This window comes from Halorubrum marinum, assembly GCF_048381195.1.
Taxonomy (GTDB): domain Archaea; phylum Halobacteriota; class Halobacteria; order Halobacteriales; family Haloferacaceae; genus Halorubrum.
This window is the reverse complement of the sequence record NZ_JBLWMM010000001.1, coordinates 617,239-671,897: the sequence shown is the minus strand read 5'-3', so window position 1 is coordinate 671,897 and position 54,659 is coordinate 617,239. Positions and strand designations below refer to the sequence as shown.

At 68.4% G+C, this 54,659-nt stretch carries 57 protein-coding genes (1 of these 57 running past the window's edge); 34 read left to right on the top strand and 23 right to left on the bottom strand.

From position 1 onward, the window contains the following. Positions 1 to 46: 46 nt before the first annotated feature. The 5 genes from ACNSN4_RS03285 to ACNSN4_RS03265 form a co-directional block, all read right to left on the bottom strand. Positions 47 to 832 (bottom strand): aldo/keto reductase, encoded by a 786-nt coding sequence (locus ACNSN4_RS03285; protein WP_418284361.1) that lies wholly within the window; start codon positions 830 to 832, stop codon positions 47 to 49. A 141-nt stretch (positions 833 to 973) separates the two neighbouring features. Then, on the bottom strand, positions 974 to 3,640 hold the full coding sequence (locus tag ACNSN4_RS03280; RefSeq protein WP_418284328.1) for a heavy metal translocating P-type ATPase: 2,667 nt from the start codon (positions 3,638 to 3,640) through the stop codon (positions 974 to 976). 1 nt (position 3,641) lies between these two features. Then, a complete protein-coding gene (locus tag ACNSN4_RS03275) occupies positions 3,642 to 4,511 on the bottom strand; it encodes a sulfite exporter TauE/SafE family protein (RefSeq protein ID WP_418284327.1) in 870 nt (289 codons plus the stop codon). Positions 4,512 to 4,605: 94 nt separating this feature from the next. After that, positions 4,606 to 5,034, bottom strand: a complete 429-nt coding sequence (locus ACNSN4_RS03270; RefSeq protein ID WP_418284326.1) for a cupredoxin domain-containing protein — start codon at positions 5,032 to 5,034, stop codon at positions 4,606 to 4,608. Positions 5,035 to 5,121: 87 nt separating this feature from the next. Next, positions 5,122 to 5,844 (bottom strand): helix-turn-helix domain-containing protein, encoded by a 723-nt coding sequence (locus ACNSN4_RS03265; protein WP_418284325.1) that lies wholly within the window; start codon positions 5,842 to 5,844, stop codon positions 5,122 to 5,124. Between the two features lie 156 nt (positions 5,845 to 6,000). Between ACNSN4_RS03265 and ACNSN4_RS03260 the strand changes: the two genes are divergently transcribed. Both ACNSN4_RS03260 and ACNSN4_RS03255 read left to right on the top strand, forming a co-directional pair. After that, positions 6,001 to 7,524 carry a phytoene desaturase family protein gene (locus tag ACNSN4_RS03260; protein ID WP_418284324.1) on the top strand — a complete coding sequence of 508 codons (1,524 nt, stop codon included), beginning with the start codon at positions 6,001 to 6,003 and terminating at the stop codon, positions 7,522 to 7,524. Between the two features lie 215 nt (positions 7,525 to 7,739). Next, entirely contained in the window at positions 7,740 to 8,540 is an 801-nt protein-coding gene (locus ACNSN4_RS03255; protein ID WP_418284360.1) for a bacteriorhodopsin, read from the top strand. A gap of 101 nt (positions 8,541 to 8,641) precedes the next feature. On the opposite strand, the gene ACNSN4_RS03250 is transcribed toward ACNSN4_RS03255, so the two are convergent. Further along, complete coding sequence (locus ACNSN4_RS03250; protein WP_418284323.1) at positions 8,642 to 8,845, bottom strand: hypothetical protein; 204 nt, start codon at positions 8,843 to 8,845, stop codon at positions 8,642 to 8,644. A 149-nt stretch (positions 8,846 to 8,994) separates the two neighbouring features. Here ACNSN4_RS03250 and ACNSN4_RS03245 point away from each other — a divergent pair, with 149 nt between their 5' ends. The 5 genes from ACNSN4_RS03245 (at position 8,995) to ACNSN4_RS03225 (ending at position 15,930) form a co-directional block, all read left to right on the top strand. After that, positions 8,995 to 10,848 (top strand): cation:proton antiporter domain-containing protein, encoded by a 1,854-nt coding sequence (locus ACNSN4_RS03245; RefSeq protein WP_418284322.1) that lies wholly within the window; start codon positions 8,995 to 8,997, stop codon positions 10,846 to 10,848. Between the two features lie 162 nt (positions 10,849 to 11,010). Next, entirely contained in the window at positions 11,011 to 13,323 is a 2,313-nt protein-coding gene (locus ACNSN4_RS03240; protein ID WP_418284321.1) for an amino acid permease, read from the top strand. Positions 13,324 to 13,402: 79 nt separating this feature from the next. After that, positions 13,403 to 13,741, top strand: a complete 339-nt coding sequence (gene pth2, locus ACNSN4_RS03235; RefSeq protein WP_418284320.1) for a peptidyl-tRNA hydrolase Pth2 — start codon at positions 13,403 to 13,405, stop codon at positions 13,739 to 13,741. After that, positions 13,741 to 15,270, top strand: a complete 1,530-nt coding sequence (gene truD / locus ACNSN4_RS03230; RefSeq protein ID WP_418284319.1) for a tRNA pseudouridine(13) synthase TruD — start codon at positions 13,741 to 13,743, stop codon at positions 15,268 to 15,270. Before pth2 ends, truD begins: the two co-directional genes overlap by 1 nt. 105 nt (positions 15,271 to 15,375) lie before the next feature. Beyond that, positions 15,376 to 15,930, top strand: coding sequence for a GMP synthase subunit A (locus tag ACNSN4_RS03225; RefSeq protein WP_418284318.1), 555 nt, complete (start codon positions 15,376 to 15,378; stop codon positions 15,928 to 15,930). 38 nt (positions 15,931 to 15,968) lie between these two features. Here ACNSN4_RS03225 and ACNSN4_RS03220 read toward each other — a convergent pair whose 3' ends face one another. From ACNSN4_RS03220 to ACNSN4_RS03190, 7 genes are all read right to left on the bottom strand, one after another. After that, entirely contained in the window at positions 15,969 to 16,394 is a 426-nt protein-coding gene (locus tag ACNSN4_RS03220; RefSeq protein WP_418284317.1) for a universal stress protein, read from the bottom strand. Positions 16,395 to 16,510: 116 nt separating this feature from the next. Further along, entirely contained in the window at positions 16,511 to 16,708 is a 198-nt protein-coding gene (locus ACNSN4_RS03215; protein WP_418284316.1) for an HVO_0649 family zinc finger protein, read from the bottom strand. Between the two features lie 169 nt (positions 16,709 to 16,877). Then, positions 16,878 to 17,168, bottom strand: coding sequence for a DUF3194 domain-containing protein (locus tag ACNSN4_RS03210; RefSeq protein WP_418284315.1), 291 nt, complete (start codon positions 17,166 to 17,168; stop codon positions 16,878 to 16,880). A gap of 9 nt (positions 17,169 to 17,177) precedes the next feature. Then, positions 17,178 to 17,561 carry a prefoldin subunit beta gene (locus tag ACNSN4_RS03205; protein ID WP_418284359.1) on the bottom strand — a complete coding sequence of 128 codons (384 nt, stop codon included), beginning with the start codon at positions 17,559 to 17,561 and terminating at the stop codon, positions 17,178 to 17,180. Between the two features lie 210 nt (positions 17,562 to 17,771). After that, positions 17,772 to 18,026, bottom strand: a complete 255-nt coding sequence (locus ACNSN4_RS03200) for a KEOPS complex subunit Pcc1 (protein ID WP_418284314.1) — start codon at positions 18,024 to 18,026, stop codon at positions 17,772 to 17,774. Between the two features lie 14 nt (positions 18,027 to 18,040). Beyond that, complete coding sequence (locus tag ACNSN4_RS03195) at positions 18,041 to 18,175, bottom strand: DNA-directed RNA polymerase subunit P (RefSeq protein ID WP_418284313.1); 135 nt, start codon at positions 18,173 to 18,175, stop codon at positions 18,041 to 18,043. A 4-nt stretch (positions 18,176 to 18,179) separates the two neighbouring features. Continuing rightward, on the bottom strand, positions 18,180 to 18,446 hold the full coding sequence (locus tag ACNSN4_RS03190) for a 50S ribosomal protein L37ae (RefSeq protein ID WP_006114269.1): 267 nt from the start codon (positions 18,444 to 18,446) through the stop codon (positions 18,180 to 18,182). A gap of 150 nt (positions 18,447 to 18,596) precedes the next feature. Between ACNSN4_RS03190 and ACNSN4_RS03185 the strand changes: the two genes are divergently transcribed. The 7 genes from ACNSN4_RS03185 to ACNSN4_RS03155 all read left to right on the top strand — a co-directional run bounded on the left by ACNSN4_RS03185 (position 18,597) and on the right by ACNSN4_RS03155 (position 24,763). After that, complete coding sequence (locus ACNSN4_RS03185) at positions 18,597 to 19,532, top strand: sulfide-dependent adenosine diphosphate thiazole synthase (RefSeq protein ID WP_418284312.1); 936 nt, start codon at positions 18,597 to 18,599, stop codon at positions 19,530 to 19,532. 89 nt (positions 19,533 to 19,621) lie between these two features. Further along, complete coding sequence (locus ACNSN4_RS03180) at positions 19,622 to 20,152, top strand: metal-dependent hydrolase (protein WP_418284311.1); 531 nt, start codon at positions 19,622 to 19,624, stop codon at positions 20,150 to 20,152. Between the two features lie 95 nt (positions 20,153 to 20,247). Next, positions 20,248 to 22,005, top strand: coding sequence for a pyruvate kinase (gene pyk / locus ACNSN4_RS03175; RefSeq protein WP_418284310.1), 1,758 nt, complete (start codon positions 20,248 to 20,250; stop codon positions 22,003 to 22,005). A 78-nt stretch (positions 22,006 to 22,083) separates the two neighbouring features. Then, positions 22,084 to 22,335, top strand: a complete 252-nt coding sequence (locus ACNSN4_RS03170) for a DUF7312 domain-containing protein (protein ID WP_418284309.1) — start codon at positions 22,084 to 22,086, stop codon at positions 22,333 to 22,335. Positions 22,336 to 22,446: 111 nt separating this feature from the next. Next, positions 22,447 to 23,094: an NfeD family protein gene (locus ACNSN4_RS03165; protein WP_418284308.1), complete on the top strand. Its 648-nt coding sequence runs from the start codon at positions 22,447 to 22,449 to the stop codon at positions 23,092 to 23,094. A 110-nt stretch (positions 23,095 to 23,204) separates the two neighbouring features. Next, positions 23,205 to 23,858, top strand: coding sequence for a dCTP deaminase (dcd, locus tag ACNSN4_RS03160; RefSeq protein WP_418284307.1), 654 nt, complete (start codon positions 23,205 to 23,207; stop codon positions 23,856 to 23,858). After that, a complete protein-coding gene (locus ACNSN4_RS03155; protein ID WP_418284306.1) occupies positions 23,855 to 24,763 on the top strand; it encodes a thiamine-phosphate synthase family protein in 909 nt (302 codons plus the stop codon). Before dcd ends, ACNSN4_RS03155 begins: the two co-directional genes overlap by 4 nt. A 15-nt stretch (positions 24,764 to 24,778) precedes the next feature. On the opposite strand, the gene ACNSN4_RS03150 is transcribed toward ACNSN4_RS03155, so the two are convergent. Continuing rightward, on the bottom strand, positions 24,779 to 26,512 hold the full coding sequence (locus ACNSN4_RS03150; RefSeq protein WP_418284305.1) for a histidine kinase N-terminal 7TM domain-containing protein: 1,734 nt from the start codon (positions 26,510 to 26,512) through the stop codon (positions 24,779 to 24,781). 137 nt (positions 26,513 to 26,649) lie between these two features. On the opposite strand from ACNSN4_RS03150, the gene metG reads away from it, so the two are divergent. Then, a complete protein-coding gene (metG, locus tag ACNSN4_RS03145; RefSeq protein WP_418284304.1) occupies positions 26,650 to 28,782 on the top strand; it encodes a methionine--tRNA ligase in 2,133 nt (710 codons plus the stop codon). A 54-nt stretch (positions 28,783 to 28,836) separates the two neighbouring features. Further along, positions 28,837 to 29,085, top strand: a complete 249-nt coding sequence (locus tag ACNSN4_RS03140; protein ID WP_418284303.1) for a DUF8141 family membrane protein — start codon at positions 28,837 to 28,839, stop codon at positions 29,083 to 29,085. A 65-nt stretch (positions 29,086 to 29,150) separates the two neighbouring features. Here ACNSN4_RS03140 and ACNSN4_RS03135 read toward each other — a convergent pair whose 3' ends face one another. Next, the gene (locus ACNSN4_RS03135; RefSeq protein ID WP_418284302.1) at positions 29,151 to 29,570 is read right to left on the bottom strand and encodes a VOC family protein; all 420 of its coding nucleotides are present in this window, start codon (positions 29,568 to 29,570) and stop codon (positions 29,151 to 29,153) included. Between the two features lie 192 nt (positions 29,571 to 29,762). On the opposite strand from ACNSN4_RS03135, the gene ACNSN4_RS03130 reads away from it, so the two are divergent. The 5 genes from ACNSN4_RS03130 (at position 29,763) to ACNSN4_RS03110 (ending at position 34,821) form a co-directional block, all read left to right on the top strand. Further along, complete coding sequence (locus ACNSN4_RS03130) at positions 29,763 to 30,458, top strand: 2,5-diamino-6-(ribosylamino)-4(3H)-pyrimidinone 5'-phosphate reductase (RefSeq protein ID WP_418284301.1); 696 nt, start codon at positions 29,763 to 29,765, stop codon at positions 30,456 to 30,458. A gap of 309 nt (positions 30,459 to 30,767) precedes the next feature. Beyond that, positions 30,768 to 31,691, top strand: coding sequence for a coiled-coil protein (locus tag ACNSN4_RS03125; RefSeq protein ID WP_418284300.1), 924 nt, complete (start codon positions 30,768 to 30,770; stop codon positions 31,689 to 31,691). 101 nt (positions 31,692 to 31,792) lie between these two features. Continuing rightward, complete coding sequence (gene sppA, locus ACNSN4_RS03120) at positions 31,793 to 32,728, top strand: signal peptide peptidase SppA (protein ID WP_418284299.1); 936 nt, start codon at positions 31,793 to 31,795, stop codon at positions 32,726 to 32,728. An 83-nt stretch (positions 32,729 to 32,811) separates the two neighbouring features. Then, positions 32,812 to 33,942, top strand: a complete 1,131-nt coding sequence (locus tag ACNSN4_RS03115; protein ID WP_418284298.1) for a DUF373 family protein — start codon at positions 32,812 to 32,814, stop codon at positions 33,940 to 33,942. Positions 33,943 to 33,996: 54 nt separating this feature from the next. After that, entirely contained in the window at positions 33,997 to 34,821 is an 825-nt protein-coding gene (locus tag ACNSN4_RS03110) for a shikimate dehydrogenase (RefSeq protein WP_418284297.1), read from the top strand. A 50-nt stretch (positions 34,822 to 34,871) separates the two neighbouring features. Here ACNSN4_RS03110 and ACNSN4_RS03105 read toward each other — a convergent pair whose 3' ends face one another. Then, on the bottom strand, positions 34,872 to 35,330 hold the full coding sequence (locus ACNSN4_RS03105) for a transporter (protein ID WP_418284296.1): 459 nt from the start codon (positions 35,328 to 35,330) through the stop codon (positions 34,872 to 34,874). Positions 35,331 to 35,450: 120 nt separating this feature from the next. Between ACNSN4_RS03105 and ACNSN4_RS03100 the strand changes: the two genes are divergently transcribed. From ACNSN4_RS03100 to ACNSN4_RS03085, 4 genes are all read left to right on the top strand, one after another. After that, the gene (locus ACNSN4_RS03100; protein WP_418284295.1) at positions 35,451 to 36,155 is read left to right on the top strand and encodes a helix-hairpin-helix domain-containing protein; all 705 of its coding nucleotides are present in this window, start codon (positions 35,451 to 35,453) and stop codon (positions 36,153 to 36,155) included. Positions 36,156 to 36,249: 94 nt separating this feature from the next. Then, positions 36,250 to 37,926, top strand: coding sequence for an anthranilate synthase component I family protein (locus tag ACNSN4_RS03095; RefSeq protein ID WP_418284294.1), 1,677 nt, complete (start codon positions 36,250 to 36,252; stop codon positions 37,924 to 37,926). Then, positions 37,919 to 38,611 (top strand): anthranilate synthase component II, encoded by a 693-nt coding sequence (locus tag ACNSN4_RS03090; RefSeq protein ID WP_418284293.1) that lies wholly within the window; start codon positions 37,919 to 37,921, stop codon positions 38,609 to 38,611. The genes ACNSN4_RS03095 and ACNSN4_RS03090 overlap by 8 nt, the downstream gene beginning before the upstream one ends. Next, a complete protein-coding gene (locus tag ACNSN4_RS03085; RefSeq protein ID WP_418284292.1) occupies positions 38,604 to 39,572 on the top strand; it encodes an aminotransferase class IV in 969 nt (322 codons plus the stop codon). Before ACNSN4_RS03090 ends, ACNSN4_RS03085 begins: the two co-directional genes overlap by 8 nt. Before the next feature lie 35 nt (positions 39,573 to 39,607). On the opposite strand, the gene ACNSN4_RS03080 is transcribed toward ACNSN4_RS03085, so the two are convergent. Then, a complete protein-coding gene (locus ACNSN4_RS03080; RefSeq protein WP_418284291.1) occupies positions 39,608 to 40,003 on the bottom strand; it encodes a VOC family protein in 396 nt (131 codons plus the stop codon). A 187-nt stretch (positions 40,004 to 40,190) separates the two neighbouring features. Between ACNSN4_RS03080 and ACNSN4_RS03075 the strand changes: the two genes are divergently transcribed. Then, positions 40,191 to 40,661, top strand: a complete 471-nt coding sequence (locus tag ACNSN4_RS03075; RefSeq protein WP_418284290.1) for a Rieske (2Fe-2S) protein — start codon at positions 40,191 to 40,193, stop codon at positions 40,659 to 40,661. Positions 40,662 to 40,683: 22 nt separating this feature from the next. On the opposite strand, the gene ACNSN4_RS03070 is transcribed toward ACNSN4_RS03075, so the two are convergent. Beyond that, positions 40,684 to 41,130, bottom strand: coding sequence for a DUF5788 family protein (locus ACNSN4_RS03070; protein ID WP_418284289.1), 447 nt, complete (start codon positions 41,128 to 41,130; stop codon positions 40,684 to 40,686). A gap of 133 nt (positions 41,131 to 41,263) precedes the next feature. Between ACNSN4_RS03070 and ACNSN4_RS03065 the strand changes: the two genes are divergently transcribed. Beyond that, the gene (locus tag ACNSN4_RS03065; protein WP_418284288.1) at positions 41,264 to 42,055 is read left to right on the top strand and encodes a YkgJ family cysteine cluster protein; all 792 of its coding nucleotides are present in this window, start codon (positions 41,264 to 41,266) and stop codon (positions 42,053 to 42,055) included. Positions 42,056 to 42,067: 12 nt separating this feature from the next. On the opposite strand, the gene ACNSN4_RS03060 is transcribed toward ACNSN4_RS03065, so the two are convergent. Both ACNSN4_RS03060 and ACNSN4_RS03055 read right to left on the bottom strand, forming a co-directional pair. Further along, positions 42,068 to 42,973, bottom strand: a complete 906-nt coding sequence (locus ACNSN4_RS03060) for a dihydrodipicolinate synthase family protein (protein ID WP_418284287.1) — start codon at positions 42,971 to 42,973, stop codon at positions 42,068 to 42,070. Between the two features lie 204 nt (positions 42,974 to 43,177). Then, on the bottom strand, positions 43,178 to 44,293 hold the full coding sequence (locus tag ACNSN4_RS03055; RefSeq protein ID WP_418284286.1) for a bactofilin family protein: 1,116 nt from the start codon (positions 44,291 to 44,293) through the stop codon (positions 43,178 to 43,180). A gap of 165 nt (positions 44,294 to 44,458) precedes the next feature. On the opposite strand from ACNSN4_RS03055, the gene ACNSN4_RS03050 reads away from it, so the two are divergent. After that, positions 44,459 to 44,875, top strand: coding sequence for a TRAM domain-containing protein (locus ACNSN4_RS03050; protein WP_418284285.1), 417 nt, complete (start codon positions 44,459 to 44,461; stop codon positions 44,873 to 44,875). A 1-nt stretch (position 44,876) separates the two neighbouring features. Here ACNSN4_RS03050 and ACNSN4_RS03045 read toward each other — a convergent pair whose 3' ends face one another. After that, a complete protein-coding gene (locus ACNSN4_RS03045; protein ID WP_418284284.1) occupies positions 44,877 to 45,599 on the bottom strand; it encodes a class I SAM-dependent methyltransferase in 723 nt (240 codons plus the stop codon). Positions 45,600 to 45,819: 220 nt separating this feature from the next. Between ACNSN4_RS03045 and ACNSN4_RS03040 the strand changes: the two genes are divergently transcribed. From ACNSN4_RS03040 to ACNSN4_RS03025, 4 genes are all read left to right on the top strand, one after another. Further along, positions 45,820 to 46,092 carry a MarR family transcriptional regulator gene (locus ACNSN4_RS03040; protein WP_418284283.1) on the top strand — a complete coding sequence of 91 codons (273 nt, stop codon included), beginning with the start codon at positions 45,820 to 45,822 and terminating at the stop codon, positions 46,090 to 46,092. Positions 46,093 to 46,229: 137 nt separating this feature from the next. Beyond that, a complete protein-coding gene (locus ACNSN4_RS03035; protein ID WP_418284282.1) occupies positions 46,230 to 47,276 on the top strand; it encodes a glycosyltransferase family 2 protein in 1,047 nt (348 codons plus the stop codon). A gap of 92 nt (positions 47,277 to 47,368) precedes the next feature. Further along, the gene (gene hisF / locus ACNSN4_RS03030) at positions 47,369 to 48,187 is read left to right on the top strand and encodes an imidazole glycerol phosphate synthase subunit HisF (protein WP_418284281.1); all 819 of its coding nucleotides are present in this window, start codon (positions 47,369 to 47,371) and stop codon (positions 48,185 to 48,187) included. 149 nt (positions 48,188 to 48,336) lie between these two features. Then, a complete protein-coding gene (locus ACNSN4_RS03025) occupies positions 48,337 to 48,519 on the top strand; it encodes a DUF7511 domain-containing protein (protein ID WP_418284280.1) in 183 nt (60 codons plus the stop codon). Positions 48,520 to 48,772: 253 nt separating this feature from the next. Here the strand turns inward: ACNSN4_RS03025 and ACNSN4_RS03020 are convergent, their stop codons facing one another. Then, positions 48,773 to 50,923 (bottom strand): DUF7997 domain-containing protein, encoded by a 2,151-nt coding sequence (locus ACNSN4_RS03020; RefSeq protein ID WP_418284279.1) that lies wholly within the window; start codon positions 50,921 to 50,923, stop codon positions 48,773 to 48,775. Between the two features lie 105 nt (positions 50,924 to 51,028). Between ACNSN4_RS03020 and ACNSN4_RS03015 the strand changes: the two genes are divergently transcribed. Both ACNSN4_RS03015 and ACNSN4_RS03010 read left to right on the top strand, forming a co-directional pair. Further along, positions 51,029 to 53,275: an alpha-amylase family glycosyl hydrolase gene (locus ACNSN4_RS03015; protein WP_418284278.1), complete on the top strand. Its 2,247-nt coding sequence runs from the start codon at positions 51,029 to 51,031 to the stop codon at positions 53,273 to 53,275. Positions 53,276 to 53,411: 136 nt separating this feature from the next. After that, a complete protein-coding gene (locus ACNSN4_RS03010; protein ID WP_418284277.1) occupies positions 53,412 to 54,491 on the top strand; it encodes a TrmB family transcriptional regulator in 1,080 nt (359 codons plus the stop codon). A 61-nt stretch (positions 54,492 to 54,552) separates the two neighbouring features. Here ACNSN4_RS03010 and ACNSN4_RS03005 read toward each other — a convergent pair whose 3' ends face one another. After that, a protein-coding gene (locus ACNSN4_RS03005; RefSeq protein ID WP_418284276.1) for an FAD-binding protein crosses the window boundary here: on the bottom strand, positions 54,553 to 54,659 show its 3' end. Its footprint extends 673 nt past the window's final position; 107 of the gene's 780 nt are visible here — the last part of the coding sequence; its start codon lies beyond the right edge, outside the window; the stop codon is at positions 54,553 to 54,555.

The window sequence follows — 54,659 nt, the reverse complement described above, 5'->3', positions numbered from 1 at the left end:
GCTCGGGAACGGGTTAGATCGGTTTCGAAAGCGACTCGGCGCTCGCTTACCAGTCCGGGCCGAAATCGGGGTCGACCTGCCGGTCGGTCCGATCGAGCGCGTCGATTCGCTCGACGTCCTCGTCGTCCAGTTCGAGCTCGAGGCTCGCGAAGTTGTCGGCGATGTGGTCCTCGCCCGTCGCCTTCGGGATGGCGGTGACGCCCTTCTCGCGGAGCCACGCGAGGCTCACCCGCGCCGCGCTGACCGCGTGTTTCTCGGCGATCTCCCTGATAGACGGGTCGTCGAGGATCTTCCCGCGGGCGAGCGGCGAGTAGGCGACGAGTTCGACCCCGTTGGCGTCGGCGTACTCGCGCAGTTCCTCCTGCCGGAGCAGCGGGTGCATCTCGACCTGGTTCGCGAACGGGGCCTCGCCGAGCGCGTCGGTGGCGGCGTCGAGGTGCTCGGGCTCGAAGTTCGAGACGCCGATCCGGTCGACGAGCCCCTCGTCGCGGAGCTCGGCGAACGCGGGGAGGGTCTCTGCGGGGTCGTACGCGCCGGCCGGCCAGTGGACGTACATGAGATCGGCGTACTCGGTGCCGAGCTTGTCGAGGCTCTCGCGGGTCGACTCGATCACGTCCTCCGGCGCGAGCTGGTCGATCCACACCTTCGAGGCGAGGAACACGTCCTCGCGGTCGACGTCGGACGCGGCGATCCCCTCGCCGACAGCGGCCTCGTTGCCGTATATCTGGGCCGTGTCGACGTGGCGGTAGCCCGCGTTCAGGGCGGTCGCCACCGACTCGGTACACTGCGCCGGGTCGTCGTTCTCCCACGTCCCGAGGCCGAGGGCGGGCATTCCGCTGTGGGTCGGCGTCTCGAAGGACCGCTCTCGCTTTGACATGCGCTCCCGTACGCCCGTGAGCGGAAAGTCCCTTGCGGTCGCGGCGGGGCCTCGCGGGTCAGAGCAGGTGAGGTGTGAGGTGACCCGGCTCGTATCTCAGTCGTCGAGCAGCGCCCGCGAGGAGTTCGTCACGACGAGCAGACTGGACGTACCCATCGCGACCGCCGCGAACAGGGGGTTGAGCAGCCCGGTTACGGCGAGGGGAATCGCGACCGCGTTGTACAGGAACGCCCAGCCGATGTTCCCCTTGACGCGCCGCCCGGCGGCCCGCGACAGCTCGAAGACGGTCGCCACGGAGCCGAGGTCGTCGTCGACGATCGCCACGTCGGCGGCGTCGGCCGCCATCGCCGTCCCTCCGCCGAGCGCGACCCCGAGGTCCGCGGCCGCGAGCGCGGGCGCGTCGTTGGTCCCGTCACCGACCATCACGGTGAGCCCGCGCGCTTTCAGCCGCTCGATCGTCTCGGCTTTGCCCTCCGGCGGGACCCCGGCGAACACCGCCGAGACCGCCTCGTGTTCGCGGAACACCGTCGCCGCGCGCTCGTCGTCGCCGGTCAGGACGACGACGTCGACGCCCGAGTCGGCGAGATCGGTGACGGTCTCTTCCCACCCCTCGCGCAGTTCGTCACCGACCACGACGAATCCCTCAGCGGCTCCGTCGCGACCGACGGCGACCGGGACGCGCCCAACGTCTCGCGCCTCGGCGACCGCCTCGCGGATCGCGTCCGGCACGTCCCAACCGCGCTCGTCGAAGACGTCGGGATGACCGACGACGACCGCCGTCCCGTCGACCACTCCCGAGACGCCGCGCGCGTGGCTCTCGAAGGACTCGACGACCGAGGCGGTGTCGGCGGTGTCAGCAGTATCGGCGGTCTCCTCCCGCGACGCCGTTGCAACGGTGCCGTCCGTGGTGCCGTCGTCCGTAGAGCCGCCGTCGGCGATCGCCGGAGGCGGTCCGGTCGACGTCTCGGTCGTGGCGTCCGATTCATGGCCGACGCGCGCCGCCGCGATGGCCTGTCCGACGGGATGCGCGGAGCGACCCTCCAGCGCGGAGGCGAGCCGCAGGAGGTCGTCGTCGATGTCGGCGCTGACGACCCGCATCTCGCCCGTCGTGAGCGTCCCCGTCTTGTCGAACACGACGGTTTCGGCGTCGCGGAGGCGCTCGAAGACGGTGTCGTCGAAGATCACGATCGACCGTTCGAGCGCGTCGCGGATCCCCGCGGCAACCGCGAGCGGCGTCGCGAGCCCGAGCGCACACGGACACGAGACGATGAGCACCGTGAGCCCGACGAGCATCGCCGTCGTCACGCCGTTGCCGAGCGCGAGGTTGGCCGCGACGGCGACCGCGGCGATGACGAGCACCGCCGGGACGAAGACCGTCGCGAGCCGGTCGGCGAGCTTCTGGACGCCGTGATTGCCGCTCTGGAGGTCCCAGACGAGCTCGGCGACCCGATCGAGACTGGAGGTCGCGTCCGGGCCGACCCTGACTGTCAGCGACCCGTCAGCGACGACGGAGCCGCCGACGACGGTGTCTCCGGGCGCTTTGCGGACCGGCATGGACTCGCCGGTGATGACCGACTCGTCGACGGCCGCGTCTCCTCCGACCGCCTCGCCGTCGACCGGGACGCGCTCGCCGGCGCGTACGAGCAGACGGTCGCGCGGTTCGAGCGCGTCGAGCGAGACGCTTTCGGTGGCGTCGGCATGGGGGTCGGGATCGGGGCTGGGACCGATACCGGCGTCTCTACCGTCGCCGTCGCTCTCGACGAGTCGGCGTGCGCTGTCGACCTGCACGGCGGTGAGATCGGAGAGCAGCTCCGTCGCCCGACGCTTGATCGAGGCCTCGTAGTGATTCCCGGCGGTGACGATCACGACGATCGCGACGGTCACGTCGTAGTAGATCGAGGGCGACTCGACGAATATCACCGCGAGCGTGCTGTACGCGTACGCGCTGACCGCGGCGATCGCGACGAGCAGGTCCATGTTCGGCGAGCGCGTTCGCGCGCTGACGTACGCCCCTCGAAGTATCGGTTTCCCGGTGAACAGCAGGACGATGGTCGTGAGAACGCCGATAACGATGAAGAAGTACGTCCCGGACGAGGAGGCCATCGCTTCGTTGAGGTACGAGAGGGTCCGCTCGTCGTAGAAGGGGAACGCGAAGTACGTCGGGTAGATGATGACGATGTACTGGAGCATGACCGCCATCCCGACGAGCACGCCCGCGGCGAGCCGGGCCGTCGCCATGTTGTCGGCCTGTCGCCGCGCGAAGGCGTCGTCGCGGGGGTACGCGCTGTAGCCGAGCCCGCTCACCGCCTCCGAGAGGTCGTCGGTGGAGACGGCGTCGGGGTCGTGATCGATACGGACCGTGTCCGTGACGTAGCTCGCGCTCGCGGCGCTGACCCCCTCGGTTCGGACCGCGACCGTCTCGATGAACGCCTCGCAGGTCGCACAGTGCATCCCGTCCACTTCGAGGAACGTCGCATCGTGGTCGGCGGGGACAGTCGTGGTCGCGTCGGCGTCGGAGTCGTCTGCCTCGCGCGCTCCGCCCTCCCAGTCCGTACCGCCCTCGCCGCCCGCGCGTCGCCGCTCGCGCACCGCCTCGGCGTCCACGTCCGCGTCGCCGAGCGCCGCGTGAACGTCTCGACAGCCGGCACAGCAGAATCGGTTGCCGTCGTCGTCGGTCACGTCGACGCCCGCGGTCGGGAGCTCACAGAGCGTGCAGTCCGGCGCCTCGTCGACGGGTCGGTCGGAGGACGGCGGCGCGCCCATCTCACATCCCCCCGTGACCGCCGGTCGCCGCGACGTCGAGCGGGTTCCAGAAGGGCAGACTCGGGTGGGGTACGTGGATCCCGACCGCCATCAGCCCGTGTGCGAACAACACGTATCCGAGCGCGACGAACGCGAGTCCGAGAAGCCGGTGGACCCGTCGTCGGTGGACCGCGTCGACGTGCTCGATCACGGTCCCGTAGAGGAACACCGCGGGCATCGTCCCGATTCCGAGCGCTGCGAGCGCGATTCCCCCGCTGACCGCGGAGCCGCTGGCGAACGCGTACAGGTACGCCGGATAGAGGATCGGGCAGGGAAGGAGGCCGTGAACCGCCCCGAGCCCGACGATTCCCGGGCCGTTCGCGAGCCGGTCGACGTGACCGGTCAGCCAGCCGGTGACCCGCCCGAGTCCCGGTAGGTGGACGCCCCCGGTCGCGCCGCCGAGGACGTACCGGACCCCCACGAGGATCACGGCCGCACCGACGCCGAGACCGACGACGCCGCGGACCGCCTCCGCCGCACCCGTCAGCGTCGCCGCCGTGACGAACACGACGCCTCCGAGAGCACCGAGCGCGGCGCCGATGGCCGCGTAGCTCGTCGCCCGCCCGAGGTTGAACAGGGCGTGCTGGCGGACCTCGTACGTCGTCAGGTGGCTTCCGCGGCGGTCGGCGGTCCCGCCGGTTCCGGTCGCTGCGCTCCCGTCGCCCACCGACGGCGCGTCCGCCCCGCCGTCCGTGCGCTCTCCCCGGTTCCGCATTCGTCCGGCGTACACCGTGACGAGGGGGCCGCACATCCCGATACAGTGGGCTCCGCCGAGCAGCCCGATGGCGAGAAACAGCAGCACGTCGGTCCCGAGGAGCAGCGATACGTCCATGAGTCAGTTACCGGCGGTTGGGGTCGCGTGCGCTAATGGGTTTCGTCGGGGTCCGAGCCGATTCGAGGGCCCGTCTAACAGAGCGGGAATCGTCTCACTCCTCCACGATCACGGTCGCGTACATCCCGCCGAACTCGTGCGGGATACAGACGTAATCGTATCGCCCGGGGACCGAGAAGGTGTACGAGAACTGGTCGCCGGTCTCCAAGGCGCCCCCGAACTCGTCGTGCCACGCCTCGCGCGCGGTTTCCTCGTCGTCGTAGCCGCCAGAGGCGAAGTAGTCGGCCGCCTCCGGGATCCCGCCCTCGTAAGCCGTGACGGTGTGAGTCCGCGAGCTCGTGTTCTCCCAGACGACGGTGTCGCCGACGGAGACGCTCAGCTCCGCCGGCCGATAGCCGTCGGCGACCATCCCGACGTCGTACTCCTCGTCGCCGAGGACGGTCGAGCAGCCGGCGAGGGTGGTCACCCCTCCGAGCGCCGCTCCGGCGACGCCCGCGCGTTCGAGGAACCGTCTGCGGTGCATGGTGGTACTGAGGGCCTCGGTCGTTTGAATATCGCGGTTCACCCCATGGACCGAGAATCGGGCGCGCTTCCGACGGTGTCCCGTCACTCAGGGATCGACGAGCGCGTCGAACACCCGTTTCTGGGCCGCCGCGAGGTGTTCGGCGAACGTCGAGCGAGCGATGCCGATGGTCGCGGCGACCTCCGCGGCGTCCGCCTCCCGTGGATACTCGAAGTACCCGAGCCGGTGGGCGGTGCGCACGACCTCGCGCTGGCGGTCGGTGAGTCGATCGCGGTCGACGACGACCGGATCCCCGGTCTCGGACCCCCCTGAGCGAGTGAGGCGTTCGAGCGTGACGGAGCCGCCCGCGGACTCGATCGCGTCGACGATTCCACCGATCGGTTCGACCGTGGGGAGCGACAGCGAGACCAGAATCCGGTCGGGGTTCGTCCGTACCGTCACGTCGGAGACGGGATGGCCGAGCGACTCGACTGCGCGACACGGGTACTCCCCGTCGGCGGTCGGCGTGCGAATGCGGTACACGTACTCGCCGTCCGCCGCGAACACGGGGTCGCCGTCGATGGGACGAGTCGTACGGAACTCCGAGACGATCGTGTCGTCGACGCGGATCCGCTCGACGTCGGTCGCGACGACTCCGTCCGGGAGCGCGTCTGCGACGGGAGCGGTCGGCGGGTCGCGAATCGCGAGGCGAGCGCGGACGCCGCGGCGCTGATCCGGCGACTGCGTTTCGTCCGCGTTCGGCGGACCCTCCCTTGTCGGGTCGACCGGGTCGTCCGTCGATGACGGAGCCGAACGCGACCGTCGTGCCATACGTACATCATACAGATGGACCACAAAAAGCGCGAACCCGAACCAGTACGTTCCGCCCCGATCTGACGGCTGCAGCTGCCGCGCGGTGACGGATGTTTATAAAATCCCGTCGTGGGACGGACACAACTCTCCCGGGTCGCGTTCATTAGTCCGACAATGAGCGAACGCGTGCTTGAGGAGCAGTCCGTCGGTATCGTCGGCGGTGGGGTCGGCGGGCTCTCCGCGGCCGCACACCTCGCGAACGCCGGCGCGGAGGTGACGCTGTACGAGCGCGCGGCGCAGGTCGGCGGCGTCGCCGGGCGCATAGAGCGCGACGGCTTCCGGTTCGACACCGGCCCCTCGTGGTACCTCATGCCCGACGTGTTCGAGCGCTTCTTCGAGACGTTCGATCGCGGCCCCGACGACTTCTACGAGCTGGAGCGGCTCGACCCGCACTACCGAGCGTTCTGGGACGACGGCGACCGGGTCGACATCCCCGCGGACCCAACCGCGGCCGCGGACGTCTTCGAGTCGTACGAGGCGGGCGCCGGGGAGGCGTTTGAGCGATACCTCGACGACGCGGAAACGGCCTACGAGGTCGGGATGAGTCGGTTCGTGCTCCCGGGGCGCTCGCGGCTCCGAGACTACGTCTCGACGGACGTCATCGCCGGGGGCCGAAAACTGAACCTGCTCGACACGCTGGACGAGCACGTCGGGTCGTACGTCGACCACCCGAAGCTCCGACAGCTCCTGCAGTACACGCTCGTCTTCCTCGGCGGATCGCCGTATGACACGCCGGCGCTGTACCGGCTGATGAGCCACGTCGACTTCGAGCTCGGCGTCTACTACCCGCAGGGCGGGATCTACGAGGTGATCGAGGCGATCGAGACGGTCGCAACGGATCAGGGCGCGGACGTACACACCGGCGTCGAGGTGACGGCGATCGAACCGGTCGAGGACGGCGTAGCGGTCGAGCTCGGGGGAGACCGATACGTCCACGACAGGGTGGTGTGTAACGCCCCGCCGGAGCACGTCGAGCGGGAACTGCTCCCGTCGGGCGCAGTCACTCGTCTCGGCGACTACTGGGACCGCCGCACGTACGGTCCGTCGGCGTACCTGCTGTACCTCGGCGTCGAGGGCGACGTCGACCCGCTCGCACACCACACGCTCGCGCTGCCTACCGACTGGCAGCCGCACTTCGACGCGATCTTCGAGACGCCGGCGTGGCCCGAGAATCCGACCGTGTACGTCAACGTCCCCTCACAGACGGACCCGACCGCCGCGCCGGAGGGTCACGAGACGGTCGTCGCGCTCGTGCCGCTCGCGCCGGGACTCGACGATCCGCCCGAGCAGCGGGCCGCGTTCAGAGAGCGGGTGCTCGACGCGATCGCGTCGTACACCGGCGTCGATCTCCGCGGGCGGATCGCCGTCGAGGAGTCGGCGTGCGTCTCCGAGTTCGCGGAGCGCTTCGACCAGCCGGGCGGGAGCGCGCTCGGGCTCGCGCACACGGTCCGGCAGACCGGCCCCCTGCGACCCGGTCCCCGGGTCCGCGGGATAGGTCGACTCTACTACGTCGGCGGCAGCAGCAACCCCGGCATCGGGATGCCGATGTGTCTGTTGAGCGGCGAGCAGTGCGCGGAGGCGATCAGCGAGGACGTCTCCGGCGGGCGGCTCGACCGCATTCCGTTCTTCGACCGCTGACGTGACGCTTCGGCGGCCCGTCAGCGGCTACTGACAGTGGCTTCGTTTTCGGCGGCGGAATTCGTCACGATCGGTTCCGCCCGAAACCGCCGATCGACGGGAGAGCCATACTCGTTAGGTTGAGCTGTTTACTCCGCGTGTCGCATACACTGGAATGTCGCATGATAGAAACAGCAGCAGCCGACCTACTGGTGCAAGGGGTCATCCCGCTCGAAATGACCCAAGCGGAAGTGTATCAGGCGGTTCAAGACAACACGCTCCTGAACGCTTCGTTCTGGGCCAACATCGCCCTCGCGGGACTATCGATCCTCCTGTTCGTGTTCATGGGACGGAAGGTGGAGGACCCGCGGTCCCAGCTGATCTTCGTGGCCACCCTGATGATCCCGCTGGTGTCGATTTCCAGCTACCTGGGACTCGCCTCGGGGCTTACAATCAGCTTCCTGGAGATGCCTCCAGGACACGCGTTGGCGGGCGAAGAGGTACTCACGATGTGGGGTCGCTACCTCACGTGGGCGCTGTCGACGCCGATGATCCTGCTCGCGCTCGGGCTCCTCGCGGGCTCGAACATGACGAAGATCTTCACGGCCATCGTGACTGACATCGGTATGTGTATCACCGGCCTCGCGGCCGCACTGACCGTGTCTTCCCACGCGCTCCGCTGGTTCTGGTACGTCATCAGCTGCGCGTTCTTCATCGTCGTCCTCTACATCCTGCTCGTCGAGTGGGCACAGGACGCCGAGGTCGCCGGCACGGCCGAGATCTTCAACACCCTGAAGATCCTCACCGTCGTCCTCTGGCTCGGCTACCCGATCTTCTGGGCGCTCGGCGCCGAGGGGATCGCGGTGCTCGACGTCGCCGTCACGTCGTGGGCCTACAGCGGCCTCGACATCGTCGCGAAGTACATCTTCGCGTTCCTCCTGCTGAACTGGGTCGTCAACAACGAGAGCACGGTCGCGAGTATGGCGCCCGGCCTCGGTCCGGCTGGCAGCCGCGCGGCCCCGGCCGACGACGACTGACGACCGCGTCGCGGACCGCTTTTCGTTTTTTCACGCTCCGTAGTGCCTCTCACCGTGAGCGCCTGCACTCCCGGCAGAAGGGTCGGGTCAGCAGAGAGGGCTCACGCGCCGTCGTCCGCATCTCCCTCGTCGAGCCCGCGGTACCAGTGGTCGACGAGCACCACGACGAAGACGATTCCGGGCGCGATACCCGCCGTGTACAGGCCGAGAACGAAGAGCAGGGCGAACAGACCGACGGTCGATCCGACCTGGACCCCTGTGCCCTGTTCGCCGAACCACTCCAAGTATCGTCCGAGGATCGACATACGCCGTTTTGGACGGACGAACGCTTAGGTCTCCCGCCGGACGGCGACACAATCGCGACCGACGGCGGGGGTTACGCGTGCGACGCGAAGGCGCACCATACTGGACAGTAGTAGCGCTTTAGTACATCGATAGTGTACAGTTGTGTACCGTGAGTGGAACACTGCCGATTATTACAGCGATCCTCGGCATCGGGATCGCGCTTCAGGTGATCTCGTCGCGGCTGCGTGTCCCGAGCGTTTTGTTCCTCATCGTCGTCGGCGTGCTGCTCGGTCCCGAAGGGCTGGGCTTCATCACCGCCGAGACGTTCGGCGACGGGTTGACGACCGTCGTCGGCCTCTCCGTCGCGATCATCGTGTTCGACGGGGCGTTCAACCTCCGTCAGGAGCGGCTGGCTGACGCGCCGCGTACGATCACGGGCGTCGTCACGCTCGGTGCGTTGATCATGTTCCTCGGAACCGCGACCGCAGTCCGGTTCTTCGTCGCGGACGACTGGGGCATCGCCCTGCTCATCGGGGCGCTGCTGATCGCGACCGGTCCGACCGTTATCACTCCAATTCTCGAGGTGGTCAACGTCAGGGAACACGTGGCGTCGACGCTGGAAGCCGAGGGTATCTTCAACGACGTGACGGCGGCCGTACTCGCTATCGTCGTGTTCGAGACGGTCGTGCTCTCGGACGAGGCGGCCGCGATCCCGTCGGGGTTCCTGACGCGGATCGTCGCCGGGGTCGGCGTCGGAATGGTGGTCGCGTCGGTCGTCTACCTGACCCTGATAAAACTCGACGCGCCCGGTGCGGACGCGAAGCGAACCGTCAGACTGGTCACGCTCGGCGGGGCGTTCATCGCGTACGGGCTCGCGGAGTCGATCTCTCCGGAGACGGGCGTCGCAGCGGCGGCCGCCGCCGGCATCCTGCTCGGCAACATCGACGACTTCCCGCATCGCGAAGAGGTGGAGAACTTCGGCCGCGACCTGACGCTCATCGCGCTGGCGTTCATCTTCATCTCGCTGGCCGCGCTTATCGACTTCAACACCGTGTTAGGGCTCGGAATCGGTGGAATCGGCGTCGTCGTCGTCGTGACGCTCGTGATCCGACCGCTCGTGATGTTCCTGTTCGCCCGCGAGTCGGCGTTCACGCGGAACGAGCGGCTCTTCCTGAGCATGGTCGGTCCCCGCGGGATCATCCCGGCGTCGGTCGCGACGCTGTTCGCCATCCAACTGCAAGACGCCGGACAGTTCGACGCCGCACAGACGCTCTCCGGGACGGTCTTCCTCGTGATATTCATCACCGTGGTGTTACAGGCCGGGCTCGCGAGACAGATCGCTGATTTCTTCGATGTACAACCAATGAAAACGATCATCGTCGGCGGCGGCCGGGTCGGTCGGACGCTCGCCAAACGACTGGAGAACAGAGGCGAAAACGTCGTGATCCTCGACCGCGATCCGGAGGCAGTCGAGGCGTTACAGGGCGAGGAGCTACAGGCGGTCGTCGGCGACGGAACCGACGCGAACGCACTCGCCAAGAACGGCGCCGAGAACGCAAAGATGCTCATCGCGGCGACGCCCGATGACGACGCGAACCTGCTGATCTCACAGCTCGCGACCTCGAAGTTCGGTATCGAGACCGTCATCGCCCGCGTGAACGACCCGGACAACGTCGACGCGTTCGAGACGCTCGACGTCCGCGCCATCGACGTCTCGTCCGCGATGGCGTGGTCGATCGACAACGAGATCGAACGTCCGACGCTGAGCCACTGGATGAACCAACTCGGCGAGGGTCACGACGCCCAAGAGGTGACGATCACCGCCGAGACGTTCGCCGGGAAGACGATCAAGGAACTCGGCGCCAAGCTACCGGGCGGCGTCCTGATCGCGGTCGTCGGCCGCGAGGACGAGACGTTCGTGCCGCACGGCGACACCGTGTTGGAGCCCGGCGACCGCGTCACGCTGCTCGGCGATAACAAAGCCGTCGAGAAGGCGATCAAGCGCGTCCACCCGCACGACTGAAACCGCGTGCTCGCCGATCGGCGCGCGCGCGTGCTCGCCGGTCGATCGGCGACTCATCGATCGGGCCGGTGCAACGGTCGGGCGCCGATTTAACATTGGTGCAGGTTCCGCTTAAAGTAGATCGGGCCTCAGTGTAACTCGTCCAACTGAGGGATCCCATACGTGCCAACTGGACTCAAACGAGACCTCGGACTGTTTTCGACCATGGCTATCGCGATCGGCGCGATGGTCGGATCGGGCGTGTTTATCCTTCCCGGCGTCGCCTTCGTCGAGGTCGGCGGACCAGCCGTCGTCTTGGCATTCCTCATCGCCGGCGTACTCATCCTGCCGGCGGCGTTTAGCGCCTCGGAGATGGCGACGGCGATGCCCGAAGACGGCGGATCGTACGTGTACGTCGAGCGAGGGATGGGACCGCTTTTAGGCACTATCGCGGGCGTCGGGAACTGGTTCATGCTGTCGTTTAAAGGCGCGCTGGCGCTCGTCGGCGGCGTCCCGTATCTCATCTTCATCGCACCGGGAATCGCGGAGTACATTCTCCCCCTCGCGGTTGGGCTCGCGGTCTTCTTCACCGCGATCAACGTCGTGAGTACGAAGAGCGCGGGGAGCCTGCAGTTCGGCATTGTCGGCGTGATGATCGTCGTACTCGCCTGGTTCGTCGGCGGCGGCGTCCCCGACATCGTGCCCGAACAGACGGCCGGCGCGTTCGACTTCGGCAGCAGCGGACTGCTCGCGGCGACCGCGCTCGTGTTCATCTCGTACGCCGGAGTGATCAAGATCGCCGCGGTCGCGGAGGAGGTGAAGGACCCGGGCACGACGATTCCCCGGGCGATGATCGGCTCGCTGGTGTTGACGACCGCGCTGTACGTCGCCGTCGTGTACGTCGCGATCGGCATCGTCGACGTCGAGGCGGCCGTCGAGGCCGGACAACTGCAAGCGGACGGCGAGGGGCCGATCATGGGACTCGCCGCCGAGCAGGCGCTCGGGACGATCGGGACGGCGGCCGTCGTGGGAGCGGCCCTCCTCGCGCTCGCGTCGACCGCGAACGCCGGGCTCCTCTCCGCCTCACGGTTCCCCTTCGCGATGGCTCGCGACGGGCTCGCGCCGCCGGCGTTCGAGACGGTCAGCGAACGGTTCAACACCCCCGTTCTCTCCATCTCGGTGTCGGGCGCGATCATCGTGTTGATGATCGTCTTCCTCCCGATCGACCAAGTCGCGAAGTTCGGGAGCGCCTTCCAGATCCTCGTCTTCATCCTCGTGAACCTCGCGCTGATCGGGTTCCGCGAGGGTGCGATAGATAACTACGACCCCGAGTTCACGTCGCCGCTGTACCCGTGGATGCAGCTGTTCGGGATGGCGAGCGGACTGGTCGTGCTCACGCAGGTCGGCACCGTGCCGTTCCTCGGGGCCGGACTGATCACCGCCGTCTCGATCGCCTACTTCTACCTCTACGTCCGCCCGCGCACGGACCGGGAGGGGGCCGCGCGGACCTCGGCCCGACGGAACGTCGGCGGGGCCGCGCTCGAGCGGACGAAAGCGCTCTTCGAAGCGGATCAGACGTACGACACCCTCGTCGCGCTCACCGACGACACGTCGCCCCGGTCTCGGGTCGACATGCTCCGGATCGGCATGGACCTCTCGAACCTGCGTCACGGGGCGGTCACCGTCGGGACGTTCAACGAGGTTCCGAGCCGGGCGTTCACGGGCAGCGGTCCGACCGCGACGCGTGACCGGACACCTGAGTGGGCCGTCGAAGCGGCGTCGCTTCCGCGGCTACCGAGCCGTGAATCGACCGACGGCGGCGCTCGTCCCGCCAACAGGGATCTCGACGAGAACGAGGGTCCGCTCGTGAACTTCCGTACCGTGACCACGGAAGACGCGGGCGAAGCGATCGTCGAATACGCGGCCTACGAGGAGCAGGATTTCGTGGTCCTCGAACGGCGCGTCGAAGAGCTTCACGAACTGTACGGCGAAGGGCTCAACGAGTACGTCCTCAAGAACGCCGCCTGTGGCGTGTTGCTCGTCGAGGACCGCGGCTTCGACGGTGCCGACGAGATCGCGGTGGCGACCAACAGCGGGACCTACGACCCGGCGAAGCTCCTCGTTGCCGACGCCATCGCCGAGGAGACCGGCGCGACGCTGACGCTGTTGCAGGCGATTCCGGAAAGCGCCCCGGACGAGCGCGAGCGGGTGGTCCAAGAGTACCACGACGAACTGCGTCGCGTCTTGACCGTGACGGCCGACTCCCGGATCATCAGGAGCGACGACCGCGTCGAGGGCCTCGCCTGGTTCGCGAACGGCGCGGACCTGCTCGTCACGACCACCGAGCGCCGCGGCGTTCGCGGCGCGGTGTTCGGGCGTCCCGGCGATCGTCTCGTCGACAGCGTCGACTGCACCGCAGTGATGGTGCAGCCGCCGGACGAACAGCGGGCCGGGTTCATTCAGCAGACGGTGCTGAATCGGCTGTTCGGACGGTAGCGGTCCGTGACCACGCGATCAGCCCGGCCAGTCGACACGAGAGAACAGAGATAAACCCGCGGCGGCGGTGTGGCAGGGTATGAAACAGGCCATCGTCGCCCGGACGGACATCGGTATGGGCGAGGGGAAACTCGCCGCGCAGGTCGCACACGCGTCGCTGTCGGCGTACCAAGACGCGGGACGGCGCGCTCGGAAGAAGTGGCAGGGCGAGGGACAGAAGAAGGTCGTGCTGAAGGGAGAGTCGGAACAGCAGCTGTTCGAACTGGCGGATAAGGCCGACAAAGAGGGGCTCCCCTACGCGATCGTCCGCGACGCCGGTCACACGCAACTCGAACCGGGGACCGTCACCACGCTCGCGGTGGGGCCCGCTCGCGACGAGAGCGTCGACCGCGTGACCGGGGATCTATCACTGTACTGATGGCGACCGACGACTCGTCTCCCCACGCGTCGCTTCGCGAGGCACATCCGATCGAGCGCGCCGTGGGCATGGCGTACTACGTCAGCGACGCCGACGGGATCGGCGGTCGGCTTCGCGAGTCGCCCGAGGACTTTCACGTACGCGAGCTGGAGGCGTTCGAGCCGGAATCGCTCGACGCCGACCGGGGAAGCTACCCCGAGCTCGTCGTCCGCGTCACGCTCCGCAACTGGGACACGAACGACTTCGCGCGGCGGATATCCGACGCACTCGGGATCAGCCGTGAACGCGTCTCCTGGGCGGGAACGAAGGACAAGCGAGCGGTCACGACGCAGCTGTTCACCCTCCGCGAGGTCGGCCCCGCGGACCTGCCCGCGATTCGCGGCGCCGAGATCGAGCCGCTGGGGCGGGCGGGTCGCGGGCTCTCGTTCGGCGACCTCGCCGGCAACGCCTTCGAGATCCGCGTCAGCGACGCGGTCGACGGAGCGCCCGAACGCGTCGCCGACGTGGTGGACGACTTGCGGGCGTTTGCTGGCGGGGGTCTGAGGGAAATCGACAGCACTGACGCGGACGACGGGAACCCGGTCCTCACAGACGCGACGGTGGGCGTCCCGAACTACTTCGGCCAGCAGCGCTTCGGGAGCCGGCGGCCCGTCACACACGTCGTCGGGCTGGCGATCGCCCGGAACGACCCGCGCGAGGCGGTCCGGCTGTACGCCGGCAACCCCGCCGAGACCGAACCCGACGACACGCAGGCCGCACGCCACCGGGTCGACGACGCGTTCGGGGTCGACGACGCCTCCGAGACCGCCGCGGGCGGGGGCCCGGAAGTCGGCGGACCGGGTGACACGTCTGCCGACGGAACAGGCGACGGCGACTGGGCCGCCTGCCTCGACGCGATCCCCGGAAAGCTCCGGTTCGAGCGGTCGATGGTCCACCGGCTCGCGGACAGGGGAACGGACCCGAACGCTCCCCGCGACCACGAGGACTGGTGGCACGCGCTGGAGGCCGTCCCCTCGAATCTCCAGCGGCTGTTCGTCAACGCGGCGCAGTCGTTCCTGTTCAACCGGATCCTGAGCGAGCGCCTGCGCCGCGGGCTCCCGTTCGACCGCCCCGTCGCCGGTGACGTGGTCTGTTTCGCCGACGGCGACGCCCCGACTGAGCTGTACGCGCCCGACACCGACCGACTCCAGCGGGTCGACGATGACCGGGTCTCCGTCGTCACCCGCCACTGCGAGCGCGGACGAGCCTTCGTCACCGCGCCGCTCGTCGGCACCGAGACTGAGCTCGGCGGCGGCGAACCCGGAGACGTCGAACAAGCGGTCCTCGACGCCGCCGGGATCGAGCCCACCGACTTCGACCTCCCCGACGAGTTCGAGTCGTCGGGGACCCGCCGGGCGATCTCGCTGCGGACCGATCTCGGCGTGGCGTTCGAAGACGGGGACCCGCGGTTCTCGTTCGCGCTCCCGAGCGGGTCGTACGCGACGGTCCTGCTTCGGGAGTTCCTCAAGAGCGGCCCGCTCGACCTCTGATCGATCCATAACCGTGGATCACACCTTCCGATATACTCCCTGAAATAACCACGATACTGCGTTTCGTTCCGAGCCGTTTTTGTGCGAGAGCCGTCAATCGAACGCATGACCCGGATCGTCGTCATCGACCTCCACGGCCAGTTCACGCATCTGGAGCAGCGCGCGCTCCGCGACATCGGCGTCGACACCGAAATCCTCTCAGCGGATACCCCGACCGACGAGATCGACGCCGACGGGATCGTCCTCTCCGGCGGACCGGACATGGACCGCGTGGGGAACGCCCCCGAGTACCTCGACCTCGACGTCCCCGTCTTCGGCATCTGTCTCGGGATGCAGCTCATCGCGCTCGAACGCGGCGGGACGGTCGGCGGCGGCGACTACGGCGGATACGCCGACGTCGACGTGGAGATCGTCGACGACGCGGACCCGCTCGTCGGCTCGCTCGCCCCCACGACGCGCGTCTGGGCCTCCCACGCGGACGAGGTGAAGGAGCTGCCCGACGGGTTCACCCACACCGCCACCTCCGACGTCTGTGGCATCGAGGCGATGTCGAACACCGAGGCCGACCTGTACGGGGTCCAGTGGCATCCGGAGGTCGCCCATACGGAGCGCGGCGACGAGGTGTTCGAGAACTTCGTCTCGATCTGCGAGTCCGCGTAGTCTTCGCATCCGCCACCGCGGCCGTCGTTCGCCCCCAGTTACTTCCGCAGCCGCGCCGTCAACACCGGTACCTCGCTGTGTCGAACGACGCGCTCGGCCACCGACCCCGCGGCGAGGAAGCGTCCGAGCCCGGTGCGGCCGTTCGTTCCCATCACGATTAGATCCGCGTCGTGTGCGTCGATCGCGTCGAGAATCTCCTCGTGTGGCCGCCCGCGACGGAGGTGCTTCTCGACGGGGATCCCCCGATCGGCCGCCGCCGCGGCGACCGCCTCAACGGCCCGTTCTCCGCGTTCCTCCTCCCGTTCCACCACCATGTCCCACTCGTCGGCGCCCGCGACCATCTCGTCGACGACGAACAGCGCGTGGATCCGCGCGTCCGCCAGGTCGGCGAGGTAGCAGGCGTGTTCGACGGCCGCGGCGCTTCCGTCGCTTCCGTCGGTCGGGCAGAGGATCGCTTCGTACATGACGGCGCGATCAACGAACCGGGAGGTGTTAACGGTTAGCGGGAAACTAGGACGTGAGAAGTCGCGGGCCCACCGACCGTCGGTCCCGAAACGGTATCGGTCTCCACCGTCGGCGTTCAGAGTCGATATCGCTGGACGTGCTCGGTTCCGCAGCTCGGACACGCTCGTCGGTACTCGACGGTCGCCCCCGACGTGGCCGCCTCCCAAGATCCCGTTTCCTCGACGAATCCGCACTCCTCACAGGCGTGTGGACGTCCAGCGAGCCGCTCGCGCAGCCTGTCGAACGCCGACGTGCCGCCGTAGCTGGATGACATACGCTATCTATACTCAAAGATCATATTAAAACGTACCGGAGGTCCGAATATCGGAGTGTCACGGGCTCTCGAGCGGAACGATCGGTGAATAGCGACCGGAGCCGTCGCTCGATCGGGGGGAGGCGTGCCACAGAAACGTGAGGCGCCGACGCGACGCCGTCGCGGTCGGCTACGCGGCGAACAGCTCGTCGACCGCCTCGCCGGCGGTCTCCGCCGCCTCGCGGGCGACCGCGTCTGGGTCCGGATCGTCCGGTGCGTTCAGGTAGACATCGACGTCGAGAACGCCGTCCTCGAACGTGACCGTGACGTCGAGGTCCGTCACCGCGGACTGGTCGTAGTGGGCGAAAACGACGCCTTCGGCCGCCTCCGCAGCGGTCTGAACGACCTCCTCGTCGCTGGGGCCGTCAGCCGGGTCGTCGGAGGGGCCGTCAGTGGCGTCGTCGCCCGCCTCGTCGCTCATCGGTCTGGCTTACGCGCCGCCTGCGCCCGGGCCACCGGGGCCGGCCGGGGCGCCGCCCGCGCCGCCCTGCAGCATCTGCTGGAGCTCGGACTGCAGCTCGTCGAACTGCTCTTCGACGCGCTCCTCCTGTTTCTGGAGCTGCTCGGCGCGAACTTCCAGCGAGTCGACCTTGTTTTCGAGGTCGTCGTAGGCGGACTCGTAGTCCGTCTCCACGAGCACTTCGCCGATCTCGCGGTACATTCCGGCGTCCTCGTCGACGTCCTCTAAGGCCTTGAGCGCCGTCTTCGACTCGTTGAGCGCGGTCTGGGCCTGCTCCTTCTGCTCGGCGACCTGCTGTGCGGTCTCCTGAAGCTCCTGCAGTTCCTCGATCTTCTCTTGTGCCTCGGGCGGCATGTTCCCTTGCATGAACGATACGAGGCGACCCGAACAGAAAAACCCCCGACTTCTCTATCGATGACGGATACAGCAGAGAGAGCCCACTGAGAAGGAGGTATAGGGGGTTTGCGATGCGATCATGAGGGCCGATCACGAGGGCGTGAAGGGCAGTGGACGAGCTCGGCGAGTCCGCGGACGCCGACCGTCGACGAGGGCCTGAGTACCGCGTCAGCGTCCCGCGGTGACGCGCTCCGCCACCTCGACGAGCCGCGACCAGCTGTTGACGCCGGCGCGGAGCGCGACGAGGTCGTCGGCGACGACTCGGACGCAGACCGCGTCGCCGTCGCGGGAGACCGTCGCGGCGGACCGAGCGTCGTCGATCTCGCCGACTTCGGGAGCGAGGGCGTCGCCGACGAGCCGGGCGCGCCGCTGGGAGGGGTACCGAAACGAAAGCACGGTCTCGTGTGGGCGAGGTCCCGTCACGGTCGGGGAAACGCCTACTCGACGTCGACTTCTTTCATGCCGCCGCCGCGCTCTTTCAGGAGGACGCGGTGGCCGCAGTACGGGCAGCGCACGCCGCCGTACTCGTCGAGGGTGACGTCGCGCTTACAGCGGGAGCACTTGTAACTCATCGTCCTATTCCTCGTCGGCGAGCGCGGCGCGGATGGAACGGCGGACGGTGCGGCCGCCGGGCGTTTCGGGGCGGTACGCGCCGCCCGTGAACGTCTCTCCCGTTTCCTCGTTGACCCAGATGCCGGTGCCAACGCGCTTGACGTCGTCGCCGTCGACGGTCGCGTTGCGCATTTCCTCTTCGATGTCCTGGACCCGCTTGCGGGAGACCCGCCCGTAGCGTGCGCCGAATCGGCCCGCGCTACCGGTGCTTCGTGCCTTGTCCTCAGCCATAGTACATCCGTCTACCGCCAGCGTGGGTAAAAAGGCTACGAGTCGGGGGCGTCACCCTCGTCGAGTGACCACCCCGTTCGCGCCGATCTCGGAGCAAGTCTCGCGGTCGACCGCAACGCCTTTCACAACTCAGTAATATTACTAAGTTGTATGCACGGGTTCAACGGCTTCAGCGACGTGAGCGAGACCGACGTGACGAAGGCCATCGGGAACGAGTGGACCGACGGGTTCCTCGAGTTCACCGAGTCGGACGTGATCGTCCTCGGCGGCGGCCCCTCCGGGTTGATGGCCGCGAAGGAGCTGGCCGAGCGGGGCGTGAAGGTGATGATAGTCGAGAAGAACAACTACCTCGGCGGCGGGTTCTGGCTGGGCGGCTTCCTGATGAACACCGTTACGGTTCGAGACCCGGCCCAGGAGATCCTCGACGACCTCGACGTCGACTACGAGCCGGTGGAGGACGTCGACGGGCTCTACACGGCCGTCGGGCCTGAAGCGTGCTCGGGACTCATAAAGGCCGCCTGCGACGCCGGCGCGCGCGTCCAGAACATGACCGAGTTCACCGACCTCGTCGTTCGCGAGGACCACCGCGTCGGGGGGATCGTGATGAACTGGACCCCGGTCCACGCGCTCCCGAGAGAGATCACCTGCGTGGACCCGATCGCGGTGGAGTCCGACCTCGTGATCGACGCGACCGGTCACGACGCGGTCGCGATCAGCAAGCTCGACGAGCGGGGCGTCCTGTCGGCGCCCGGGATCGAGCACGCGAAGGAGCACAACACCGGGATGGACCAGACCGGCGACGACCAGTACGGCGCGCCCGGCCACGACTCGCCCGGCCACGACTCGATGTGGGTCGGCGAGAGCGAGGACGCGGTCGTCGAGCACACCGGCGTCGTCCACGACGGGCTGGTCGCCTCCGGGATGGCGGTCGCGACCGCCCACGGTCTCCCCCGGATGGGTCCGACGTTCGGCGCGATGCTCGTCTCCGGGAAGCGCGCCGCACAGGCCGCGCTGGACGAGCTCGAGGTGGACGCTCCCGACGTACTGCTCTCGACGGGCGGCGCGCCCGCCCCCGCGGACGACTGAGTCGGGAGAACCGTCGCCGATTCGCCGCCGGAGACGCGCTGCGACCCGCCGCCGACGCGCTTATTATCGCCGTCGTCGGAAGGTCGGGCATGTACTGGCGGGGGCACGTCGGTATCGCCCTCCTCGCGTACGCGCCGATCGCGGCGGTGGTCCGAGCCGCCGGCGAGCCCGAGTTGGCGGTCCTCGGCGCCGCCGTCGCCGTCGCGTTCGCGACGCTCCCCGACGCGGACCACTGGTTCCCGATCCCGCACCGGGGGCCCACCCACACCGTCGCGTTCGCGGTCGGCGTCGCCATCGCGGTCGCGACAACGACGGCGGCGGTGCTGACGGTCTTCGCAGGCGGCGTGACGGTCGACGGTCCGATGGCGGGCGGTGTGACCCCTCTCTTCCCCGTGATCCCGCTGTTCGTCGGCGGTGTCGCGTTCACCAGCGTCTGTTCGCACCTCGCTGGCGACGCGATCACTCCGATGGGGATCCGACCGCTCCGTCCGGTGTCCGAGGCGCACGTGACGCTGAATCTGACCCCAGCAAAGGATCCGTGGGCGAACCGGCTGTTCTTCGGGGTCGGCGTCGTCGCGCTCGCCCTCGCGCTCGGCGTTTCGACGGGGACGCCGGTCTGAGCCTCGACAGCGGTGTGCGCAGAACCCTCACGAACATTCACTCGTGGCCGACTCAACCGTGTCCCTTTTTGCACCCGTCCGCCGAATTCGGCGGTATGCGAAACGCTAAGATCGTCTGTACGATCGGTCCCGCGTCGGACGACCGGGACACGATCCACGACCTCGCGGCGGCGGGGATGTCCGTCGTCCGACTCAACGCCAGCCACGGGACGACGGCGCACCGCGAGAAAGTCATCGATCGGGCCCGCGCGGTCGACGAGGCAATCGAGGACCCCCTCGCGGTGATGGTCGACCTGAAGGGTCCGGAGGTCAGAACCGCCGAGATCGACGAACCGATCGCGATCGCCGAGGGCTCCGTGGTGACCTTCGTCGAGGGCGACGACGCCACGCCGGATCGCGTCGGCCTCACCCACTCGATCGCCGCGGCGGGACCGGGCGACACCGTGCTCCTCGACGACGGCCGGATCGAGTGTCGCGTCGAGCGCGTCGACGGCGAGTCGGTCGTCGCGAGCGTCGTGTCGGGCGGAACGCTCGGCTCGCGGAAGGGCGTGAACCTCCCGGGCGTCGCCATCGACGTCGACCTCATCACGCCGGAAGACGAGGCCGAACTCGACCTCGCCGCGCGGGCGAACGCCGACTTCGTCGCGGCCTCCTTCGTCCGCGACGGGGAGGACGTCTACCGGATCGCCGACGAGCTGGAGGCGCGCGGCGGCGAGGACATCCCGATCATCGCGAAGATCGAGCGCGCGGGCGCCGTCGAGAACCTCGACGAGATCGTCGACGCCGCCGACGGCGTGATGGTCGCGCGCGGCGACCTCGGCGTCGAGTGCCCGCTCGAAGACGTGCCCGTGATCCAGAAGCGGATCATCCGGAAGTGCGTCAACGCCGGCGTCCCCGTCATCACGGCGACGGAGATGCTCGACTCGATGGTCAGCTCCCGCCGCCCGACGCGCGCCGAGGCCTCCGACGTCGCCAACGCGGTTCTCGATGGAACCGACGCGGTGATGCTGTCAGGCGAGACCGCCATCGGCGAGGACCCCGTCAACGTGGTGGAGACGATGGACCGGATCGTCCGGCAGGTCGAGTCCAGCGACGAGTACGCGGAGACGCGCGAACAGCGCGTCCCGGCCGCGGCCGAGGGGTCGCGCACCGAAGCGCTCGCGCGGTCGGCTCGCTACCTCGCCCGCGACATCGGCGCGTCGACGGTCGTCGCGGTGTCCGAGTCCGGATACACAGCCCGCAAGACCGCGATGTTCCGGCCGGGCGTCCCCGTCGTCGCGACGACGCCGAGCGACCGGGTCCGCCGACAGCTCGCGCTCTCGTGGGGCGTACAGCCGGTGCTCACCGAGTACGCACACGACATGGAGACGATCCTCGACAACGCGGTCGACGCCGCGCTCGACACGGGCGGAGCGGCCTCGGGCGACACGCTCGTCGTGCTCTCCGGTATGTTAACCGAGTTCGAGGGGACGAACACGACGAACACGCTCAAGGTCCACGTGGCCGCCGAGACGCTCGTGACGGGGAAAGCGGTCGCCGCCGGACGCGTCGCCGCCCCGGTGCACCGCACCAGCGATGGGGACCTGAGCGAGATCCCGCTGGGGTCCGTCGTGGCGCTCGGACCGGGGTTCGAGGGCGAGTTCGACGGCGACCTCGACGCTATCGCCGGGATCATCGACGCTCGGGAGGGAATGACCGGCTACCCGGCGGTCGTCGCCCGCGAACTCGGCGTGCCGATGGTGTCGGGCGCGTCGCTCCCGGAACACGTGGCCGACGGCACCGTGGTGACCGTCGACGGCGAGCGAGGGATCGTGTACGACGGCGACGTGATCGCGGCGGCACAGCGCCGATAACGAGACCGGGCCGACGCTGCACCGTTTCGCCGACGACCTCCCGCCAGCCATTTACCGCCGAACCGCGTACCGTCGGGTATGAGCCGCGAGGACGACGCCGACGGCGACACGCGAAGCCGGGCGAACGAGACCCGGAGCGCCGACGGCGACGCCACCGACGAGAGCCAGTGGCGGTTCGCCGTCGACGACGTCGGTCCGGACGGCGTCGTCGAGGACACGCACACCCCCGAGGCCGAGCCGATCGAGCCCGGGTCGATCGACGCCGAACACGCCGTTTTCGTCGCGCTCGGTGTCGCGCTCACCGTCGGCGTGCTGCTGTTCGGGTTCTAGCCGTCGCCGTACGCCGTTCGGGTCCTGACACCGCCGCCCAACGCCCGGAATCGGGACTGCGACGCGGTCGCACGCACCACAACTTATCACCACGCGGCCGTACCTCCGGATATGGACGTGCTCCTGCAGTCCGGGCTGCTGGCTCCCGAGACGCTTCCCCTCCTGCTGTTGACGGCCGGGTTGCTGCTCTCGATGGCGGAGGCGCTGGCTCCGGGCGCGAACTTCATCGTCGTCGGTATCGCGCTGATCGGAGCGGGGCTCGGCGGCCTGCTGTTGGCGTCGCTCGGCGTCGCCGGCGCGGTGCTCACGGTGATCATGGCCGTGCTGACGCTCGTCTTCGGTGCGGCCGCCTTCTACGGCTACCACGAGTTCGACCTGTACGGCGGAAAGGGCCAACAACAGACGAGCGACAGCGGCTCGCTGAAGGGGAAGACCGGCACCGTCACCGAACAGGTAACGGCCGCGGGCGGAGAAGTGAAGCTCTCCGGCGGCGGCTTCAACCCGTACTACTCCGCGCGCTCGATCGAGGGGACGATCGAGGAGGGCGAGGAGGTGATGGTCGTCGACCCCGGCGGCGGCAACGTCGTCACCGTGGAGTCGATGGGGTACGTCGAAGACGACATCGACCGGGAGCTCGCGGCGGACCGTGCCCGGAAGGAGACACGGCGGACCGCGGAGGAGACGGACGCGGCAGCGGAGGCGGACGACGCGGAGAGCGGGACAGATGCGGATCTGGAGACCGAGACCGAACGCGAGTGAACGGTCGGCCGAGCCGAGGCGGTGAGCGGCCGACGGGGCCGAGCCGACGAGCGTCCCCTTCGGCGGGCACATTCGGGAGTTTTTAAGCCACCCGCGTACGCGAATCTGATATGATCCTGTCGGACGCGGACATCCTCGACCGCCTCGCGGAAGGGGACCTCGTGGTCGAACCGCTGGCAGACGTCGACCAGCAGGTCCAACCTGCGAGCGTCGACCTGCGGCTCGGCGAGCGCTTCTTGGAGTTCCAGCGCACGAACATCCCCTGTATCCACCCGACCGAGGCCGACGAGGTCGGCGAGTACGTCACGGAGACGCGGGTGCCGGAGGGCGAGGAGTTCATTCTCCACCCGGGCGACTTCGTGCTCGGGACGACGACGGAGCGCGTCGAGATCCCCGACGACCTCGTCGCCCACGTCGAGGGCCGCTCGTCGCTCGGCCGCCTCGCGATCGTCGTGCACGCGACTGCGGGGCTGTGTGACCCCGGCTACCACGGGCAGATCACGCTCGAACTCTCGAATCTCGGCACCGCGCCCGTCGCGCTCTCGCCGGGGATGCGCGTCTCGCAGCTCACCTTCACCGAGCTGAAATCGCCCGCCGACCGCCCGTACGGTGCGGAGCGGGGCTCGAAGTATCAGGACCAGGACGGCCCGCAGGCATCCCGGATCGGCTCCGATCCGGAGTTCGACGGCGACGCGGACGCCGATAGCGACGACGCGGACGCCGATAGCGACGACGCGGACGCCGACGGAGGGGCCGCGCCGTGAAGTTCATCGAGGAGGTCGTCGTCGACGAGTTTCTCCCCACCGTCCGCTCGATGCTCGCCGAGGACCTCCGCGAGCGGGGGTTCACTCAGCGAGAGGTCGCGGACGCGCTCGGGATCTCGCAGTCCGCGGTGTCGAAGTACGCCCACGGCGACGTGGCGCGCCACGAGCGGATCGTCGCCGATGAGCGCGTCCGCGACCTCGTCGAGCGCGTGGGCGAGGGGCTCGCCGCCGGAGACATGAGCCCGGTCGCGGCGCTCGTCGAGATCGAGGTGCTGATCCGCCGACTAGAGGAGGGCGATCTGCTCGCGGAGCTCCACGAGGAGGCGATGCCGGCGCTCGCCGAGACCGACGTGGAGTTCTCCGTCCACGACCCGGACAGCGGACTCCGCGAGCGCGAGCGCGTCCTCGGCTCTGTCCGGCGCGGCCTCCGGACCCTGACGAACGCCTCCGGGTTCGCCGCGCTCATCCCGAACGTCGGCGCCAACGTCGCCGAGTGCCTCGAAGACGCGCAGACGATCGACGACGTGGCCGCGGTGCCCGGCCGCCTCGTCGACGTGAAGGGCCGAGCGATGGTCCCCGGTGAGCCCGAGTTCGGCGTGAGCGAGCACGTCGCGACGGTGTTACTCGCCGCGCGCGAGGCGGGCGTGTCCGCCCGCGGCGCGGTGAACGTTCGGTACGCCCCCGAGACCGTCGAGGCGCTGGCGAAGTCGCATCCGATCGTGGAGTTCGACCCCGAGCGTCCGACCCGCGAAGCGGTCGCCGACGCGATCGCGGGCGCGGAGCGCTCGGGCGACCACGAGACCCTCGTCCTCTACCAGACGGGCGCGGTCGGCGTCGAGCCGATCGCCTACGTGCTCGCGCCGACCGCGGCGGACGCGGCGCGTGTCGTCCGCGGGCTGATCTGAGCGTCAGTCGGCTTCTTAGGCGTTGACACCCGTAACCTCGAACCGAGCGCCGCCGGTCGATCCCTCGGTCGCGGCGATCGACCAGCCGTGCGCCTCGACGATGTCCCGAACGATGGCGAGTCCGAGGCCGGTCCCGTCCGAGCGGGTCGTGAACCCCACGTCGAAAACGGCGTCGCGGTCCGCTTCGGGGATACCCGACCCGTCGTCCTCGACGTAGAACCCTCCCGGGAGCGGGCCGACGGTCACGCTCACCGGGCCGTCCGCGTGGTCGCGGGCGTTCCGGAACAGGTTGTCGAGAGCCTGTCGGAGCCGTTCGCGGTCCGCGGTCACCGTCACGTCGGCCGCGACGGCGACATCGGAGCGCTCGTCTCCCGCCGAATCGCGCACCTCGCCGACCAGAGCCGCGAGCGACAGCTCCCGCGGTTCCGTCACCGTGTCGCCCTGCTGAGACAGCCGGAGGAGGTCTTCGAGGAAGTCGTTCATTCGGGCGGCCGTGTCCTGTATCACGTCGAGGTGTTCCGGATCGCCGGTCTGTCGGGCGAGATCGGCGTAGCCGTCGATGACCGAAATCGGGTTTCGGAGGTCGTGCGAGACGACCGACGCGAACGCGTCCAGCCGCTCGTTCTGCCGTTCGAGCTCCCGCCGCTGCGTCTCCAGTTCCGTCACGTCCCGCATGAGGACCACCCAGCCGTAGCGGGTTCCGCCCCGGTCGATCGGCGACCGGTTCAGCTGGATGAACCGCTCCGTCCCGTCCGCTGCGGACGTCACGAGCACCGACCCGTCTCGGTCGGAGCCCTCGATCCGCTCCGAGCGGTCGTCTCCCCCGGGGCTGCCGTCTCGTTTCGATCGATCGGACCGGGTGAGCCGGTCGTACTCGGGAACGTGCGTCGCGAGGCCCGCGCCGAGCACGTCGTCTCGGTCGCCGAGGAGCGACTCGGCCGCGGGGTTCACGTCGACGACGGAGCCGTCGCGGTCGAGGACCACGACGCCGTCGCCGATCTGCGTCAGCACGACCCGGGAAGCGATCGGCGTCAGGTCCAACAGCCGGTAGCGGAACACCGCGATCCCGAACAGCACCGTCGAGAAGACGAGCGAGACCGGCGTGAGGTTGACGGCCGAGCTCGGGCCGAGCGGACCGACGGACAGGACGCGACTCACGTTCAACGCGAGCGGGACGATCGCCCCGGCGATCATCAGCCCCGCCTGTCGGCGGACCCGCGGACCGGCGCGAAGCGACTCGGTGAGAATGAGCCCCACGCCGACCGCAATGAGGAGGTACGAGTACGCGAGGTGGAGCTGGTAGAGCGGCCCGTTCCCGGTGACCAGAAGGGTTATCGAGCCCTGCGTGACGAGCGAGGCGTCGGTCAGCGCCAGCGAGTACGGGTTCGTCGGGAGGGTGGTGAGCAGCGCCACCGGAATCGCGACCATCGCCGCGACGGTCGAACGGGTGAGGAGATCGGCGCGGCCGGCGTAGCTCAGCGCGAACGCGAGCCACGCCGGTCCGACGAACACCGCCCCGACGTGTAACAGCTTGTACGCGGCGAGTTTCGATCCGAGCGTCGGCGCCGCCAGCTGGACGGCGTACATCCCGGCCCAGATCGAACCGGTGACACACAGCGCGACGAACGCGAGAACCGTCGGAGTTCGGTCTCCGCCCCTGACGGATCGGATTCCGTACAGCCCCCACGCGAGCGCGGTCAGCGACGTGAAGAACAGCACGAGTACGTACGGGGTCGTCTGCCAGTCCATTCCTGTCCGATCGAACGGAGGGTAGTTCGATATTTAAAACGGCCGCCCGAGATCGCAGCGGGTGATAACGGCGACCCCGACGGCCCCGAACCGGCGGGCTTTAGGCCCGATCGACCGACACACGACATACACACCACATGAGCCACGAGGACTTCCCCACGGACGACCCGGCGGTGGTGACCTGTGGACTGCCGTACGCCAACGGCGACCTCCACATCGGACACCTCCGGACCTACGTCGGCGGCGACGTGTACAGCCGCGCCCTCGAACGACTCGGCCAGGAGACGGCGTTCGTCTCCGGCTCCGACATGCACGGGACCCCCGTCGCGGTCAACGCCGAGCAAGAGGGCGTCTCGCCGGAGGCGTTCGCGCTCGACTGGCACGAGCAGTACGCCGAGACGTTCCCGAAGTTCAACGTCGAGTTCGACAACTACGGCCACACCCACGACGAGACGAACACCGCTGTCACCCAAGATCTCGTCCGCGACCTGGAGGACGCGGGCCACGTCTACGAGAAGGAGATCATGGTCGCGTACGACCCGGTCGACGACCAGTACCTCCCCGACCGATACGTGGAGGGGACCTGCCCGTACTGCGGCGCACACGCCCGTGGGGACGAGTGCGACGAGGGGTGCCAGCGCCACCTCGAACCCGGCGAGGTCGAGGATCCCGAGTCGACGATCACGGGTAACCCCGCCGAGTACCGCGAACGCACCCACAAGTTCTTCGAGGTCTCCGAGTTCTCGGAGTACCTCTCCGACTTCCTCGACCGGCTCGAAGGCACCTCCAACGCCCGGAACCAGCCCCGCGAGTGGATCGAGCAGGGGCTTCAGGACTGGTGTATCACCCGCGACATGGACTGGGGGATCGATTATCCCGGAGACAATCCCCAGGACCTCGTCTTATACGTCTGGGTCGACGCCCCGATCGAGTACATCTCGTCGACGAAGCAGTACTCCGAGCGAGTCGGCGCGGAGACCTTCGACTGGGAGGCGGCGTGGAAGGCCGGTGCGGAGGGCACGACCGAGGAGCACCCCGACGGCGGGGAGATAGTCCACGTGATCGGCCGCGACATCATCCAGCACCACACGATCTTCTGGCCCGCGATGTTGGCGGCGACGGGACACACGGAGCCGCGCGCCGTGATGGCGAGCGGCTTCGTCACCCTCGGCGGGAAGGGGTTTTCCACGAGCCGCGACCGCGCCGTCTGGGCCGACGAGTACCTCGACGAGGGGTTCCATCCCGACCCGCTGCGATACTACCTCGCGACCAACGGCGGGTTCCAGCAGGACGTCGACTTCTCGTGGGAGAAGTTCCGCGACCGCGTGAACACCGAGCTGGTGGGGACCGTCGGCAACTTCCTCTATCGCTCGCTCCTCTTCGCGCACCGCAACTACGACACCGCGCCGATCGCCGACGCGACGAGCGACGAGGTCGCGGCGCGGATCGACGAGGCGGTCGCCGACGTCGAGGCCGCCGTCAACGACTACTCGGTCCGGGCGCTCGGCGACGCGGTCACCGACCTCGCACGATACGGCAACGAGTACATCCAGCGGAGCGAGCCGTGGAACCTCGTCGACGACGACCCCGACGAGGCGGCACAGGTCATTCACGACTGCGTCGCGATCGCGAAGGCGATCGCGGTCCTCTTCGAGCCGATCGCGCCGGAGAAGTGCGAGCGGCTGTGGGACCAGCTCGGCGAGGACGGCTCCGTCCACGACGCGACCGTCGAGGCCGCTCGTGAGGAGCCCGCCGGCGACCTCGCGGAGCCGACGGAGCTGTTCGAGAAGATCGAGGACGACCGCGTCGAGGCGCTGAACGAGAAACTGGAGGCGCGCGTCTCCGAGGCCGAGGCGGACAGCGAGGGAGACGAGAGTGAGAGCGGATCGAACGATGACACTGACGACGACACCACCGATACCGATATGACCGACATCGAACCGCTCAGCGACGACCGAATCAGCTTCGACCAGTTCCAAGAACTCGACATCCGGGTCGGCCGGATCGGGGAGGCCGAGGGGATCGAGGGCGCGGACGACCTGCTGAAGCTCAGCGTCGACCTCGGCGCGGAGACCCGGACGATCGTGGCCGGGCTCAAGCAGCTTCACGACGTCGACGACCTCCCCGGCACGAAGGTGGTCGTGCTCGCGAACATGGAGAAGGCGGAGCTGTTCGGCGTCGAGTCGAACGGTATGGTACTGGCCGCGGGCGAGGAGGCCGACCTCCTCACGACCTACGAGGACGCCGGACCGGGCACGAGAGTCCGGTAAGCGTTCGTAAGCGTTCGCCTCGCGACCGTCCGCGAACTATCTCTCCATCCGTTTTTGAATATCGGCTTTTTTCAGAGAGCGTCACGACGTAGGTCGTATGGCCTCCTCCCTCGTTGGTTCGAGGCACAGCCCTTCCAGAGACAGATCGTCGTCGCCGCGCTCGTACTCGACCCGCTCGGATTCGCCTCCGACCTGCTCGCGCCGGAGTTCGGCGTCGAGCCGACACTCGGCGGTGTCTACGGACTCGTCGCCGCGAGCCTACCGCTCTCGCTGCTCGTGATGCGGGAGGCGAACGCGCAATAGCGGCACTGAGTGAGCGACAGTACCGCACAGCAGCGGTCGGGCGCACCGTCGGCCGAGTCTCTCGATCACGCGTCGAGCACTTCGATCAAGGTCCCGTCGGGGTCCCTGAGGAACAGCACCGTCGTCCCGCTCGCGGTCGTCTGCGGCGGGCTCAGCGTCTCGACATCGTCTGCGAGATCGATATAAAAGTCCTCCACGTCGTCGACGGAGAGTCCGAGGTGAGTCGCGCCCGGTCGGTTCAGTTCCGCTTCCGGCATCGGCTCGCCCTCCGGCTCGTACGCCACGAGTTCGACGATCGCGTCGCCCGCGTCGAGGTGCGCGAACTCGGCGGCTGCGTCGTCGACGGCGACCGCCTCGGAGAACGCCTCGCCAGCGACCGAGAACTCGGCGACGACATCGAGGTCGAACGTTTCAGTATAAAAGTCGACGGCGCGGTCGAGGTCGGAGACGGTGACGCCGACGTGGTGTGCGGTGAGATCGGACATAGGATGTCTCTCGACCAGCGTCGGAAAAACGCTGTCGACGGCGCGGTGCAGTCGGCAGCGACGGCGCGGTGCAGTCGGCAGCGACGGCGCGGTGCAGTCGGCAGCGTAGTGTGACCGACGGTGCGATGCGGCCGATAGCAACGCCGACCGGACGACCGAAACGCCCATCCAGCGCCCGCACAACGCACACGCATGCACGTCGTCGTCAACGCCGCCCAGAGCGTCGACGGGAAGCTCGCGACCCGCCACCGCGAACAGCTCCGAATCTCCGGCTCGGAGGACTTCGACCGCGTCGACCGCGTCAGGGCCGCCGCCGACGCGGTGTTGGTGGGCGTGGGCACCGTGCTCGCGGACGACCCGCACCTCACGCTCGATGAGGAGGACCGGCGCGTGCAGCGGCTTCGAAGCGGGAGGCCCGGCCATCCCGCGCGGGTCGTGGTCGACTCGACGGGACGAACGCCGACCGACGCTCGGATCCTCGACGACGCGGCGACGACGTACCTGCTCGTCTCCGAGGCGGCTTCCCCCGGCCGCCGCGAGAAGCTGCGCGCGGCCGGTGCGGAAGTGATCGTCGCCGGTGACCAGCGCGTCGACCTGACGGCCGGAGTTTCGGAACTCGCCGACAGCGGTATCGACCGGCTGATGGTCGAGGGGGGTGGAGAGATCATCTACTCGTGTTTCGCGGCGGGGCTCGTGGATGAACTGCACCTGTACGTGGGCTCGATGGTGATCGGCGGCCGCGACGCGCCGACCCTCGCCGACGGTGAGGGGTTCGTCGACGCGTTTCCGCGGCTCGAGCTCGCCGGAACCGAGCGGCTCGACGACGGGATCGTGCTGTCGTACGATGTCGTCGAGGGGGCGGACCGAGAGAGCGAGGGCGACGAGTAGGGTGAGACGGGCACAGACGCGGCGACGACGACGCAGGCGGCGACGGAGCGGGGGACGTTTCAGGGCTTATTCATAAGTGACACAGAGTGTGTGACTGTTCGACACGGATCGCCGGGTATACGGCCCGTGCTACCGGGTTACACCCGAATCACCGAAGTATTTATATGTCGGCCTGTGGTAGAATCAGGTACCAGAACGCCTCCGGCACTGGTGGAATCGCACGCTGAAATGAACGGGAGATCTTGTAAACGGCCCCACACACGACGGCGAGCGCTTGCCACATCCGGAGCGGTGATGGAGAGATAAAAAATGGTAACGAAAGACGAAGTCATCGAACAGTACGATATCGAGGCAATGGACGAGGCGGACAACGTGGACCTTTCTGAGGACGACCTTGACAACGGGTCGAAAGGACAGCTCATCAAGCGAGCCGGGCAGCTGCGAGACCGGCGGAACGAGCTGAACCAGATGGCCTCCGAGCGCGCGTCGAAGCGCGACGACCTCAACGCGAAGACGCGCGAGAAGGTCGACGAGGCCCAGGAGCACCGCGAGAACCGCGACGAGCTCAACGAGCAGGTCCAAGAGCACAAAGAGAGCCGTAACGAGCTCAACGCCGAGGCCAACGAGCTGTTCGACGAGGTCGAGGATCTCAAACAGGACATGGAGCTCGGCTCCGGCAAGTCCATCGAAGAGCTCAAAGAGGAGATCGAAGACCTGGAGTTCCGCCAGCAGACGGAGGTCCTCGATGCCGAGGACGAGCGCGAGCTCATCGAGAAGATCGACGACAAACGCGAGAAACTCGCCGACAAGAAGGAGAAGGTCGACGACACGAGCGAGCTCGACGATCTCGTCGAAGAGGCCGAAGAAGTTCGCTCCGAGGCCTCCCAGCACCACCAGAAGGTGACGGAACTCGCCGACAAGGCCCAGGAACACCACAACCAGATGATCGAGGCCTACCGCGAGGCCGACGACATCCGCGACGAGGCCGACGAGATGCACGAGCTGTTCGTCGAGGCCCAGGAGGCCGCCGACCAGCACCACGAGGACTTCGTGCGCGTCCAGAAGCGCCTCCGCGAGCTCGACAAGGAAGAGGAGCGCGAGCGCAAGGACGAGCGCGCCGAGAAGCGCGAAGAGGAGAAGGAAGAGGCCGAGGAGATCTACCAGAAGTTCAAGGAGGGCGAGACGCTCGACACCGAGGACCTGATGAAGCTGCAGAAGACCGGCCTGCTGTAAGCGCGGTTCTCGACTCCCTCGGTTTTGCGGCGGTTTTTCCACGACGAGAGAGTGACACCGCGGTCGATAGCATATAAACCGCCACGTCCCTAATCGGTCGTATGGAACACGACGCGCGTCCGAACGGAAGAGCGCTTCTCGTCGCCGCCGCGGCGGGGGCAACCGCGATGGTCGCGGGCAAGCGGCTCGTCGCTCGCCTCACCCGTGGCCGGTTCGGCGACGACGAGGCGTACAACGTCGCGAAGGTAACGGTCTCCGGACCGATCACCCGCAACGGGAGTCGACCCTCCCCGCTCTCCAGACCGGGCGGCCCCACTGCCGACGACATCGTCGAGCAGATCGAGGCGGCCGACGAGGACGACGACGTCGATGCGCTGCTCCTCGAACTCAACACGCCCGGCGGTGAGGTACTTCCGAGCGACGACATCCGACGCGCCGCGACCGACTTCGACGGCCCCACAGTCGCGTACGCGACCGATCTCTGTGCGTCCGGCGGCTACTGGATCGCGAGCGGCTGCGACGAGCTGTGGGCGCGCGACGCGAGCCTCGTCGGCTCCATCGGGGTCGTCGGCTCCCGGCCGAACGCGGCCGGGCTCGCCGATAAGTTGGGCATCTCCTACGAGCAGTTCACCGCCGGCGAGTACAAGGACGCTGGCGTTCCGCTCCGCGAGATCGAAGACGACGAGCGCGAGTACCTCCAAGGGATCATCGACGGCTACTACGAGCAGTTCGTCGAGACCGTCAGCGAGGGGCGCGACATGGATCCCGATGCGGTCCGCGAGACGGAGGCGCGCGTGTACCTCGGCACGGACGCCCTCGAAATCGGGCTGGTCGACGAGCTCGGGACCGAAGACGCCGTCGAGGAGCGACTGGAATCGCTGATCGGCGCCGAGCCCGAGGTCCGCGAGTTCACGCCCAAACGAGGGCTCATCGAGCGGCTCGGACTCGGTGCAGAGCGGACCGCGTTCGCCGCCGGGAGCGGCGTCGCGAGCGCCTTCGCGGACGACGGCGGCGATCTGGACGTCGAGCTGCGGTAGGCAACTCGAACCGCGGACGGAGCCGATCGAACGACCGCGATCCGACGGGGAGCTTTTTATTCGGGCGGCTAGTGAGTCGAGATGTGACGACGCTGGTCATCTGTATCGATCGCTCGGGCGCGATCGGACGAGCCACGAACGTCCCGATGCCGGTCGCCGGCTGGGAAGCGGTCCGGTCGCTCGTCACCGACGTCGGGCTCAGCGACCCGGAAGACGCCAGCGTCAACTGTCTGCTCGAATCGCTGCGGGTCGCTCGCGACCTGCGCGACGAGCGCGAGGAGTCGGTCGTCGCGGTCGTCTCCGCCGAGAGCGACACCGCCGTCGGCGCCGACCGGTCGATCGCGGCGCAGCTCGACGACCTCGTGGACCGGTACGACCCCCGCGCCGCGATCGTCGTCGTCGACTCCGCGGAGGACGAACAGGTCCTCCCCATCGTGGAATCGCGGATACCGGTCGACTCCGTCGACCGCGTCGTCGTCCGTCAAGCCCGCGACATCGAGTCGACGTACTACCTGCTCAAGCAGTTCCTCGCCGACGAGCAGCTCCGCTCGACGATCCTCGTCCCCTTCGGCGTCGCGCTCCTGCTCCTCCCGGCGCTGTTCTACTGGTTCTCCGCCGGCACCGCGGTCGCGGGCGTCGCCGGGCTGCTCGGGGCCGCACTCCTGTATAAAGGGCTCGCGATCGACCGGTTCGTCGCGGGGATGCCGGAGCGAGTCCGCGAGGCGCTGTACGCCGGACAGGTCTCGATCGTGACGTACGTGGTCGCTGGCGGTCTCGCTCTCGTCGGCGGGTTCTTCGGCGTGCTGTCGGCCTCCGAGCTCGGCGCCAACGCGCCGCGACTGGTTGAGGCGATGGAGTTCACCTACGCAGCGGTTCCGTGGTTCGCGGTCGCCGGTGTCACCGCCGCCGTCGGCCGGCTGCTCGACGAACTGATCCGCGACGAGGGGATCCGAACGCAGTATCTCAACCTTCCGTTCGTCATCGTCGCCGTCGCGCTCGTCGTCCGCGGGTTCGCCGGGTACTTCCTCGCGCAGGAGGCGGTCCTCGACCCGTTCGAGGTGATGGGGCTCGTCGTGAGCCCCGGCGAGCGGCTCGCGGCGTTCATCGTCGGCGGTATCGTCGTCTCGCTCATCGGCGTCAAGCTCGCCAGTGACGTGGGGACGGAGACGTTAGAGGAGGTCATCGACGCGGACCGCGAGACGGAACGAAACTGATTCCGCTCTGTCGCGACCGCTCCCCTTTTGTCGGTCGCGGCCGCGTCGAGTCGCATGGACGTGTACGGACTGATCGGGAACCCGGTCGGCCACTCGCTGTCGCCGCCGATGCACGAAGCGGCCTACGAGACGCTCGGCATCGACGCGCGCTACGTGACGTTCGAGCCGGACACTGACGCCCCCGCTGCGGCGATCGACGGGGCTACCGCGTTGGGCGTGGCCGGGCTCAACGTCACTATCCCCTTCAAGCAAGCTGTCCTCGACGCGGTCGACGCGGATCCCGTCGCCGAGCGGATCGGCGCGGTCAACACGGTCGATTTCGCTCCGGTTCGTGCGGGCGAGGCCGACCGCCCGCGCGGGTACAACACCGACGCGGCCGGCGTGAAACGCGCCTTCTCTCATCACGACGTCGCGCTCGGTGGTGCCGAGGCGGTCGTGGTCGGCGCCGGCGGGGCGGGACGGGCGGCCGCCTTCGCGCTAGCCGACGCAGGCGCGGCTGTTCACGTGGCGAACCGGACCGCCGAGCGTGCCGTCTCGCTCGCGGCGGACGTACCGGGGGCGACCGGCGGCGGTCTCGACGACCTGGGCGAGCGGATCGGCGAGGCAGACGTGCTCGTGAACGCGACCAGCGTCGGGATGGAGGACCCGGACGCGACGCCGGTGCCTGCGGAGCGCCTGCACGGTGACCTCGCCGTGCTCGACGCGGTCTACACCCCGATCGAGACGCGGCTCCTACGGGAGGCGGCCGACGCGGGCGCGACGGCGATTGACGGGGCGTGGATGCTGCTGTTTCAGGGGGTCGAAGCGTTCGAGATATGGACCGGGCGGAAGGCACCGGTCGAGGCGATGAACGCGGCGCTACGGGCGGAACTGGAATGAGATAGCGCGAGTCGAAACCGGAGGATCCGTCGGCGAATGCGATGGCCGAGCTACAACAGCGTCGGGCTCGCAAGCAGCCCGGCGGTGAGAATCAGAACGACGGAGAGTCCCGCAGCACCGTAGAAGAACGGTTTCGCGTCGTGAGCGGGCTCGCGCAGCGTTCCGGTGTCGAGCCCGGCGGTGAGCTTTCCGCCGGCGACTTCGACGAGGCCCATGATCACGAACCAGAGTGCGAGCATCGTCAAGACGAGGTGACCGCGGGCGGTGCCGATAAGCGATTCGAACGTGTATAGCGTCCCCGCCATGTGTCCGCCGGAGACGACGAAGGCGAGCGCGGCGATGCGGGTGATCCACCGGAGCCGCCCGATTATCGTTTCTAAGGGGTCGCTGCCGATGTCGCCGCGGAGCGCGGCGGGAAGCACGGCGAGCGATACGAACAGCACGCTACCGGTCCAGAGGATCGCGAAGCCGACGTGGAGCGACCACACGATCGGGTTAATGACATCCATACAGATCGGATGGCGCGACGCACCTTATAAGCCGACGGGACGGCGTTGCCGGGACCATAATCGATTGTGCCAGCGATATGACGACTGTTTTTAAATATCTCGCACGTTTACCGGTCGTTAATGGCTCTGTTGCAGAAGATCAAAGAGGCGCTCGGGTTCGGTAGCGGCAGCGAGTCCGAGTCCGATCCCGGGGAAACAACGGTGACCGTGGAACACAAGTCAAACACCGATTCCGAGGAGGTGAGCACCGGTGCCGCCGAGACGGACGCTGGTGCCGCCGAGGCGGACGCTGGTGCCGCCGAGGCGGACGTCAGTATCGACGAGACGGACACGAGCACCGCAGAGGCCGTCGAACCGGAGACTGCGGAGGAATTGGTTGAAGACGCCGAGAAAGAGGAGACCGAGGACGAAGACGAGGACCTCGCAGGCGACAATATCGACGACGGCGCGGTCGAAGAGGTCAACGACGACGCGGACGAGGAAACTGTTGGTTCGGAGACGACCGTAGCGGCCGAAGACGAGGTGGACAATGACGCTGACGACGAGACGGAAGCCCACAAAGCCGACGAGGGCGCGACCGATACCGAGGGTGCAACCGATATCGAGCGCGACGACAGCGAAACCGAGGGCGACGACGGCGAAGCCGAGGGCACTCCCGTCGATCAGATAAAGGGTATCGGGCCCGCGTACGCCGAGCGGCTCGCGGAGATCGACATCCACAGCGTCGAGGATCTCGCCGCGGCCGACGCGGCGACGGTCGCGGAGGGGACGAGCGTCGGCGAGAGCCGCGCCGCGACGTGGATCGATCGCGCGAACGAGTTCTAACACGTTACTCTCGGGTCTCTGGCGCGTCAATCTCGCGTTTCTGACGCGTCCGTCCGACCGCAACTGTTTCGTCGCCCCCGCCGAACCCTGACTCATGCAGCGATCGGTACACACGGACCGGGATCGGTTCCGCGAGGCCGCCGCCGCGGCACCCGCCGACGCCCGCGTCCCGGTCGAGTTCCGGGTCGCCGTCGACGACCCGTTCGCCGCCTACAGGCGAGCCCGCGACGGCCCGGGCGGCTTCTTTTATGAAACGACCGGCGGCCAACCTGGTTGGGGGTACTTCGGCGTCGACCCGGTCGAGCGAGTTACGGCGTCCGATGAAGCGATCGTCGCCGAAGGCGACACGAGCGGAGACGACCCGCGATCGGAAACGCCGACGGGCGACTACCGGCGCCCGAGCCCGACGCTTTCGGCGCTGGAAGGCGTGATCGACGGCGAGTCCCTCGCGCGCGGCGACTGCGACGTCCCCTACCCCTGCGGGGCGTTCGGGTGGCTCTCCTACGACGTCGCCCGCGAGTTGGAGTCGTTCCCCCCGGCGCCGCCCGAGGGGCCCGGCGCGGTCGACGACCGCGGCCTCCCCCGACTTCAGATCGGCGTCTTCGACCGCGTCGCGGCGTGGGAGTGCCCGATCGAGGGCGACGAGCCGGTGACCCTCCGCGTGACCGCTTGCCCGCGGGTGCCAGCGGGGCTTGACGACCCGACCGCCGACCGCGACGCTCTCGACGGTCTGTTCGACGAGGGAGTCGCCCGAGCCGAGGACCTCGTCGACCGGATCGAGACGGGCGATCCGGGAGTCGGTCCGGCGCCCGACCCGACCGCGTCGGCGGCCACCTTCGAGAGCGATGTCGGGAGAGAGGGGTACGCCGAGGCCGTGCGGCGCGTCAAGGCGTACGTCCGCGACGGCGACACGTTCCAGGCGAACGTCTCACAGCGGCTTCGCGCGCCGGCGGCGGTCCACCCGGTCGCGGTGTACGACGCCCTCCGAGCCGTGAACCCGGCGCCGTACTCGGGGCTGATCGAGTTCGCGCGCGGTGGAGCCGGGGCCGACCTCGTGAGCGCGAGCCCGGAGCTGCTCCTCGAACGAGTGCCGCCCGGGACCGCGACCGGCGACGGTGAGGAGTCCAACTCCGGCACCGACCCCGACCGCGGCGCGCGACTCTTCACCGAGCCGATCGCGGGGACGCGCCCGCGCGGAGGGACCCCGAAAGAGGACGCCGCGCTGGAGGCCGAGCTGACCGACGACGAGAAGGAGCGCGCCGAACACGCGATGTTGGTCGACCTCGAACGCAACGACCTCGGGAAGGTCTCGCGGTTCGGGACGGTCGACGTGACGGAGTACCGCCGCGTCGACCGGTACAGCGAGGTGATGCACCTCGTGAGCTGCGTCGAGGGCGAGGCGCGCCCGGACGTCGGACTCGCGGACGCCGTCGCGGCCTGTTTCCCCGGCGGGACGATCACCGGCGCGCCGAAGCCGCGGACGATGGAGATCATCGACGAGCTGGAAGCGACCCGGCGAGGACCGTACACCGGCTCGATGCTCGCGGCGGGGTTCGACGGCCGCGCGACGCTCAACATCGTCATCCGAACGCTCGTCAGGCAGGCGGCGGAGTACCACCTCCGGGTCGGCGCCGGAATCGTCCACGACTCCGAGCCCGACGCGGAGTACGAGGAGACGCTCGCGAAGGCGCGCGCGCTCGTGAGCGCGGTCGACGAGGCGCTCGCCGCCGGCGAGATGGCCGTCGAGGAGACGGGGGTGGCGGATGACTGAACGAGCCGCGGCGGCCAGCGCGAACGAGGCGGCCGACGCGGACGACGCAGACGACGCAGACGACGCGGCCGACGCGAGCTGGCGCCCTGGTGCCGGTGACTCTGACGCTCGGATCCTCGTCGTCGACAACTACGACTCGTTCACGTACAACCTGGTCCAGTACGTCGGCGAGGTCGCGGACGCGGTGACGGTCCGGCGGAACGACGCGGTCGATCTGGCCGAGATTCGGGCGCTCGACCCCGATGGTGTCATCGTCTCTCCCGGCCCGGGTACCCCCGCCGAGGCCGGGATTTCGACGGCCGTCTTCGACCTGAATCGCCCCGTCTTCGGCGTCTGTCTCGGCCATCAAGCGCTGTGTGCGAACCGCGGAGGCCGAGTGGGTCACGCTCCGGACGTGGTCCACGGGAAGCCGTCGACGATCACCCACGACGGCGCGGGCGTCTTTTCGGGGCTCCCCGACCGGCTCCGCGCCGGGCGCTATCACTCGCTGTGCGTCGAGCGGAACGACCTCCCGGACGAGTTAGTCGAGACGGCCCAGACCGAGGACGAGAGCGAGGTCGTGATGGGCGTTCGTCACCGCGAAAAGCCCCACGTCGGCGTGCAGTTCCACCCCGAGAGTATCCTCACTCCGCGCGGGAAGGCGATGGTACGGAACTTCGTGGAGCTGTGTGAGCGCCATGAGTGACGCGTCCGACTCCGGCGATCGGACCGCCGACGGCGACGGCGCGAACCCGGTCTACCACGTCGACGGTGAGCTCGTTCCCGCAGACGAGGCGGTCGTCTCCGTCGAGGACCGCGGGTTCGCGTACGGGGACGCGGCCTTCGAGACGGTGCGAGCGTACGGCGGCGACCCCTTCCGGTGGGCCGATCACGCCGAGCGGCTGGCGAACACGTGCGAGACGCTCGGGCTCGATCACGGCCTGTCGGACGCCGACCTGAAGCGGCGGATCGACGAGACGCTCGCCGCCAACGAGTTCGCGGACGCCTACGTGAAGTGCTCGATCACCCGCGGGGTACAGCCCGGCACGCTCGATCCACAGCCCGAGGTCGACCCGACCGTCGTCGTGATCGCGAAGCCCCTCCCCCGCGGCGGCGTCGGCTCCGAGCCGGTCCACGGCGGCCCGGCCGCGATCCAGACGACGAAGACGCGAAAGCCCTCCTCGCGAGCGCTCCCGGCCGACGCCAAGACGCACAACTACCTCAACGGGATCCTCGCGCGGCTGGAACTGCGCGTGACCGGCGCGGACGAAGCGCTGATGCTCGACCCCGACGGTAACGTCGCCGAGGGCGCCACCTCGAACCTCTTTTTCGTCGACGGCACCGCGCTGAAGACCCCGTCGCTCGACGGGCCGATCCTCCCCGGAATCACCCGCGAGACGGTGATCGAACTCGCGGAGGCGGAAGGGATCCCCGTCGAGGAAGGGACGTACCCGCCCGACGCGGTGCGCGAGGCCGACGAGGTCTTCCTCACGAACTCGACGTGGGAGATTCGGCCGGTTTCGCGAGTCGACGGGATCGAGATCGGTCGGGACGACGCCGCGGTCGACGGCGACGGCGAGGGGGTCGCGGGGGCGCTCACGACGCTCCTTTCCGAGCTGTTCGACCGCCGAATCGAGGAAGCGTACTACGACGGCGAGCGGCTGTAGAGCGCGATCTCGCTCGGGATACGTCGCGATTCCGATCAGGCGTACGTCGCGATCTCGATCAGGCTCCCGTCCGGATCGCGTATATAAACCGAGGCGAGCGTGCCGCGCGCGCCGGTGCGCTCGACGGGGCCGAGTTCGATCCGAAGCTCGGCGGCCTCGACCTCCGCGACGAGGGCCGCGGGGTCGGCGTCGGTGAGCAGGCAGAGGTCGCTGTCGCCCGGTTCGGCGGCGGACGCGCGCGGCTCGATCTCGTCGCCCGCCTCGTGGAGGTTGATCTTCTGGTCACCGAATCGGAGCGCGTGGCGAACCGGACCGTCGCCGCCCCCGCCGTAGGTGACGTGTTCGATTCCCGGAAGACGAGTATAAAAATCGACCGCGGCCTCGACGTCCGAGACGGTGACGACGACGTGATCGAGTCCCGTAATCGGCATACCGACACGATCTATCGGACAGTACTTAACAACGAGTTTGGCGGATTGCGACGGTACCTGATAACTCACCGACGGCGACCCGTCGGCCGTGGGGTGTCGACGACGGCGTGCGGCCCGTGACGCGCCCGGGAGCGCTCGCGTCGACCGAACGCGGAACGTTCAAACGCCCGGCAGGCCACGAACGCGTATGAACGAGGACCGCCGAATCGTCGCCGTCGAGGAGGTCCCCGAGGACGGCACGCTGCTCGTGACGATACGACCCGTCGACGCCGAGCGCGTCGACGACGGCGAGGGCGACGTGGGCGAGGCCGAGGACGGCACGCCGGAGGCGGAGGCGATCCTCACGCGGGCGGCGGGCGAGGTCCGGGCGTTTCGCAACTACTGTCAGCACTGGACGGACGTCCGGCTCGACAAGGACGACGGGGCGTTCGTCCGCAACGGCGAGGTGTTCTGTCAGAAACACGGCGCGACGTTCGAGGCCGACTCCGGCTACTGCAACTTCGGCCCCTGCGAGGGGTCGATCTTAGAGGGCGTCGGGGTGGCCGTCGACGGCGACGCGGTGTACCTCACCGACGACGCCTACGAGTTCGTCCGGGTGGGACCCTCGCGGCGCGAGGGCGATTCGAGCGGCTCGCGGATCGATTTTACCGGAAGCTGAGCGGTCAGGGGAGTCACGAGAGCTAGAACCGCGTCCGCGACCCGCCGCCCCCCGCGTCGTCCCGACCGAGCGCCTTTCTCAAGAAGCTCATCCACCGCTTCTGGTCCGCTGCCTCCTGTCGTTTCGCCTCGGTCTCCGGGTCGGGGGCGTTCAGTCCCTCCAGCGCGTCGAGCGCGCGGTCGATCCCGATGATCGACGCCGCGAGTCGGTCGCCCTCCTCGTAGCTCACCTCGTTCTCCTCGATGGGTTCGAGCCGCTCCAAGCGCTCGCGACGGAGGTTCCGTTTGGCCTGCTCGACGCGGTCGCGCTCGCCGGGCGGAATCGAGTCCCGCCGCTTGATCTCGAAGACGAACGACTGGAGGTCGATCGACTCTCCCTGCACCTCGATCTCCTCGGGGATGTCGGCACCCACCGTCGCGGCCTCGCGGTTGACCCGTTCGAGGAGCCCCTTTCGCTCGTACTCCTTCACGTTTCACGGGTACGTCCCGGTCGCACTTCGCTCCTTCGGGCCGGGGGAGGGTCGGGGCACAGCGCGGGGCAGAGAGAGTGGGGACGGTCTCTCGAAGAGACGGCGTTAACCCGCTCGCGCCGCAACGAGGCGCATGGAATCGCTGGAAGCCGAACTCGATCGCGCCCGCGACCTCAGCGTCGACGAGCTGGCCGACGCCATCGAATCGATCGGCTTCGAGTGCACGCGCTGTGGCGGCTGCTGTACGGGCTACGCCCCGGACGAACCGGGCGGCGCCCCCGCGGGAGCGGGAAGCGGAGAGAGAGACGACGACGGCGACACGGCAGATCCGAATAACGGGGACTCCGGCTGCCACGACGAGCGCGAGCCCCACACGGCCACCGTCTTTCCGGACGAGGTTCGGCGGGTCGCCGACGCCGCCGAGGAGTCGTTCGGCGAGTCGTACGACTGGCGCGACGTCGCTCGTCCGATGCCGTTCGGCCTCAGCGAGGCCCCCGACGGCGAGCCCGCGGGCGAGACGTTCGAGTGGGCGCTCGCGACCGACGACTGCGGCGACTGTACCTTTTATCAGGAGTCCGACGGGCAGGGAGCGTGTGCCGTTCACGACTCGCGGCCGCTGATCTGTCGGACCTACCCGTTCAGCGTCGCGCTCGACGGGACGAGCCAGCCGATGGGCGAGGCGGTCGACGCCGAGGGGGTCGTCCGTGCCCACGAGTGCGAGGGTCTCGGCCGCGACATCAGCCGCGAGGACGCGGCCGAGCTGGCCGCGGCCCTCAAACAGCGGGCCGTCCGCGAGCTGGAGGAGGCGATCGGCGTCCGCGACACATACGACCCGTCGGCCGGGGAGCGCGCCGACGGAGACGTCGTCGTCTTCGACTCCGAAGGCCCGAAGAACGCGGACGGGACCCCGGTCGGCGACGACTGAATTCGAGATCGTTCACACGATATCGAGCGCCGCGTCGACGTCGGCGGCGATCGCCTCGCGCGCGGCCTCGTCCGGGAGCGTGAGCGGCGGGCGGACTCGCGGACTCGGAATGAACTCGCGGTGTGCGGCCGCGACCTTGGCGACCGGCGCGAAGCCGTGGTCGGTACAGCGGGCGAACAGCGGCGTGATCCCCCGCCGATGGAGCGACAGCGCGCGGTCGTCGTCACCGGTTCGGATCGCCTCGCCGAGCGCGACGAACACCTCGGGGATCGCCTGCGAGAGCGCGTGTATCCCGCCGTCGGCGCCCAGCGGGACGCTCGGGTAGAGCTGTGCGTCGACGCCTTGGAAGACGGTGAACTCGTCCGGCGTCAGGCCGACCGCGGCGTCGACCGCGCCGATGTCGCCGCTGGTGTCTTTCAGCCCGACGACCGACTCGTGGTCGGCGATCTCGGCGAGCACGTCCGGGTCGATCGACTCGCCGACCGTCGCCGGGATGTCGTACAGGAATATCGGGAGGGGAGACTCGTCGGCGACCGCTTCGAGGAACGCCCGCTGTCCCTCCGGAGCCGTCGAGGTGTGGTAGTAGGGGAGCGTGACGAGCCCGGCGTCCGCGCCGGCCGCCGCCGCGGACCGGAGGCGGTCGAGCGCGCCGGAGACCGTCGTGGCCGCCGCGCCAGCGATCACGGGGACCCGGCCGTTCGCCGCCTCGACAGTCGTCTCCACGACGGTCCGGTGCTCCGGCTCCGTGAGACTGGCGAACTCCCCCGTGGTTCCGCAGGGGACCATCCCGTCGAGGCCGATGTCAACGAGGGTCGAGATGTGATCCGCGAGAGCGTCGGTATCGATCTTGTCGTCCCCGTCGAAGGGCGTCACGATCGGCGGTGAGACGGCGGCGTGGCGAAACTCGAAGTCGCTCATGCAGTCCAGTTCGAAGGGGTGCGACAAAGACCTTCGTCCCGTGGCGACGTGTCCCGCAACCGCAAGATGCCACGTGACAGTGGTCGTCGGAAGCGCGCGGCGAGAGTGACGACAGCGACGGGAACGACGGAAGTGACGACAGCGACGGGAGCGATAGACGCCGGCCGCCCCCGCAGCGTCAGACCGAGAGACCGGTTCCGATAGTCAATCCGAACGACGGGGGGAGTCCCCGCCGACCGCCTCCGAGTCGGATGCGGTCCCGGATCCGCCACCACGATATCGGTCGCGCAGCGCGAGCCCGAGCGCACCGAGTCCGAGCAAGAGCACGAGGACGTCCACGAGACCACCGAGCCACGGAACGAGACCGATCGCGGCGACGCCGAGAACGCCAACGAGGAGCGCGGCCCACCGATTCGGTCTCCCGATCCGATCGAGAATCAGCGAGCCGAGCGCGTACCGACCGTACACGGATCCGACCCACAGCGCGACGATGTACGCCGCGATCCCGACGAGCGCGAGCGGGATACCGACGAGCGTGATCGCCACGAGGACGAGGAGGATCGGCGTCCCGATCAGTACGGCCAGCCCGACGCCGCCGCTGAGGAGCGAGTCGCCGCCGACGCGGTCGGCGACATCACGCGAGAAGCGGGGGAAAGCGAGGAGGAGAACCGCGCCAAGCACGAGGTTGACGGCGACACCGTACGCCGGCCCGAACCACGAGGGCACGAGATCGGACCCGAGCGCGATTCCCGTGCCGCCGCGGAGGCTAGTGTCTTCGACGACGCCACCAGCGACCGTCGCGTCCGGACTCTCAGTAAACGTCTCGGCGTCGTACCGGAACTCGCCGCCGACGTTCGCATTCGGACCGAGAACGACCGAGTCGGCAGCCGCCCGAACGTCACCGCCGACCGTGCCGTCGACGGTGATCGAGCCCGCACCGACATCGAGCGAGCCGCCGATCCGACCGGCCTCGGTCAGTTCGAACGATCCGGCACCGGCTTCGACGTTCCCATCGACCGTTCCATCGATGAGTATGGTTCCGGCAGCGGCTTGGACGTTCCCGCCGACACGACCGGACTCGGTGACACGGATCGATCCGGCTGCACCGGAGAGGTCACCGTCGACGGTCCCGCGGACGATGATCGTCCCGGCGACACCGTCGACCCCGTCGACTGTTTCGCCCTCATCGACGACGAGTACCTCGCCCGCTCCCTGAACCGACTGGGCTGTTGCGATCCCCGCGGTAAGCGGAAAGAGGAGCGCAACGACGACGAGGGCGACGGCGATACGACGATGGACCGTGTTGGATGGGGGATCCATAGCGAACACATCAGTGTCGAGGGACATATGTTTATTTGGTAGCTAGTGTTGCGGTCGGTCGTCCGTCGTCGACGGCGGGAACACCGACACTGCGCCGACATCGGACTGACCGGCAGCGGCGGTACAACTATACTGATTCGTGACCACGTACGGGTGAACTCTACTATGGAGATCTCAGAGAAGCTCCTTTGTCTGTTCAGTACCGACGTGCGCGAGGAAGACGGCAAATATGTCGTCGATGTGCCGCACCGTGAAATCGAGACCGGCTCGGTGGAGGCGGGCGAGACGTACCGAGTCGCACTCATCTCTCGGTCCGAATCTACCGACGACGGATCCGCCGACAGCGCGACCGACATCTCTGCGTCCCGCGCCGACGACGGGCCGCAACCGCCGGTCGAGCCCGGGGAGATGCGGTACGTGGAGATCGAGGACCTCGGCAAGCAGGGCGACGGAATCGCCCGCGTCGAGCGGGGCTACGTGATCATCGTCCCCGACACGGAAGTCGGCGAGCGCGTCAAAATCGAGGTAACGGAAGTCAAATCGAACTTCGCAGTGGGGAGTGTCGTCGAAGAAGCGGTCTGAGTCAGTCGTCCTCGCCCGGAACGCGGGCGTCCCAGTAGGAGACCGACGCCACGTAGTCGCCGGGAATCGTGCCGCCGATCAGTTTGTCGACCGCGCGGAACGGCTTCGCGACCGGTCCCGGAAGCTCGCGATAGAACCCGTACGGGAGCACGAAGTCGTGTTCTTCGCCGGCGAGCGTGAGCCCCGCCTCGCCGAGCATGGCGGCGACCTGTCGTTCGGAGTAGAGCCGGGACCCCATCGGGAGCAGCCACGTGTACAGCGTCCGCAGGCTGCGGCTGTTGAACGTGTCGAAGAACACCTGATCCGAGCTCACGCGCCGAAGCTCCTTCGCGAACGGCACCGGGTCGTCCATCAGGTGGAAAAATCGCATGGCCATCACGGTGTCGAAATGGTCGTCCGGGAACGGGAGCCGGGACGCGTCGCCGCGGATGAATTCGACTGTATCTGATAACCCCGCCGCGGCCGCCTTCTCCCGGCCCTGTTCGAGCATCTCGCGCGAGATGTCGATCCCCACGATGTCAGCGCCCCGATCGGCGAGCATCGTCGTAAACCGACCGGTGCCACAGGCGACCTCGAGCACGCGGTGACCCTCTTCGATCGGCCCGAGCGCAGAGAGCACCGCCTCTTTCTCTCGTCGATCGATGAGCTCTCCGCCGCCGGAGAACCGTACGTCATCGTACTCTTCCGCGACCTCGTCGGCCTGATACCAATCCTGTCCCTTCACGTTGCCACTACTGCACACCGAATCGACAAAACCGTACTGGATACGACTCGCAGGCGAGGGACCCACGCCGATTCGACCCCGGGGATACCGCGGCAAAACGTGCCCGATCGATCGGGATTGACGGTCTCCCGAGATGTGATATTAACACATTATATTATCCCAATCGGATTCCCCTATATGTAGCTAACCTTTACCAATAAGCGAAGATTTCTACTGAGATATGAGTACCAGTCCCGCGGAGACCGCCGACCAAGACCGCTTATCCGAGACCGAGTACCGCGACCGCTTGCGCGAGTTGCCTCCGAGCGCGAAGCTCGTCGCGAAGGTGCTCGAAGGCGACGCGCCGCTCTCACAGGGCGGCCTCGCCGACGAGTCCTTGCTGCCCGACCGCACCGTTCGCTACGCGCTCAACCGCCTCGAAGAGGAAGGCCTCGTCGACTCGCGGTACAGCTTCAAGGACGCGCGCAAGCAGGTGTACTACCTCACGATTTAACGGACCCGTCGGATTCGACGGACAACGGACTCACCAGTGTCCGCCCCCCGGCAATGGACCGTCCCGAGCGGAATCGTCCCGCTGAAACGGGACGGGCACGGAGCCCTTTTTAATCCCTCGCCCCGATAACGGCGTGTATGGACCTCACGGTCGTTGTCCCGACCCTCAACGGGCGGGACCGGTTAGCCGCCTGCCTCGACGCGCTGGCGGCACACGCCCCCGACGCCGAGGTGGTCGTCGTTAACGGCCCGTCGTCCGACGGCACTACCGGCATGGTGCGAGACCGTGATGACGTCGACGTGTTGGTCGAAATTTCGGATCGGACCGTCAACGTGGCCCGCAACGCCGGTATCGAAGTGGCAACCGGCGACGCGATCGCTCTGGTCGACTACGACAACCGAATCGGCGAGTCTTGGCTCAATGCTGTCTCAGAGGGGCTAGCGTCGGCCGATGTCGTCACTGGACCGGTGGCGCCGACGGAACCGCGCCCATCGGACGAGACCGTCGACGGCGACGGGAGGGATGCAAACGATGGACGAAACGAGGACGACGAGAGAGTCGGGAGCAATGAGGACGACGAGAGAGGCGAAAGCGGTGAAAGAGACAACGGCGACGACGGTCCGGCGGACGAGAGACCCGAGCGTCGACAGATCGCGGGCCGCGACGTGACGTACTTCAACGGCGGAAACGTCGCGTTTCGGCGCGAAACGCTCCGAGACCTCGACGGGTTCGACGAGTACCTCCACACCGGCGGCGCCCGCGACGCGGCGCACCGTCTCGCCCGGATGGACCGCGACGTGGCGTGGCGCGACGATCTCGCGGTCACGAAAGAGCTACCGAGCCCGACGGCGGCCGACGGCGGCCGGACGGCCGGGGAGTGGGGGTGGAAGTACCGCGCGCTCGCGTACCGCCTCCTGAAGAACTACGGGATCCGGCCGACCGTCGTCGCGCGGGCGGGCTCGCACGCGGTGAAAGACGCCGTCGGGGCCGCCGGTGACGTCGTCCGCGGGGAGTCGACGCCCTCGCGGTGGGCCGCCACGGGCCGCGACGTTCTCGTCGGCCTCGTCAGCGGGAGTTCCGACGGGCTGGTCGCTCGCCGTCGAGACCGGAGCCCCGCGCGGAACCCGAACGGGATCTCGAAGCGCGCCGACCGCGCCGTCGCGAAGTACGACCAGCGCGAGTGAGCGGTGCGCGGACCGACGAGACGCTCGTCGATCCCGCGCCTTGGTCGACCCCGCGCCTTTTAACCGCCGCCGTCGTCAACTGCCGGTAACGAATGGGACTCACGAAGCGGATCATCCCCTGTATCGACGTCGACCTCGACGACGACGGCGACGCGGCGGTGTACACCGGCGTCAACTTCGAGAACCTGGAGTACACCGGCGACCCGGTCGAACTGGCGAAGAAGTACAACGCCGCGGGCGCCGACGAGTTCGTCTTCCTCGACATCACCGCGAGCGCGGAGGGGCGCGAGACGATGCTCGACGTGGTGAACGCGGTCGCTGACGAGTGTTTCATCCCGCTCACCGTCGGCGGTGGCATCCGAACGAAAGCGGACATCAAGGAGACGCTCCGCGCCGGGGCGGACAAGGTGTCGATAACGACGGGAGCGCTCGAGCGCCCCGAGCTCATCGAGGAGGGCGCGGCGGCGTTCGGGAGCCAGTGTATCGTCATCTCGGTCGACGCGCGACGCCGACACGACGACGAGGGCGAGCACTTCTACGAGGACGCCGACGGCGAGACGGTGTGGTTCGAGTGCACCAAGAAGGGCGGTCGAGAGGGAACCGGAATCGACGCCGTCTCGTGGGCCAAAGAGGCGGAAGAGCGCGGCGCGGGGGAGCTGTTCGTCAACTCCATCGACATGGACGGGACGAAGGACGGCTACGACATCCCGCTCATGAAAGCGGTGTGTGACGCCGTCTCAACCCCCGTCATCGCCTCTTCAGGCTGTGGCAGTCCCGAAGACATGTACGAGGTGTTCACCGAGGCGAACGCGGACGCCGGACTGGCGGCCTCCATCTTCCACTTCGGAGACTACTCCATCGAGGAAACGAAGGAGTACCTCGCCGAGCGCGGCGTTCCCGTCCGGCTGTAGGCGGGAGGGGAATCGAGGACCACCGTCGAAATCGGAACCCGGAAACGAGAACTCGGGGTCGAAAGAATAGTCGATAACAACGACAGTTGTGACGATAATCGCGATCGAAAACCAATACTTATTATCTGATCGGGGACGAATCGGTACGTATGTCCACGTCATCGACGCGAGTCCGTGCCGATCAGTCGGGGCTCGTCTGCAAGCGGACCGAGGGCGACTCCGACGGCGAGGAGGTGACGTTCTTCGAGCGCGATCGCGACCCCGACGAGCGGACGACGCGGTGGATCACGGTCCGCGCAGCGGACTGTGTACCGGCAGACGAGTGGCGATAGGCTCGATGCGGATCGGTTTTGATGCGCGTGCGCCGCGAGGAACCCGTGAGTTCAGAGCGCTCGGTGTGCGTTTATAAGCGATCGACCAGACAGCGACGAGCGCGTCCGAAGCCCCAGTCGCGACGACTCGCGCGGTGCTCCTCGCGCCCGGTGAGCGCTCGGAGGGACGCGCCACCGCGGACCGGGGTATAAATCCAGATCGCAACCGCTCGTCGAGCGTGAATATCGATGAGAGATCTCGCCGTGCGTCGAGTCAGTCGTCGGCGACCACTGGGTCCGAGGCGAGCACGTCGCCGTCGTCGAGCAGCGCGACGGTCGCTAGCCGGATCGCGTGCGGCCAGCCGAGCGGGGTCGCGCTGTCGGGCGTCCCGTCGTCGAAGAACTGCTCGGGGAGGTAACTCGTCGGTTCACAGAGCGAGCCGCCGGGCGAGACGTGCGCGAGCAGCTCCCGGGCGCGAGCGGCCATCCCCTCGGCTCGCGGATCGTTTCGGGCGTCGAGCAGTACCGCGAGCTCGGCGCAGGCGTTCGCGCCCCACGCGGTCGAGACCGTCCACACCTTCTCGGAGCCCTGTCCGGCCTGCCGCCAACCGTCGCCCTCGTAGCGTATCAACCCGGAGATCGCGTCGGTCTCGCGCGCGAGCCCGTCGACGACGGTCTCGACGTGTGAGACGAGCCGGTCGAGCCGCTCGTCGTCGACGGCGCCGCCCGGCGAGTCGCCGCTCCTCCCGAGCGCGTCGAACGAGCGGTGCGCGCTCGCCAGCGATAGCGTCGAGGAATCGAGCCGGTCATCGATCTCGCCGTGTGGCGTCTCGCGGAGCGCGTAACAGCCGCGCTCCGGCACCCAGAGGTCGTCGAGCGCGTCGTACACTCGCTCAGCCTGATCGCGGGCGTGCGCGGTGAGATCCGCAGGCAGGTCGTCGACGGCGACGTCGGCGCCGATATCGGCGTCCGTGGCCTCCGCGGCTTCGTCGAGTTCCGCCGGGTCGAGCCCGTCGCCGTGCAGCGCCAGCTCGCTGTACGCCTCCAAGAACGTCGCCGCCGTGTGGGTGAACCGCCCGGCGCTGTCCTCCCACGCGTTCTGACAGACGACCGGGCGACCGTCGGCTTCCAGCGTCTCGTCGAGTCCCGCGAGCGCCGCGACGAGCGTCGCGTCGAGGTCTGCGACGGGAACGTCGGCCGCCCGCGCCTGCGCGAGGTAAGCGATGACGCTGCCGGTCTGGTCGGCCTGGTAGTCGACATCGGGGCCGTCCTCAATGCGTGCGTTCGCCCAGCCGGGCGCGAGCGCGCCGTTTCGTGGCCACACGCGGTGCGGCCACGAGCCGTCCGACCGCTGGGTCTGGACGTACATCGCTGCAGAACGCGCGTGCCACTCGTCGAGCCCGAGCCCGAGCCGGTCGTCGGCGCCGAGCAGGAACGTGGAGATCTCCGCGTCGTCGCGGAACCAGGTGTAGCCGTACCCCCCGGAGTGCTCGTAGTACGGATCGAAGTCGGGCCCGGCGATCCGGAGCCCGGACTCGGCGGAGAGCAGGGAGAGCACGCGGAGGTCGGCGACGGTCGATTCGCGGGCCGGAACCGATTCGGGGACCGAGGGGGTCGTCTCGCCCGCGGCCGCGACCAGCGCGTCGACGGAGTCGAACTCCGCGAAGCACTCGTCGAGGTGGGCGCGAGCCGCTTCGCGGCCGGTTTCGGCGCGGTCGGTCAGCAGCGACGCGACGGTCGCGACGCCGTCCTCGAACGGCGCGTCGACGATGACCTCGCCGGAGAGGCGCTCCTCCTCGTAGCGGTCGCCGTCGCGATCGCGGGGGAGGTCGGTCGGCGCCTCGTCGAGCAGTTCGGGGAACGTCGTCGGGAGCTGGCCGCGGAGCTCCGAGAACCCGGTACCGCTCGCGAGGAAGTCGTGCTCGTCGGCGTGGTACACCTCGATCGCGTCCTCGTACCGGAGCTGTCCGACTCGGTTGTCACGACCGTCCGGCGCGAATCGCGCGTACACGACGAGCGACAGGTCCGCGGGGTCGACGTCGGGATCGACGGACTCGTCGACATCGACCGTCGCGCGCGTCAGATGCGCGTCGTCGAGCGTGACATCGTGCCGGGTGACCGTCACGGCGTCGGCGTCGTGTACCGTCTCGACGAGCGTCGTGTCGCCGACGTACCGCTGTTCTGTTGGGACCTCGTCGAGCCAGGTGACGTCGTCACCGACCGCGAGGCCGATCCGAGACCGAACGAGTCCGGTCCGACCGGTGAGGGGGTAACCGAAGTCACGGAGTTCGCCGTCGTCGTCGACGTGGACCAGCCGTCCCTCGCCGCCGGAGAAGCGACCGGAGGTAGTCCGGCGTTCGCCCGGAAACCGTCTCTCGTGACCGGTGTGCCGTTTGTAGTCGTCGAGCGCGTCGCGAAGTTGCATTACGCGAACACACGGCCCCTCCGCGTATGAACTTTTGGTGTAATTGTTATTCATGTGTTATCAGAGACGGAAACGCTCAAGCCGCCGGGACCCCCGCCGGGAACTATGCACGAACCCGGGCCACCGCGGACGACGAGCGTGGGCGAATCCGTGGAGTTGGCCCCCCGAACCCCCGACCCGGACGGAACCTATCGATGGCGGCTCCGCGACGCGCCGACCGCGAGCGCCGCGAGCGGGCCGACCGCCGACGGCGAGCCGGTACCGAACGACGCGGACCCGAGCGACGGCTCCGCGCCTCCAGTCCTCCTCGCGGGCGAGACGAGCCGTGACGACACGCCCGTCGTCCACTTGCGACCGGACGTCCCCGGTACGTACGTGTTGACGCTCGACGCACCGGACGGAACCCATCGTCAGCGGGTCCGCGCGTTCCCCGACGAGCGGCGGACCGCGGAGTTGCGCGTTCCGGCGTCCGATCTTCCGCTTTCGGACGACGAAGTGGACCGCGTCTCCGTCATGTGGCCGCACAACGACCGCCTGCTCGCGCGCGATCGGCCCGAGCGCGACGGCGACGACTGGGTGTTCGAGGCGCAGGTGCCGCCCGGTCGGCACGCGTTCAGCTTCGTCGCCAACGACGATCCGGGGAACGAACACCGTGATATCGTTGACGTTGCAGGACCAGGGCGCCCGCGGCTCTCGCTCGACGCGCGGGTCGAAACCGGTTCCGGGCGCGGCGAGCCGAGGGTCGCGCTCACCGCCGACGTTGATGCACCGCCGGACCGGGAGGGGACTGGTGCGGCGGGCGGCACGGACCCGGAGGATGTCGAGGCGGCGGACGACGCCGGTTCCGCGGACGTCGCCGTCGACTTCTTGGTCGACGACCGCGACGCGGACCCGGAGACGGTCGAACGGATCGAATCGCGTGCCGGGGATCGCGAGCTCTCTGTCCCGGTCGCGGAGGTGTCCGAGGAGGTCCGGATCCACGCGGTTCCACACGGGGCACGCTACGGCGCGGCCGAGACGGTTCGGATCGAGCGAGAGGGAGATGAGGGGAGTTGCGCGGTGACGGACCCCCACGCAGCCCCCGAGTGGACGGCGTCGCCGACGATCTACGAGGTCTTCGTTCGGTCGTTCGCCGGCGACACGCTCCCGACCACGTTCCGCGAGATCGAGCGGCGGGTCCCCTACCTAGAGAGCCTCGGCGTCGACGCGCTCTGGCTGACGCCGGTGCTCGCCTCGCCGACCGAGCACGGCTATCACGTCACCGACTACGACGACACCGCCGCGGATCTCGGCTCGCGGGCGTCGTTCGAGTCGCTCGTGGCGACCTGCCACGAGGCGGACATCCGGGTGGTGTTCGATCTGGTCATCAACCACACCTCTCGGGACCACCCGGCCTTCCAGATGCACGCCGCGGGCGTCGACGCCTACGCGGACCACTACCGCCGGGCCGACGCGTCCTTCGACGTGACCGGCACCGAGTGGGCCGAGCTCGCCGACGGCGACATGCCCGAGTACTACTTCAACTGGCGACGGATCCCCAACCTCAACTTCGACAGTCCGACGGTCCGCGAGTGGCTGCTCGACGTCGTCGACGAGTGGGCCGCCGTCGTCGACGGGTTCCGCGCCGACGTGGCGTGGGGAGTCCCCCACGGGTTCTGGAAGGAGGTGGCTGAGCGCGTCCCCGACGATTTCCTGCTGTTGGACGAGACGCTACCGCACGACCCCTTCTACGGGGAGGGCGAGTTCGACCTCCACTACGACACGTCGCTGTACGAGGTGCTCGGGGACATCGGGGCGGGGCGCGCGCCCGCGGACGCGATCGCCGAGGCGTTCGACCGCGCCGCGTGGCTCGGCTTCGGCGATCCGGGCGTCCAGATGCGGTACGTCGAGAATCACGACGAGGACCGGTACCTCGCCGAACACGGTCGCGACGCGCTGAAGGCCGCGGCCGCCGTCACGTTCACCCTCCCCGGCGCGCCGATGATCTACGCCGGCCAGGAGCGCGGCAACGAGACGTACCGCGGACCCGTACGCTGGCACGACGGCGACAACGCCCTAACCGACTTTCACCGCCGACTTTCGGCGCTTCGCGAGGCGGAACCGCACCTCCGTGACGGGGCCGTCGCGTTCGACGGCGCCGCGAGCGAGGTGTCGGTCGTCGAGGGGGACGCAGACAGCGTGACTGCGTACACCCGATCGTCCGACGAGGGCGGCCGGAACCTCCTCGTCGTCGTCAACTTCGGAACCGAACCGGCGACCGTCACGGTCCCCGCCGGCTTCGAGACGGACCTGTTCGAGAGTCGCTCGGTCGGTCGGGAACTCGCCGTCGACGCCGTCGCCGTGCTTACGTAGGACTTTGTACCGCCGCCGCCACGCTCGCTGTTGTGCGGTCGCCGTCACACTCGCCGTTGTGCGGTCGCCGTTGCATTCGTGAGAACGGCGACCGTCCTCCGACCCTTATAAGTGGTCTCCTCGTTCTCTCTGTTGTATGGACGACCGGACGCTGACCGATCTCCTCCGCCGATTCGGCCTCTCCGACAAGGAGGTCGACACGTATCTCAGTCTCTTGGAACACGGCGAAGCGAAGGCGAGCACCATCGCCGACGCCGCCGGCGTGTCGAAACGCTACGTCTACAGCGTGAGCGAGTCGCTCGCGGAGCGCGGGTTCGTCGAAGTGAACGATCACGTCGTCCCCACGACGATTCGCGCCAATCCGCCGGACGAGGTAATCAACCGCCTCCGGTCGGACGTCGATGCGATCCGACCGGGGCTCGAAGAGCGCTTCTCGCGGGTCGAACGGCGGGCCGAACAGTTCGAGGTGATCAAATCGCGCGTCACCGTCATCAAGCGGATCCGGTCGTTACTCGCCGACGCGACCGAGGAAGTGACGCTGTCGATAACGGCCAAACAGCTCCCCGAGGTCCGTGACGCCCTCGTCGACGCGGTCGACCGCGGCGTGCTCGTCCTGCTCGTCGTCTCCGACGCCGGCAGGGATCCGGACGTCGACGCCCCCGATCCGAACGGCGTCGCAAACGGGCTGGCGGGGACCGCGAGCGTCGTGCGGACGTGGAGCGAGGCGATGCCGACGCTCTTGACCGTCGACTCCGCGGCCGGTGTGGTCGCCCCGCCCGAGCTGCTCCGCCGCTCTACCACCGACCGGCAGGCGATCCACTTCGCACAGGAGCAGCTGGCCCCCGTTATCGTCGGCTCATTTCTCGGCAACTACTGGCCGGCCGCGACCGAGGTCGCGACCGTCGAACCGGCGGCGCTCCCGGTCGAATACACGAACTTCCGGCACGCCGTCCTCCAGTCGACCTTGCATCTGCGTGAGGGCACGGTTCCCCACGTGACCGTCGGCGGGCGATGGACGGAGGACGGCGCCGACGCCGAGGTCACCGGGCGGGTGGTGGAGACGAGACAGGGGATGGTCAAGCCGACGAACAACGAGTTCCCGGTCGAGCACTCGCTCGTCGTCGAGGTGGACGGTGAGTCCGTCACCGTCGGCGGGCGGGGAGCGTTCGTCGAGGACATCGAGGCCGATCTCGTGCGGATCGAAACCGGAGCGTAACAGGTCGTCTCACCCGTTCGCGGTCACATGACCGTACCGTCGGCGTTCGGATAGATTCTGGTTACTCCTCGACGCTCGGATGCGTCTCTTGATCGTCCGGATGCGGCGCCGAAAACCGCTCGCGCATCGTCGTCAGTGACGCCGCCTCGCGGCCTCGGCGCTCGTCGG

Excerpts from the sequence above, each read along its gene's own strand:
- ACNSN4_RS03065 (WP_418284288.1), top strand. The coding sequence starts at position 41,264 with ATGGAATCGCTGGAAGCCGAACTCGATCGCGCCCGCGACCTCAGCGTC.
- ACNSN4_RS03050 (WP_418284285.1), top strand. The coding sequence starts at position 44,459 with ATGGAGATCTCAGAGAAGCTCCTTTGTCTGTTCAGTACCGACGTGCGC.
- ACNSN4_RS03205 (WP_418284359.1), bottom strand. The coding sequence starts at position 17,561 with ATGCCGCCCGAGGCACAAGAGAAGATCGAGGAACTGCAGGAGCTTCAG.
- ACNSN4_RS03090 (WP_418284293.1), top strand. The coding sequence starts at position 37,919 with ATGACTGAACGAGCCGCGGCGGCCAGCGCGAACGAGGCGGCCGACGCG.
- ACNSN4_RS03035 (WP_418284282.1), top strand. The coding sequence starts at position 46,230 with ATGGACCTCACGGTCGTTGTCCCGACCCTCAACGGGCGGGACCGGTTA.
- dcd (WP_418284307.1), top strand. The coding sequence starts at position 23,205 with ATGATCCTGTCGGACGCGGACATCCTCGACCGCCTCGCGGAAGGGGAC.
- ACNSN4_RS03025 (WP_418284280.1), top strand. The coding sequence starts at position 48,337 with ATGTCCACGTCATCGACGCGAGTCCGTGCCGATCAGTCGGGGCTCGTC.
- ACNSN4_RS03095 (WP_418284294.1), top strand. The coding sequence starts at position 36,250 with ATGCAGCGATCGGTACACACGGACCGGGATCGGTTCCGCGAGGCCGCC.
- hisF (WP_418284281.1), top strand. The coding sequence starts at position 47,369 with ATGGGACTCACGAAGCGGATCATCCCCTGTATCGACGTCGACCTCGAC.
- ACNSN4_RS03075 (WP_418284290.1), top strand. The coding sequence starts at position 40,191 with ATGAACGAGGACCGCCGAATCGTCGCCGTCGAGGAGGTCCCCGAGGAC.
- ACNSN4_RS03020 (WP_418284279.1), bottom strand. The coding sequence starts at position 50,923 with ATGCAACTTCGCGACGCGCTCGACGACTACAAACGGCACACCGGTCAC.
- ACNSN4_RS03040 (WP_418284283.1), top strand. The coding sequence starts at position 45,820 with ATGAGTACCAGTCCCGCGGAGACCGCCGACCAAGACCGCTTATCCGAG.
- ACNSN4_RS03265 (WP_418284325.1), bottom strand. The coding sequence starts at position 5,844 with ATGGCACGACGGTCGCGTTCGGCTCCGTCATCGACGGACGACCCGGTC.
- ACNSN4_RS03055 (WP_418284286.1), bottom strand. The coding sequence starts at position 44,293 with ATGGATCCCCCATCCAACACGGTCCATCGTCGTATCGCCGTCGCCCTC.
- ACNSN4_RS03180 (WP_418284311.1), top strand. The coding sequence starts at position 19,622 with ATGTACTGGCGGGGGCACGTCGGTATCGCCCTCCTCGCGTACGCGCCG.
- ACNSN4_RS03285 (WP_418284361.1), bottom strand. The coding sequence starts at position 832 with ATGCCCGCCCTCGGCCTCGGGACGTGGGAGAACGACGACCCGGCGCAG.
- ACNSN4_RS03225 (WP_418284318.1), top strand. The coding sequence starts at position 15,376 with ATGACCCGGATCGTCGTCATCGACCTCCACGGCCAGTTCACGCATCTG.
- ACNSN4_RS03085 (WP_418284292.1), top strand. The coding sequence starts at position 38,604 with ATGAGTGACGCGTCCGACTCCGGCGATCGGACCGCCGACGGCGACGGC.
- ACNSN4_RS03215 (WP_418284316.1), bottom strand. The coding sequence starts at position 16,708 with ATGTCATCCAGCTACGGCGGCACGTCGGCGTTCGACAGGCTGCGCGAG.
- ACNSN4_RS03185 (WP_418284312.1), top strand. The coding sequence starts at position 18,597 with ATGCACGGGTTCAACGGCTTCAGCGACGTGAGCGAGACCGACGTGACG.
- ACNSN4_RS03210 (WP_418284315.1), bottom strand. The coding sequence starts at position 17,168 with ATGAGCGACGAGGCGGGCGACGACGCCACTGACGGCCCCTCCGACGAC.
- metG (WP_418284304.1), top strand. The coding sequence starts at position 26,650 with ATGAGCCACGAGGACTTCCCCACGGACGACCCGGCGGTGGTGACCTGT.
- ACNSN4_RS03220 (WP_418284317.1), bottom strand. The coding sequence starts at position 16,394 with ATGTACGAAGCGATCCTCTGCCCGACCGACGGAAGCGACGGAAGCGCC.
- truD (WP_418284319.1), top strand. The coding sequence starts at position 13,741 with ATGGCGACCGACGACTCGTCTCCCCACGCGTCGCTTCGCGAGGCACAT.
- ACNSN4_RS03150 (WP_418284305.1), bottom strand. The coding sequence starts at position 26,512 with ATGGACTGGCAGACGACCCCGTACGTACTCGTGCTGTTCTTCACGTCG.
- ACNSN4_RS03250 (WP_418284323.1), bottom strand. The coding sequence starts at position 8,845 with ATGTCGATCCTCGGACGATACTTGGAGTGGTTCGGCGAACAGGGCACA.
- ACNSN4_RS03100 (WP_418284295.1), top strand. The coding sequence starts at position 35,451 with ATGGCTCTGTTGCAGAAGATCAAAGAGGCGCTCGGGTTCGGTAGCGGC.
- ACNSN4_RS03195 (WP_418284313.1), bottom strand. The coding sequence starts at position 18,175 with ATGAGTTACAAGTGCTCCCGCTGTAAGCGCGACGTCACCCTCGACGAG.
- ACNSN4_RS03255 (WP_418284360.1), top strand. The coding sequence starts at position 7,740 with ATGACCCAAGCGGAAGTGTATCAGGCGGTTCAAGACAACACGCTCCTG.
- ACNSN4_RS03280 (WP_418284328.1), bottom strand. The coding sequence starts at position 3,640 with ATGGGCGCGCCGCCGTCCTCCGACCGACCCGTCGACGAGGCGCCGGAC.
- ACNSN4_RS03135 (WP_418284302.1), bottom strand. The coding sequence starts at position 29,570 with ATGTCCGATCTCACCGCACACCACGTCGGCGTCACCGTCTCCGACCTC.
- ACNSN4_RS03010 (WP_418284277.1), top strand. The coding sequence starts at position 53,412 with ATGGACGACCGGACGCTGACCGATCTCCTCCGCCGATTCGGCCTCTCC.
- ACNSN4_RS03110 (WP_418284297.1), top strand. The coding sequence starts at position 33,997 with ATGGACGTGTACGGACTGATCGGGAACCCGGTCGGCCACTCGCTGTCG.
- ACNSN4_RS03170 (WP_418284309.1), top strand. The coding sequence starts at position 22,084 with ATGAGCCGCGAGGACGACGCCGACGGCGACACGCGAAGCCGGGCGAAC.
- ACNSN4_RS03270 (WP_418284326.1), bottom strand. The coding sequence starts at position 5,034 with ATGCACCGCAGACGGTTCCTCGAACGCGCGGGCGTCGCCGGAGCGGCG.
- ACNSN4_RS03130 (WP_418284301.1), top strand. The coding sequence starts at position 29,763 with ATGCACGTCGTCGTCAACGCCGCCCAGAGCGTCGACGGGAAGCTCGCG.
- ACNSN4_RS03080 (WP_418284291.1), bottom strand. The coding sequence starts at position 40,003 with ATGCCGATTACGGGACTCGATCACGTCGTCGTCACCGTCTCGGACGTC.
- sppA (WP_418284299.1), top strand. The coding sequence starts at position 31,793 with ATGGAACACGACGCGCGTCCGAACGGAAGAGCGCTTCTCGTCGCCGCC.
- ACNSN4_RS03015 (WP_418284278.1), top strand. The coding sequence starts at position 51,029 with ATGCACGAACCCGGGCCACCGCGGACGACGAGCGTGGGCGAATCCGTG.
- ACNSN4_RS03165 (WP_418284308.1), top strand. The coding sequence starts at position 22,447 with ATGGACGTGCTCCTGCAGTCCGGGCTGCTGGCTCCCGAGACGCTTCCC.
- ACNSN4_RS03125 (WP_418284300.1), top strand. The coding sequence starts at position 30,768 with ATGGTAACGAAAGACGAAGTCATCGAACAGTACGATATCGAGGCAATG.
- ACNSN4_RS03275 (WP_418284327.1), bottom strand. The coding sequence starts at position 4,511 with ATGGACGTATCGCTGCTCCTCGGGACCGACGTGCTGCTGTTTCTCGCC.
- ACNSN4_RS03260 (WP_418284324.1), top strand. The coding sequence starts at position 6,001 with ATGAGCGAACGCGTGCTTGAGGAGCAGTCCGTCGGTATCGTCGGCGGT.
- pth2 (WP_418284320.1), top strand. The coding sequence starts at position 13,403 with ATGAAACAGGCCATCGTCGCCCGGACGGACATCGGTATGGGCGAGGGG.
- pyk (WP_418284310.1), top strand. The coding sequence starts at position 20,248 with ATGCGAAACGCTAAGATCGTCTGTACGATCGGTCCCGCGTCGGACGAC.
- ACNSN4_RS03060 (WP_418284287.1), bottom strand. The coding sequence starts at position 42,973 with ATGAGCGACTTCGAGTTTCGCCACGCCGCCGTCTCACCGCCGATCGTG.
- ACNSN4_RS03105 (WP_418284296.1), bottom strand. The coding sequence starts at position 35,330 with ATGGATGTCATTAACCCGATCGTGTGGTCGCTCCACGTCGGCTTCGCG.
- ACNSN4_RS03190 (WP_006114269.1), bottom strand. The coding sequence starts at position 18,446 with ATGGCTGAGGACAAGGCACGAAGCACCGGTAGCGCGGGCCGATTCGGC.